The following is a 57,375-nucleotide window of genomic DNA, read 5'->3' on the forward strand; positions in this document are numbered from 1 at the left end:
GTAGATATCTTAGCTACTTCTGAAGATGGCAGTCATACGACGATCGAATGTCAGATCCAGTCACATTCGTATTTTCATGAACGGGTGATTTTCTACTTAGCGGAAGCGTTTCGCTCCCCTTTTGGAAATACTGAAACCAAGGAAGCAGAAACAAAAAGTAATTTTTCAAGCTTGCGCCCTGCTTATGGCATCAACATTGTAGATTTTCATTTATTTGATCAAAAGGAACAAGCTTTACAGACATTTCGGCTATTGAATGAAGAGACGTACCGACCTTTTGTAAATAGAAATGAGAAGGAGTTACTGACGCTATGCTTTCTCAGCTTGAAAAACGAGAATATCGATAAACAAGCCGCTGTCTATCATTGGCAATATTTTCTAAAGACTGGTGAAGTGACCGAGAATGCCCCTGACTATATCAAAGAAGCCAAAAGGAAAACTGATTTTTTAACATTAGAAAGCGAGGAAAAAGAGATAATCATGAAAATCGATAAAGCCAGAGCTATCCGTGAAGCAGAGCTGGAAGACGCTCAAGAAAAAGGGATAGAAAAGGGCGTCAAGAAAGGGATACAGCATGAAAAACGTAGACTTGCTGTTAATTTTTTAAAGATGGGAATTTCTGTCGAACAAGTTTCCGAAGCAACGGGGTTAGATATCGAGCTTGTCAGAGAGCTGAATAGGAAATAGAGATACAAGGTTTTTCCTGTAATTAGTAATGAGAATGATCATTACTAAAAATTAGCAAATTTCCATCTACTATAATCTCTCAACATTGAGGATGAAAAAATTGGCAATGCATTTGATCTTGTTTGCAACAAGAGGTAAGTGCATTACCAATTTTTTTATAAATCTATCCTATGAAATATAATAATCTGCTGTTTGATTCTACTCTGATTCTCATTGGTGGATAAACAAGTTTCCTCAAAGACAATCCCAATCATATGAAGAATAAAAATAAAGAATGGCAGCTTCAACGACAAATGAATAAGCCACACCATTTAGATACCACTGAAGCTTTCCTTCTATTGGTACTTGTTCATTCACTCTCTCGTGATATAGCGATTTTCTTGTGTATCGAACATTGCTCCTTCTTTAGGCACAATAGCTCAATCATCGATATAAATGATTGAGCTTCATCATTACAATGCTTTGGTATAGCTCTGGCTTCAAAATCAAATTGGCAATTCAAACTAATAAGACCAGGCTATTTTACCTGATTAACTAAAAAAACTTCCACGTATGAATCAGCGTATTCTCCCAACCAAAAAAAGAGATGCCAATACCATCAGCTATCTCACAATAAAATCATTCAGTTTTCACTTTCCCCAAGAACATATTTTCAAATCTGAAATGGTAGACGGGCTACGATGAATGTCGTTACCAATTTTTCTAATAGAAACCCCTTCACTTGATAGATCAAGTATAAATGGAGATGGAATGACTTCATAGGTACCCAGTGATTAGGCATTTACCTATAAATGAAATCAAAAAGGCACTGCAAAAAATGATAAAGATTAAGGAGTCAGTTAAGAAGGATAATGAATATACAATGTATATCCGAACGTGGTATAATAAAGGTAGTAAGAGAAGGAGTGTGACTCATATGTTAAAACTAGCAGTTAATAAATGGGGCAATTCTAGCGGTCTACGACTACCAACTGATTTATTAAAATCATTGGGAGTAAAACAAGGTGAATTTCTCAAAGCAGAAATTAAAAATGGTAAACTAATTTTGGAAAAAGACGTTGAAGACGAATTGACTTGGGAGGAACTTTTCAAAGACTATGAAGAGGAACCTTTTGATAGTGAAATAGTAATGTTCAAACCGGTAGGAAAAGAAAAATGGTAAGCATGGTTAAGCAAGGCGATATAATCAAAATCAATCTAGATCCCAAGCAAGGACATGAGCAACAAGGATACAGACCTTATATTTGTTTGAGTTATAAGGAATTAGCTAAAACTTCAGGGCTAGTAATTGTTGCTCCAATATCCAATACCAAAAGGAATTACCCTTTGTATGTTTCTATGAATCCCGAAAGTAAAACGACTGGAAAAGTTCTTCTCGACCAGTTAGTAGCAATAGATTTTAAGGCGAGAGATTTCAACTATGTTGAGACTGTATCAGAAGATTTCATCAATAAGCTTTTGAGATTGGTAAAAGTCATTTTTCAAAAAGACTAAAAGAGTTTATAGAATATATATTCTATAAACTCTTTTTTGGGGTGAAAAAGCATCAATAGAAAAGTGGCTCAAAATTAATGACCGAAATTGGCTCATTTCTACTTGACGGTTACGACAGATGGATACTCAATGTCCTACCAGTTACCTGCAAAAGGATAAAACCAATCATACGAAAATCTATCATTTGATTTCATCAAAAAAAGAGACGCCAATACCATCAGCTATCTCACAAAATAATCATTCAGTTTTCATTTCCCCCAAGAACACATTTTCTTCAAGAACCTATTACTCAAATCTATCCTATGTGAATCACGCTTCCCCTGCTAAACCCTTACCAAAAAATCCTTCTCAAACACGCCCTTCGCCAATCGATAGCCGCTGCCCCAAACGGTTTGAAGCATCTCTGGGTCGAAGCCGGCAATCTCTAGCTTCATCTTGATCCGCTTTACCAAGACTGAAGTCTGAGAGAGATGCGAATTGTTCGGCTCATCGTTCCATAGACGTGAACAGAGTTTTTCTCTGGAAACAATGCCGCCCTTTGATTGGATCAGGCAGTTCAGCATGTTTCGTTCCCGATTCGTCAGGCTTTGTTTCAGTTGAGTGAGATTTCCCGTTGGTCGAATGGGCTCGTTCTGGTAAAGAAAGACAATATTCGTCTCATCCTTTTGATACGGAGCCAGCTTTTCAGACAGCTGCTCCCGTAAATAATCGATCGATTGGTTGATGAACAGCCAATCCGCCACACCGAGCTGTTTTAGCTGTTCTTCTTCGTTTGAATTCGGCTTGTTGCCTAACTTCCGCAAAAGTGCCCGCTTCTCTGATTTCAAGATCGGGATCAGCTCACGAATCTCAGAGTCGGCGATGGTCTCGCTCAAAATGACTGCCTGATAGTTTAGCAAATAGTGCCTCAGTGTGTCGTATTTCTCGTCCTTCTGATTTACACTGGCCTTCAGACACTCCAGCAGGTCGACCGAACAGAACACCTCGTAGTTCAAGTGCTGGAGCTGTTGCTGCAGGTCGTGTTCGATCACGAGGTTCTTGGTCAAAATCAAAATCGGTTTCATTCCTTGACTCCCTTCTTTATTTTTAAAGGAAGTAAGCTTTCACACTTACTCCCCTCATGTTAATTTCCTAAAAAGTAATTCAGCTGCGCCTGCCAATCAAGATACAGGAAGATCGCCGCACCGATCGCCAGCAGCATGATAAACAATAAGCCGCAATCAACTAACAATACCGTCGACTTCTTCCCATATTCCATCCGTAATCGACTGTCCTTGATAAAGAAAAGTAGAAAACTGATCAATCCTCCCAAGGCAATCGCGCCGAAGATTCCCAGCCATACTGGAATCGTCATAAAATCTCCTCCAATTTTCTAAGGTGTGTCATCCAATGACCACGTTAGTTTCGCCTTGTAGACCGTTCCTTTTTTACCCGCATTCGCTGGCAAGTTCAAGGAAATATCGTCAAACGGCATCCGCAGCTGCCACGTATCCTGCCCCTCATTCGGCTGTGCAGAAACCAGTGTCTTCGCCGTTGGTTGCCCCGCGACTAATGTTTCCGTAGACTGAACACTGCTAGGCACATCCGCACCCGATGGCGCTGGATCAATCACTTCCTGCGGTGTATCCCTGTCCGTCACTCTCTCAATCGACATGTTCTCCAGCTTCAATTGTGTTCCCGCACCATTTGGCATCGGGGTATTTGAGCTGTCTTTGAAATCAGATAACTTCGCAGTTAGTTTCCAACCAGTGCTGGTCGAACGATCATCCTTGATTCGCGTGTAGAAGCCATCAATCACGACATTTGTGTTTGATTGATAGTTCATCAAATGCAGATAATACGTTTGAGCAGTGTTGACGATTGGGTTTGTGCCGTGGTTGAAATAGATTGGGACTGATTGAAGAGCCATATCTGCTAAATCTCTAGGAGTATAACTTTGTTCGTCATCTTGAATTTGAACTTTTCCTTTTGCTTCATTATGATACGGACTAGCAATCGTATCATCTTCCCAATCTAGTCGCCCAGCTGCTTCCAACCAATCATCAACAACACCTGTAGCTGTTGTTGTAAAGGTAAACGTGATACTCTCCCCTTGACCTAAGTCACCTAAAGAATTCGTTCCATTAATGTCATTTATAGTAGTCAAACTTCCATCTTTTTCAATACTACTTGGATCGATTACTAAACCCGGCGGTAATGAGATTGAAGCGTGAATATTTTCAGCTTTCTTTGACGTTGTACAAATAACCGTCCAAGTCCATTGAACCTCTTTACCTGAATTCACTTTCTTGATTTTTGGTTGTATATCTGTTAGTAGTTCACTGGCAATGAAGAAGCGAATCTCTCCAGAGAATTTTTTATTACCTGAAAGTGCTCCTTCAGTTAATTGAGAACCATCATAGCTAAACCCTAGATTAGAGCCATCTAATGAATCCCTCGTGACATTGCCTAATTGAATATTATCTCCATTAATAGATAAAACTGGCGAACCGGGAATTGAATTATTCCATGCACTTAACCCCTGATGGGCTGTCGTCTTGAGTACATCTACAGTCAATTGATTATTAGTAATAGTTGGAATTGGAATAAGAATTATTTGTTTATCTGCATTTAGCATTGTCAAATTATTCAATCCGAAAAATGAGGTAATATCTCTCAATTGATTTTCTGAACAGTTTAAGTCCCTTAATTCTGAATTGTTACTTAAGTTCAATGCTTTCAATTCGTTCTTTTCACAATGCACTACATTTAACTCCGTATTTTTAGACAAGTCTAGGTCTTTTAAATAATTTCTCTCACAGTACAGATTTTCGAGCTGTGTATTTTGACTTACATCCAAACTATTCAGACTAGTACCAGTACACCATAGGTCTGTCAATTCAATATTTTTACTCACGTCTAGCGTGCCTAAATTATTCTGCTGACACCATAACCACTTTAACTTTAAATTCTGGGTAACATCCAATGATACTAACTGGGTACTTCGGCAAATTAACTGAGTTAACTCAGAATTTGATGTTACATCTAAAACACCTAAAGGATTACTCTCGCATTGTAAATACATTAAATCCAAATTTTTACTGACGTCTAATGATGTTAGCGAGCTTCCTGCGCAATCCAGAGATATCAATTTAAGATTCTTGCTAACATCTAGACCATTTAGTGGGTTATAGCCGCAAGTTAATCCTATTAAATCTGGGTTTTGAGTAACATCTATTTCTGAAATCGAAGTAGATGAGCAAGTCAAATTTTTTAGTTTCGGAAATGGTTTTACATTTAACACTGTTAGTGTATTATTCGCACGGAGTAACGTCTCCAAATTGGATGCATACTCTAAACCTTTAATACTGGTCAGCCCTTTACTCATAACATTTAAATAAGTTAAAGTTTCTAAATCATCATCAGTCAATCCGTTTGCTGGTTTACCATATCCAGTAAATCCTGGTCTAGTTACATCACCAGTAGCATTTCCTTGATTGCCAGTTCTTAATAAAACAGCTAAATTCGCATCTATATCCACGCCTTCAATTAGATTCATCGTCTGCGGTCCTATCCCACCTCCGCCTCTGGGCTGTGGCTTAGGCTTCGTTTCTTCTTCCGGCACATCCTCTTTACTGGTCTCACTAGTCGGCGTATCTTCCTCCGACTTCACTTCCGCCTTATCTTCTGATGCTTCTGTCTCAGGCTCACTTTCTATAGTAGAAACTTGATTCGCAGCCTTCTCCTTATACTCCTTCAACGGATCATCCGCCAGCGAACTGATCGTGGTTTCACCAGTCGGCACTTCCTCGACTGTTTCCGCATAGACCAGCGAAAAAGGAAGGGATGAGGCTAGTAATAAGGCTAGTCCAAGATATTTATGAAATTTCTTGTTCATCGTCTTCCTCCTCCTTTAGTCGGGTAAAGAGAAAGAGCCAGAAGCTGCACGCAACACACAAAAATCCTGTCCATTGTATTCCTATCTGACGGTTTTCTCCTGTTTTTGGTAAGCTGCGGCTTTCTCGCGCATAGTAGTTTCTGGCACTGCCTAATGTATAGGGCAAGACATTGTTGAAAGGTGTTACCCATCTTGGTTCCTCATAATAGGGCAGTGGATCGGGATCGCTTGGCGCTGGATTGATCGGTTCTTTTGGCTCGACAGGTTCTTTGGGGTCAACTGGCTGTTCTTCCTTAAAGCTGATACCTACCTGATCCTCTCTCTCCTCCCCAAAAGCAGAAAGCGGGGAAAACAATGCGACTATTGAAAAGAGTATCAGCCATTTTTTTCGTTTCACATCCCTCACTCCTCTTCATGCTTCTGGGTCTGCCACTGTTTCTGACGATAGATAAGGTACGCGATCAATCCGATCAAAGCGATCAACAATCCAGCTCCTGTCCACGGTACCCATGATGGTACAAGGACTTTATAGACCGTCTCATCATTAACCTTATCCGCCTGAGCACTTCCTACTGTGAATTCTTCTTCCCATTTCCAAGTACGCCCATCGCCCTGCGCTGTTCCAGTAAAAACGTAAGTTCCCGCTGCGAAACGCTCCAAGCCAAGGGGCATCTCAAAGTTGAAATTCGAATTCGGGGCGACAGAAAAGTTCTCCATCTCGTGCTTGACGATGGTCTTGTTCTCTCCTTTCTTCTTCACGGCACCTTTGATCGTCATATCCTGCAGGACTTTTGGTTGGTCGTTCTGGATATTCGCTGAGACAACCTTTCGCCCATGAGAAAGATCCAAGTCGACTTTCTTCAAATGCAGCTCAGCCCCATGATTGAAGGTCTCTTCATCTTCCGTCAACATCAAGGCGATCACACGCGCGTATTCTGGTACCAATCCGGTTTTCTTCTTATCCGTTTCATCGGCTTTTCGCAAGAAACGAACAGAACCTAATTTAACTCCAGAAAATGCTTCACTCGGCATTTCAATGTCAAACTCTACGATCTTTTCCTCATGTTTTTGGACAGTGACTTCTTTGACACCATCCTTCACCTTGACGAAGCTGGTGATCGGCTGCTTCAAGCTTTTGTCCAGTTTTGGCTTCTCCTGCGCATAATCGATCGCGCCAACAGAACTGCTCACCGCATCATGAACAGCGACATGTACGGTCACGGGTTCTTTTTGTGTGCTGATGACCTTCACCTGAACCGTCTGCTTTTGGCTAGGCTCCATATTTAAATAGAAGAAGGTCCGCTTCTTATCGAATTGATTCTCAGGAATAATGCTCTCCACCGTATATCCAGCCGCCCCTTGATCGTCCGCAGCATGGGACATTAATGGAAAACAAAAACTGATCATTACTAATAGAAAGAATAAACAACTACGCTTAAAATTTTTTCCTCGTGTCATGGCGTCCACCTCCAATAAAAAAGGGGAGAGGAGACGCCCTCCTGCTCCTCTTTTTGTCTTCATTAGATCGTGTCATCCAATGACCAAGTTAAGTCTCCAGTATAATGATGACCCTTTTTCGCTGTGTTCGCTGGTACGGTCAATTTAATGTTTTTCATTTCCATTGCTGTATTTCCTTCAAATGAAGTCACACTTGAACCGATATCTCCATCTTGCATCACATCTGTCGCTGTGACAGCCCCTGTAGTTAAGCTATAACTTGCAGCCATTGTTGCCGTATGTGAGATTGTTGCTGGAATAATACCTGAAATTTCTGGTGAGATCGTTCCTTGATAGCCATGTTTATCTGTATCAAACTTCAAGACAGCACCAGTTAATTTTGTTGCCGGATTTGACGTACTTACCAGCTCATCCACTTTTGCGGTCAGCTTCCATTCCACATCGCCCGAAGTATGGTCACGTTTATCTTCTACCACGGCATATTTATGAACGCCGCCTGCTTCATCCTGTTCCACGAAATCATGCACTGCGATGTTCACAGTATTTGATGATCCAAAGTCTAACTCCAATGGTGTCCAGCGAATCTGTAAATCTCCAGGATTTGTACCAGGACCGTGCATGGCAAAGCCAATACCTACTTCTGACTCCGAGTTATCCACTTCCGCTGCTAGTGCCGTACCTCCTGCCACAAACATCCCTAAAACGGTCGCGCTGGCTAGCATGCCAGCAAATAATTTTTTCTTCATCTCTTTTCTCTCCCTCTTTTTTATTTTTTTTGAGATTTATATATCAAACAGCCGTTGCCATTGATACCGAAAAAAATGGAAAAATAGTCGAAAAGAAATGGTAAACTTAATTCGTGTGACTTATTTTCTGCTGTTTGGGATTTGTCTTGTTTTAAATAAAAATAAGTAGTAATTCAAAGAGCTTGTTTTCATATAGAGTACATAGATTGACGGTTCGTTCTGACGGCTTTCCATGAGGATGATTCACATAATTAAATAACAAAATTGCTAATTCATCAGAAATCATTCTTAATATTTTCTTAATAATTAATGATTTATCCCTTAAAACATGACTTTCACCGTCTAACCAAAAATGATAGCGCTTACCCCGAGAAAGTAAAACGCTTCTTCTCCATCGCAAAAGATTAAGTTATTTTTATTAATCTTTATGTGAGAATTAATAATTTTCAGTTACCCAGCCAAGGCTTCAATGGCATAAACAGCTGTTATACGCTCTTCCATCATGGAATCGGAATACACGTCCAGCGTCATCTTGGTGGATGAATGCCCTAACAAAGCACTGACTGATGCGATCCCGACTTTTGCTTCTAAGCAACGTGTCGCGAAGGTATGACGCAATTGATGAAAATGAATATTCTCGAGCTTCGCTTGTTTTCGTAGCTGATGAAAATGATAAGTCAGCACACGTGGCTCACACCCTTTCTTTCCTATAGAGAATACAAACTCACTCGTATTTTCTTCCTTTAAACTCCTTAATAATTGTTGGACTTTCTGATTCATGGGGATAATACGGTGTGATGACGCACTTTTTACTGAATCATAATTGACAATGGTCTTTTTATTCTGATTACTTTGTACTCGATTACATGTTTGATTAATGGAAAGGATGCCTCTGGCGAAATCAACGTTTTCCCATTTCAGCGCTGCAACTTCCCCAATCCGCATCCCAGTATTCAACGCCAAAGCTACTGCTTGTGCTTTATCGTCTTCGCTATCTTCTATTGCATCCAGCAGTGCTCTCTGTTGCTCGATCGTCAATGCACGAACCTTTTGAACATTCCTTTTAGGTAACTGGACAGTATCGCAGGGATTCTTAAACAGAAGTCCATGTTTCTTTGCGTCATTGAGTGTCTTCTTCAATAAACAAATAATAATTTGAATACTATTCGGAGAAAGATTTCTTTCTATAAAGTGATCAATCATTTCCTGAACTCGCTCGGAAGTCAATTGGTACAATGGTAGATTTCCTAAGTTTGGAAGTAAGTAACGAGAAATTTTGTAACAGTAGTCAGAATACGTGGAAGCTTTGATTGTCTTATGAATAGTCTTTTTCCATTGAATGATCCATTCATTCTAGGTCATCAGACTTTTTCCATATAGCTCGATCATTCTATCTGACTGTTGCTTTAATGGAATCAATTTTTCTCTGACAGCTTGATAGGTCTTATCATATACATACCCATATTTGAGTCTGCCATCGCTCTTTCTGCCGATCGCATAACGTCCTTCCCATCGACCATCTTTTCTATAATAGATATTGTTTCCTTTATTTGGTAGGTTGTTCATAAAATAACCACTCCTTCTATCTAGTTTGACGAGGATTATTGACGGTCCTTGCAATTGTTACTTTTCATTAGACTTTCTAGAAAGTTTTCACTACAAACTAACTCTAAAAGTTAAATGATAAATATAAATTTTAATTTATTATTGCAATTCTCCTTATAATATCCTATAATTTGTAATGTAAAACTAATGTTAAACAAATAAATGATGTTCTTTTCTGGTTATTTGTCAGTTTTCATGTTTTTATTTAAAACAGGAAAGAATAATTATTGCTACTTAATAAATATTTTTACATTTTTCTATTGTTTTCTTTTCATACAAATCAATCTATTTCAACCATCAAAGAAAATCCTTCTTCGATGGTTCTTTCTTTGTCTTTTAACTCTGCAATTCTTTTTCATCACTAGTTTTTTAGTGTCATTTTTATTTCTTAAAAAGAAAACCACATCTCAAACTAAATAACAAACCAAAATTATAGATATTGATATTAAAAAAGAGTTTTTCTATCTAAATAGAACATTGATTGAATGGCTATTAATTTTATCCGGAATACACTTCTCCACTGTCTTTTTACTAAATGCGTTATCCTTAAAATTAATTAAAGAAATTGAATAGTTATTTTTATGTATACTGTAGCTATTAAGATTTGAGGAGTGATGCACATGTCAAATGAAGAGTTTTTTGAAAAGATTTTATTCAACAAGAAGATGTCTGTGGATTGGTTAGCTCTGTTGGAAAATGCACCTGCGTTTAATCGTTTCGATTTGAAACCGATTACAGCGTTGCTGGCAGCACCATGCGATGTAGGAACAATCATCATCCGTGAAAATCAACATTCCTTTACTGATAAAAGCACCTTTGACACATTGAGCACTTTCCATCAAACTCATCGTTTTTTTGATTATTCGGTGACACGGCACTGCTTTAAGACGATCGACGGACTTCCATCGTATAAGGTTCCTTTTGTGAATTGGCACTTTGTCCTATGTCCGCTAGAATCAACGGATGACTGTTCGTGGGTGAACCCTCTGGACATTTATGAGCTGCAAACAATCGAAAAGTCTACCTTTGTGGAACTGATTAATGGCCTAGTGTTAGAAATCCCAATGCAAAAGCGCAGTTTCTTAGAGCAAGCCGAAAGAGCTATCTATTCTTTATGCTATTTAAGGCGTGAGTATTCGATCACTCTTAACTATAAAGGTGACCCACTAAATTATCTCCAGCTACCAGTCACCCCCTTCATGCGAACATTACGCAAGCGTTCCTTCTTACAACAATGGATCACTGACCGCGGAGCCTTCCATCAGAGATATATGATGGAACTATCGGAAAAATACAAGGATATTTACCTGTAGAACTCAGGAAACCCCTGCGCGACTCGTTTTAGAGCCTCGCAGGGTTCTTACTTGTGAAGGTGCAATCCTTCATCTTTTCTAATTTAGGCATCTCCTTTCGATTCCTTGATGATTAAACCTATTCCGGAAAACGATTTGCGCACCAAAGACTGTTCTTAAGACTAGAAAAGCCCCCATTACCTCACGATTTGCCTATCCTAGTTGTTAAATTCTAAATCATTACTCAATTACATCATGTCCGGTTTATTTAAATTTTGAACTGCTGTTTATTAAGAAAACCTTAAGCCAAATTGGACTATTTCGAATTGATTTGGAGAGAATATCTGCCCAAAGCCCCTTCAAATCAACGCTTGCCATAAAGTAGTAAAATGTAAAATTTGTCAAATAGCAAAATTGCATTTGCACCCCCAAATTTGCCGCTTAACCTCTCACAAAGCCTAATCTTGTGTTGAAAACCTGCAAATTTGAGGGGTAAAATGCAAATTTGCGATTCGCATTCTTTTTTGAAACCGTTTATATTCTAGTCACCGGCCGGAACAAAAAAATTTATTGGAGGAATTCAAATGATTCAACACATCGGAAACAAATTACAAGTAGAGATCGACGCAGGCGGAGAGAAAGTGAAGAAGATCAGCTTCGCGAATGTGATCGGAGAGCCCAGCGAAGAAAAAGTTTTGGAGCTAGGCGAAATCATGAAGGAACTATCGGTAGAAGGCAGTGAGCTGTATGGCGTGGTGTTAACCAGCCAAGCACGTTACACCAAATAAGGAGGAATTTAAATGCTAAAAATCGTCGCAACTTTTAAAAATAGCTTTGGCAGAAATCAAATCTGGAGCTTCAATGATCCAGACACTACCAAAACAGACACAGAGATCAAAGGTTTATTAGAACGTATGACCAGCGTGAAGCTTTGTCAAAAAGACGGCGCGGAACTCTTCCACACCGTGGAAACCGCCAAGTACGTCGAAACCATCGAACGAATTATTTTCTAAATCAACGATTGAGGAATGGCGGTAGCGCTGCCGCCTTCCTCTAATAAAAGAAAGGATGAGAACCCATGATGCAGATTCAACCCCTGTCGTTCCGACAGCTATTTAACCTAAAACCAAAAACACTGGAAACACGCATCACTAATTTTTATCAAGCTACACAAAATAGCAGTATCACGATCCAATACATTTTAGCCACAAAGGTACGCAATCAGCTTGGAGCGGCGGAGTTTAATCATTTTCTAAAGGATCTCGTCCGTGAGCTGTTTATGAACACGAAAGCAACACGTTCCATGAAGCGCTTCTTCCATTATTTTGAAGATTACTTTATGGCACCTGAGTGGCAGACCTTGTGTTCTAAAATTGTTCCGCAAAGAGTCTCACCACGAAGAAGCTTTGGAGAAAAAGTCGTGTCAAAAGTCCGTTCCTTCTTTTCATTTGCCCGTCCCGAAGAAACCAACGAACCTTGAAAAAATAAGCTTTAACAAATAACCTACGCAGAAAAAATCAAAGAAAGGAAATAGAGCAATGACCGAAGATTTAATTGTGACCTTTGGCAAAGGCGACGGCAGCACCCATGACTGGACCTATAAAGGGCTCGGACCCGACCTGCCAACACCAAAGATCAAAGAAGCTTGCGAACTATTGACGAAGTTAGATATTTGTACAGAAAACGGCGTAAAACTATTTGATTCGGTTGTCACGGCAAAAGTTTTGACCCACATTGACACGGTGATGTTTGGTCCGGACACGGAAACGAAGGGACTTACCTATTACGGCAAGCCTGCCAAAGAAGCCAGCTGTGAAGAAGTCGGTTGTTTTAAGGTGGCGGATGAACCGCAAGAAAAAGTGGAAGCACCAAAACACACGGTATTACCAGTAACACCATATGGTCACTATTTCAAGCGGTTAACTAGTATTGAACCAGTGGAGAAGTCCGAAGTAAAAGTGTCATTTTCACAACCGAAAACGAAGTCCATCGAAAATAACGAACAAAAACAAGCTTTTGTTTCATCGGCTGAACCTGACCTGTTAAGCCAAGAAACAAACGAACGAAACGGACTACTTCAATGGCTCCATAAGATCAGGAAGAAAAATAAAGAAGGACCCACTGAAATTCCGCGGGAATAGCCTTTTCGCGATTACACTCGATCATTGACAATTTCATACTGCGTAGGGGAATAACTTTTTACTGACACCTGCGACGAAAATCGCGGGTGTTTACAAATAATTTTAGAAAGCGAGGTATGTACATGAACCTTTTATCAATCGTAACTGGAGGGAGTCTCCTCGATTATTTATTCGGCGGAAGCGTGCCGATCATGGGTGTTTTTCTGACGATGGTTGGACTGGATCTCACCACTGGATACGTTAAAGCCTTAAAAAGTCATACTTGGGTGTCCTCCATTAATCTCTATGGTTTATTCACCAAATTCATCACCTTTTCAACGATTATCTGCGCGGCTGCACTAGACAAAATAGCGCCAACCGTTGGGATCACGTTACCCATCAATGTCGCCCTGATCTGGACGGCTTTACTGATCGTTTACGAGATTGGCTCGATTCTGGAAAATGCCCATGAATTCGGACTGAAAATCACTTGGCTGCAGAAATGGCTGCGAGTCTTTGAGCGAGATGTGGGGAAAACGCCTGATAAAGACGATCAGGAAGACAATATTCAGTAGGGGGTGAATCAGATGCCCACGACTGAAATCGCTCTGCAATACGGGCTACATTTGCGAGGAAAGGTCTGTTACTCCATGTCCAACCGCCTTGGCGCGTATTCAATGGATTGTTCTAGTTTTGTTTTCCGTGCGCTGATCGCGGCAGGCTTTTTGTCTACTGATTCCTTCATCGGAAATACCGAAACTCTTTTCGGTTTAAATGGATCGCTTCTTGAAGAAATCAGCCGCTCAGAGGTTCGGCGAGGAAATCTGTGGATTGCCGGTCATGAAGGTGCATCACTGGGATCAGCTGGACATACCGGCTTTTGTGCGAAACGTTCATAGCTGAAAAGGCTATGCACGCTTTGAAAAGTATTTAGAATACTTAACAAGAGTGTGAACTCTTAAATTGATGGATGAAATGACGGACTAACAACCGAAAGCATCCAGCCTAATACTCCGACATGCGGCATGAACGTGTGAAATCATGCGGTTTGAAGCTCGGTGAAGTCGACTGACAGTTACCGTAGTACCAGAATATGGCAACCGAAAAATCATCTGATGGTTGTAACTAATAGGTCGGGGCTCTATAAAATTAGTATGGTGAGAATGTCCTTGCGGACTGACGAACTTGCGAATGTACGCTCCTTAACGGTAACTTACTAGAAATGGTAAGGCCCTCCCATGTGTTGGCGCATTTCAGGGATGAGTAAAAATATAAACTATGAAAATCCTGGTACTGTTACAGGCAGTACAGTAGATGCAGGGGTAAAGCGAGCACCTAACCTAATATGCACAGATAAATTTAAGGGAACGTTGGAAACCACTGACGTGGAAGGACACACACCTTTTGAAGCGGTGAAGAGAAAATCATAACTCTTCTTTACAGTGGTGAAAGTAGTGGCACGACCGTTGAAAGTTTTGTAATGAAACTGGAGGAACAGCCACAAGTCATTTTAGTATTTAAAAGTAAAACTTAATTAAAATCATGGATTCTTGTAAGACTAAAAAGAACCACTAAAATATCCTTAGAGAAAGTTGGTGGTTATCCCATGAGACAACAAATAACCAAAAATAATTCTTTGAGATACGCAGAGTATTACGGTATGACAGATTCTATGGACTCGCTCTATCAAAGGAGCTCTGAAAACAAACTATTTAAGAATCTCATGCGATTTGTCCTATCTGATAATAATATTCTTCTAGCCTTTCGAAATATCAAGCGCAATACTGGCAGTTCCACGCCGAGTGTTGATGGCAAAACGATCTCCGATATCGAAGTTCTTTCAACTTCTACATTCTTGAAGATTATCAAAAAGAAGTTTCAACACTATAACCCTAGACAGGTTAAACGTGTGAACATTCCTAAAGCTAACGGAAAAATCCGACCGCTAGGAATTCCTTCGATTTGGGATAGAATGATTCTACAATGTATTCTACAGGTTTTAGAGCCCATATGTGAAGCGAAATTTTACAAACATAATTATGGTTTTCGACCCAATCGTTCTACGGAACATGCAATAGCAGTGTGCCATCAAAGGATAACCTTGGGGCAATTACAATACGTCGTAGACGTAGACATTAAAGGATTCTTTGACGAGGTAAATCACACCAAGTTAATGCGCCAATTATGGACACTGGGTATTCAAGACAAGCAACTTTTAGTGATTATAAGGAAAATCTTGAAAGCTCCAATTAAATTTCCTGACAACAAAATTGTTATACCTAATAAAGGAACACCCCAAGGTGGTATCCTCTCGCCCTTATTAGCTAACGTCTGCCTAAATGAGTTTGATTGGTGGATTGCGAAGCAATGGGAACAAAGAACGTGTAAAGAACTAAAATCACTGTTCGACAAGCGAGGATACCCCGATAAGGGAAATATTTATCGCAAATTGCGTAAGTCAACAACACTAAAAGAAATGTATCTTGTCCGATACGCAGATGACTTCAAAATATTTTGTAGAACAAGAAAGGACGCTCAAAAAATATTCATAGCTGTTAAGCTATGGCTGAAGGAGCGCCTAAAACTCCCGATATCAGAAGAAAAATCGCAAATCACAAACCTAAAGAAACAAAAGAGGGAATTTTTGGGTTTTGAGCTAACAATGAAACCCAAAAGGAACACCTACGTAATGCGCTCGCATATAAGCAAAAAAGCTCTGAAAACTATTAAATCTCAACTCAAAGAACAAATTAAGGTTATTCAAAAATCGCAAAATAGGGATAAGGCAATAAGAAGCATAGGTATCTATAACAGCAAAGTAATCGGAATTCACAACTACTATAGAATAGCTACAATGGTTAACATCGATCTAAACGACATTCACTATGAAATCCTATTAACCATGGTGAATAGGCTCTCCAAATTGGGGCTGAGTAAAAAAGGGAATTACACGGGAACAGATAGGAATATTCTCCCTTACCTAGCTACCCCAATGATGAGATATATAAAGGATCGACCTATTGTACCTATCGGATTCGTTCAACATCGTAACCCGATGAACAAGAAGCTATCCATAAATAAATATACCCATGAGGGGAGAAACGAGATTCATTCAAATTTGAGAAAGATTCCAGAATGGAAACTTAAATGGCTGAGAGAAACTATTAGTCGCGGTGAAAGATCGTCAGTAGAATTTGATGACAACAGATTATCTAAATTCGTCGCCCAAAACGGTAAATGCGGTATCACAAAACAGGAATTGTCGATGTTCGAAGTCCACTGTCATCATAAAATTCCATGGTACGTCTCTAAGGACAATTCGTATGAGAATCTCATTATTCTCAGCAAAGACGTTCATGAACTGATACATCTAAAAAATATAGACGCCATTTTAACCAAAATCTTCAACTTACGACTAACAGAAGCCCAGCTTAAAAAAGTGAATGAACTACGAAAAATGGCTTATCGAAACCCTATCTCAGTCTCTCTACTAGGTTTACGTACCAGCGAAGCTATTCAATTATGCCTGTTTTAAAACGATTAAGAAAAAACAACTTTTAACTAAAATGATGGAACGCCGTATGAGGTGAAAGTCTCACGTACGGTGTGGACCGGGGGAAAAACTGGCGATAACTTCAAAGGTTTACCTATCGGTATTCTTGAGCGATATCAATGGCGAGGCCTTACATTGCACCTATTCCAAAGGCTGCCAGAACATCGCTGTCACCAAAGCAATCGGCTGGATGGGTGACTATTCAGGCTTACCCGTTCGCTATTTTCGGGTGAAGAACACGAGTATCGCAGGTCCAAGCGAAAATGTCGGCCAGCAACGAATGTTAGCAATTGATGGTTCATGGGGACCTGCCACCACCAGACGATTACAAGAAGTATTAAATTGCATGATCAAAGACGGCATCATCAGCGGTCAAATCAGAAATCCGGCGAATCAAGCGATCCCCTCTGTTCAGTTTGGAAATGGCGGTTCGAACATGATCCGTAGACTCCAAGCTTTATTAAGTGTGCCCTCAGATGGCAATTTTGGACCAATTACCTGTCTAGCCTTACAAAAAAGAATGGGTACGATCCAGGATGGGATCATCAGTCCGGTATCTGATTGTGTGAAGGTCATGCAGCGAAGATTGAATGAAGGACTCGTTTAGCCAGAAAGTTTCGAGAAATACTAGCGGATTCAAGATCGGTACTATTTAAATTACCACAAAAATACCGACTATCTTCTCTTATCTAGGTGAGAGAAGATAGTCGGTGTTTACTATGTTAATCAGCTTAAGATTATTTGCCTTATCCCTGCACATCCGCGTCTTTAAATTTAAGAGAAGCGATCGTCCCTCCTTCATCCGAGGTATAGCTCAGCTTGCCATGATGGTAGGCCATAATTTCATGACAGATAATTACCCCTTTGCCCATGCCGGAGATCTCTTTTTCCTTTAAAGAGAGTCCTTGATTCAATTTATTCAAAAGCTCTGGACGAAGGATGTTTCCCCGATTGCCGACTTGGATCGTCGCGCCAGTCGCTGTGATCCAGACATCCTGGCTTTCACGATAGGCGTTGGACAATAAATTACTGAAGAGTGCCTTGATCAGCACTTCATTTCCTCTAAGCTTTGGCAGAGTTCCATGAATCGTCAAATTAGGATAGATTGTTTGAAACTCGGAAAGGCATTCTGCTAAAGAAAACTGCGCAACATGAATCGGCTGATCCTTCAAATTCCCGATGATCAGCAGCTTTTCGATCAGCTCCTTCAAGTAAATGGCTTGTCCATTGATTTGTTCAGCGACAAAGAAATTTTCTTCTTCGTCTGTCTTTACCCGAATCAGATAATCGGAATAGCCCTGAATCGTTGTTAGCGGTGTCCGTAATTCATGAGCGATGTTTTCGATCGGCTGATAGATTTTTTTCATCATCTGATACAAAAGCAGCGCCACGATGATATTGCATAGACTGAATAAGGCGATTCCTTGAAGAATTCGCTGATAGTGGTGTTCATAGACTGGATGGATATTTTTTGCGTAGAGCAAGGAGATCGTCTTTCCTTGATAATTCTTGAAGGAATCCTCTAAGGTCAAAAATTCCTTGTCGTTTCTTTTGTGGATTGGCTGACTCAGACCCTGCTCACCTCGGATTTTTTCATCGATTGTATCCACCAGAACCTGCCCGTCTTCCTTTACCTCTAAAAAAATATCGTTCGCTGCGTACTGATGGCAATGCTCAATAATATCACGAGGCTCCGCCTTCAATCGATACCATTTTTCCAATGTGTTGATAAGGGTGTCTCGTTCGATTCTTGACAGGTCCGCCATGTGGTGAAGCTCATTTTTGAAATTTCCGCTAATAAAAAGCATTAAGCTGATGGCAAAAATGAGCGCGAACAGACCATGAGCCACAAAAAAATATTTTCGCCATAGCTGCATCAGTCCATCTCCAATCGATAACCGTATTTAAACACTGTCTTGATGGATTTCTTTAAGCCTAATTTACTGCGCAGTCGTTGAATATGGACATCGACTGTGCGAATGTCTCCTAAATAATCCATCCCCCATGCGATATCGAGAAGCTGTTCGCGGGATAAGGCGATGTTCTTATTCACGAGTAAAGCCTCCAGAAGCAAAAATTCCTGCGTTGTTAAGGTAAGTTCCGTTTCGCCCTGATAAACTCTTTTTTCATCCAAATGGATGCGGACGTGCTCCTCCAGTTCAATCCAGCTGTCTCGCGGATAATATCGCCGTAGGACCACCTCGATTCGTGCCAACAGCTCCGCCATCGCAAAGGGCTTAATAATATAGTCCTCCGCCCCTAGCTGCAGACCTTTGACACGATCCGTGATCTCGTCTCTGGCAGTCAGGTAAATCGTCGGCAGCTTAGGCAGGCGTTGGATCAAGGAAAAGCCGTCACTATCAGGCAAGCCCACATCCAGCAACAGGAGCTGCAGCTGCTCTTTTTTGATTCCTTTGACTGCTTCCTCGCCAGTGAAAAACTGGTAGCAGCGATGCCCTGATTTTTCCAGTGTCCGCTTGACCAATTCGCTGATACTGCGGTCATCCTCGATAATCCCAATGCTTGCCATAAGACTGCTCCTTCCTTAGTTTTTAGGGTGGTCGGAAGTTTGATAGGCACGTTCGTGAATCAAAAGTAATGTCTCTTCACTCAAATCCTTGATTTTCGCCGTGGAAGCATCGATGCCAGCTGCTCCACAGACTTCCTCGATGACCTCCTTCGCTCCGTGAAAGGCATAGATATCGCCGATTTCTTCCTCTAAGCTCATTTTCGTGTCATCCTTTTTTGCGCTAGTCAACACCGCATGATCGCCGTTTGTGATCAGAGAATAGACGACCATCTCATAATCAATCATTTCTTCGGTCAATTCCGCATTTGTCACCGTGTTATAGTCTAAATCAAATTTCTCACAGACCTTTTTGATCACTTCTTGAGACAGAGTTGGATGATTTTTGTATAGCTCATCTTCCTTGCGAATCGTGACTTCGATCGGTTCACTTTCCTGCTTCTCCAAACTGGCTTCTGTTCTTCCCTGTGAGAAAAAAATCCCGACAATCATGACGCAAATCAACCCCAATGTGACCAGCAGCGTAATTCCCCATAGCTTCTTTTCCTTAAAAAAATTCATCTTCCTCATCCTCTCTTTTTTGTTGAACGATTCGTCCTTATCTATTCTTTAGTATAAAGAGGAGTTGTTGCAGAGTTGTTACCGAGGAGATTTTTTTGGTGACCATCATTAAAACGAATATTTTACTAGTATCATACTAATTCAAAGAGAAGGTGGGAGAAAATCAATCGTAGAACTAGTTTAAAGGCTAATAAAAAAACATTTATTAAATACTCTATCTATTTTGAGTGGAATAGATTTGAATAAAACGCCTCACTCATGATTGTACCACTACGCTATCGCCATAACGATCGAAAAGTGTCTAAAAGTTTGATATATTCTTTCAAAGCATTGCCTACCTCCATTTCCATGCACAACGAAGCGCAATCATCCCATTGGGGAGATTGCGCTTCGTTAAAATAATAGAATCCTCAAGTATAGTCGTATTTACAGATTCTTTTGATCTCTGGCCAGAGCCAAGCAGCCGATTATTCCGGCATTATCAGCTAACTTTGGAGTAACAATATAATCACTGACAGCCGGGGTGTCCACATAACCATTGATAAGTCGGACAAATTCCGCTTGCACCTTCTTTTTTAAATGCTCCTGCTTCATCACGCCACCACCAAAAATAATGACATCTGGTGAAAGAATCAGTGTTGTGTTATAGGCGCATTGCGCAATATAAGAGGCCTCAATAGCCCAAAAAGCATCCTCTTCCAACAATTCCTGCCCTTTGACTCCCATTCGTTTTTCAATGGCCGGTCCTGCTGCCAGCCCTTCCAGACAATCATGATGAAAGGGACAATTCCCAGCGAACAGGTCCTTCGGGTGTCGCTTAATCAGCATGTGGCCCATTTCTGGATGGCTGAAGCCTTCGATGAACCTTCCGTTTTGAATCGCTCCACCTCCGATTCCTGTTCCCACGGTGTAATAAACCACGCTGGATAGTCCCTTGCCATGCCCCAACACATATTCTCCATAACAGGCAGCATTTACATCTGTCGTCCAGGAAATCGATACATCAAAGGTCCGTTTCAATGTACCCACAAAATCAAAATTCTGCCAAGCCAATTTTGGCGTAGACGTGATAAATCCGTAAGTCGCGGAAGTTCGCTGAAGATCAATCGGCCCAAAAGACCCAACCCCAATACTAACTAATTCATCACGGTATTCTTCAAAGAAGTCAATCACTCGTTGCATCGTTTCCTCAGGAGTTGTCGTTGGAAAACTCACCCGTTCAATAATCGTCAACGCCTCATCACCAATCGCACAAACGAATTTGGTCCCGCCTGCTTCAATTGCACCATAGAGCATACCTTTTCCTCCAATCCATGTCCTCTATGCATTTTCCTTACTATCGAGGCATACGATCGCGCTTGCTAAATTTCCGCTTTTCATCCCCCATAGCATCCGTAGAGTACCAATAAGCGACACTAGCTACATCATCTTGACGCTCAAAAAGCTCGACATCATCATTCCCGATTTGTTGCAGACTAACGGTCAAATCCTGAGTAAAGCAGATTGGATCTTGAAGATGCCAACGATAAAGACCGTGTCGCGGCAAAGCATCATCACCAAAAGCATGCACAGCATTCAACTTTCCAGTCTCAAAACGATCCCTTGTGGCATCTCGATTCGATTGAAATGGATATCCCAAAAATGGTGTGCAATAGTTTTTTGCATGTGGTCGACCAAATTCATCGTATTCATGAAAGGCCCATGCCCCTCCAAAATAGTCTTCAGAGCCTGTAGAGGTGACTGTAGGGTAGTCCGTGTCACCATCGATGTAGAACTTAAACTCTCCTTCACCCCACCAGTACCGTTCCAAACAGGTTAGCGCGAGATATGTTCCAACATAATAGCCCTGACCTTTTAATCCATCGATCAATTGATAATCCTCTTGGAGCGTGGTGATTCTTTCTCGACGCCAATGGGCATGGAAGTACATACTATTCTCTGCAAGCTCATCCACTAAAGCGTAATTAATCGTATAGAAAAAGGACGTCATATCTTTTGGATGCAAATTCTCAATCGTAATTTTTGCCGAATTTTGAAAGGGCATCTCAAAATACGAGTTAAATCCTCCGGTAGGATTCACTACAATTGGTAATGAGTTAACATCGCAGCGTTCACCAAATCCATTACAGAAAAAATCACCTAACGGACTTTCGACTGCTGGACGTTCTGAATTGTCCCAGTAAATTCTAAGAATCAGGTCACGCAAGACAAAGCTGCCGAATTCCGTGCGGTCTCGGATCGTCATCCACATATGGCGAATCATTCCCGGACCGGTTATTTCAGCGATCACTGTTTCTTCCCCTGAAGGTAGCGGAATCGCGCCTCTTCCTTTTCTGCTAGGCCCTAAAGAGCTAGGAAGCATGGCTGCTTTCCCTTTTTCACCAGTTGGATTTTCTGGTGTGATCGCTCGACTTTGGATTTTTTTAAACTGTGTAATATCCTTTAATAGACTCATTTGATTTCCCTCTCAATTCTGATTTTTTCCTCTTTTCCAAGAACGACAACTTCGTCATTTTTCCTAATTGTTAACAATTCTTCGGATAAATTCGTAATATTTAGATACGTCTTCGTATATTCAATCGACAGAAAGGCCTTGCCAAAATGCAGCTTCGACCATGTAAACTCAAGATTTGGGAGTGGCTTAACCTGTAATACACCTTGGATGAAGGTTAAGCCGAAATATTGACTGAGCATCATACTGACAAAAATTCCCGCTGCCCAGCCACACTTCCCACAGCCAAAATCTCTCACAACATCGCCCCTTGATGCATCCAATCGATAGGGCCACCACCACCATGAGCCATCCAAATCCGCCAAGCAGAACAGTTCTTGCAGGCGCTTTGAGAAGCCTTCTTCATTGTCCAACTCACTCATTAAAACGGTAATAAATCCGGGAAATGTCGCCCCAGATTCTAACCCCCAGGTAATTCCTTTGATTTCTTCACTATAGGTGGGGTTCGCACTACTTGCGGCAAAAGCCAACGTATGTTGATACAATGGCTCATCCTTTGCTAAAAATTGATAAAAGGGAATCAAGGTTGTATCTGATTCCTCTCCATCATGCATTAGTAAATCTATTTTTCCATCCTTGATCACATCGCTCAAAAAGATGAGCCCCTGCTCTAAAATCGGTTTTTGATAATGGCTGACGGCGTATTTCGTCCGTTCTTCCTCTCCGATTCCTTCTAAAAACTGGGGACCAAAAGGACCTTCTGTCGTCATTTGTTTACAAATCGCGTCCTTGATCTCTTTGGCGGCATCTTTATATCTTTTACTTTCTACCGAATAGCCTTGCACGGCCAATATTTCCGCCAAACCATCACAGGCTTTCCAAAGACAAAGATTGCTGCCTGTATGGTATTTGCCTAATGCAAAGGCGTCAGAAATCCAAGTAGATTCAAAAAGCATCGGCTCGTTTGGCTGCTGTTGAGCCAACACTTCATCCACGATGGTTATCGCATTGTCTAAAACCTCCGGATAGCCATCAAAGAAGTCTAAATCCGAAGTATGCTCATAATAAAGAACTGCTAAGATGGTACTCGCTAAAGAATTACTCAAGGAATGATTGATGCCTCCGGGAAATTTTGAACCAGGAAATTTTATTCCGTATTGATCAAACCACAGGATCGTTTTCTGGCATAATTCCTTATCGAAGAAAAGAAAAGGCAGTGAGGAATAATACATATCTTTGTTCCAAATACGGTTTGTTGCTGGGTAACTCCCCCAGTTATTTCCAACAATCTGATTGTCAGGATTCATCCCAAAGCTTGAAAAGCTTTGGTAGATCGCTCGGTTATACAGGTGTTTGATTTTTTCATCTGGCAGCTCTAAATCGCCAAATAATTCATCAAAATAATTTAACGTATCCAGCAACCAAATCTCAGTATCTGATTGTTGAAAGAGAGGCACCTCTTTAAACGCATTAGGATCGACAAAGGCGACTGAAAATGTGGCAGTTTCACCAAAATTGACGATCTGCTCGCTCCCTTTCTGATGGATCAGAAGGTTCTGCTTGTCAGAGTACTTATTTTGATACAAAGGCATACGATTCACTGCTGCTTGAAGCGGCCTTTGCGTCTCACTAACGATAGCTACCTGTTGAACCAGCATGCTTAACCGTTTGCCCTCGATTATTGGAGCAAAGGGAATAACTATTACTTTAAATGTTGGATAGTGGTGGATAAAGCGCGGCAGGCTGTCGTGGATGATGTCGACCTCTACTCGATGATCCGTCTGTGAGAGATCATAATCCATCCCCGCCACCTTGACAGTGAGAGCAAGATTGTTGCTTTGAGTCATCTGTTTATTTACCCATACACCTGGTTTTTCTTCGGTCAGATGGTTATTTTGATAGAAAGTTACACTCTGTACAGTGCCGTGAACATCCATATTTGCTAATACTTTTTGATTGCTGACGTCAAAGGTTAAGCCCTTTGTATCACTCACATTTTTGTAATAGCTATACGGATTTGTTGTGCTTGAAACTTCTCCAAAGGTTTCAATGTTGAAGACTGGATGCTTTTTAGAATGAATGATTGATTTGATAGTCATTTTTCCTCCTTGCTAAAAAAGCTGCAGCTACTAGCTGCAGCCTTTCATTAGGCGATTCCCAACAATGACAATACGATACCTAAGACGACCATGCCAAAGATGATCTTGATAACGCCGACTTTCTTGTCTAAGAGTTTGAAGCAACCAAGCGTAACTAGTAACGGTACGATGCCTTTGAAAATACTGTCTAAGATTTCTTGGACGTTCATCAGCTCTTCGCCCTTCATTGAGAAGCTCAAAACTGTATTGAACTTAACCATACTAATCGTCATGGCACCAACCATGATCAGCCCCAAAATACTAGCCGCTTTTGTCAAGATTTCGATTAGCCCATTCGCATACAATTTCTCAATGTATTTTGACCCTAATGAATAGCCTAAAACACCGCCATAATATCGCATCAAGAAATTCGGTACATTGAACATCACTAAGAAAATAATCGGTGCTAAAACATTTCCAGCATTAGCCAAGTTGATCGCCAATCCCGCGGTAACCACTCGCCATACGCCCCAAAATAGGGAGTCACCGATCCCGGCTAGCGGTCCCATCAAACTTGTTTTGATCGCATTGATACTTTCGACATCAAAACCAGCCTTTTCTGAATTTTCTTTCTCCATTGAAGCCGCTATTCCCATGATAAAAGAAGCACATGGAATCGTGGTAGAAAAATACTGGGAGTGACGTTCTAGCGCAGCGGTCCGATCTTCTTCTGTCTGATAAAAGTGATTGATGAAAGGCATCATCGAATATGCGAAGCCGCCACCACCCATTGTCACAGGATTCACTGAAGCGTACATCGTCATTGAGCGCCAAAACATTTTTCGTACTAACTTTTTCTCATCTTTTGAAATTCCATCTGTTAATTTCATTGAAAGAAGTCCTCCTCTTCTTGATCAATCGTTGCATTCGTCACCGCTTCTCCTTGTGGTGCTGCACTCACATGCATATTTTTCAATTGCAGGTCGCGTTGTGCAATAACGATCGCGATAATTGTTCCCAAAGCCGCTAGGGCAATTAATGGCAGTTCGAAGTAAGCCATAACTACTGCGCCAAAGAAGAACCAAACAGCGATGTTTTTACTCCACAGCATCCGCAAGAGCATGGCCATCCCGACCGCTGGTAATAGATTTCCTGCGACAGTCAACCCATTCATAATTACTTCTGGAATATTATCAAGGACACTCTTCACGACATCTGCGCCAAATAAAACTGCAAAGAATGGAATAAGAGCATACAGTGCATAGTGAACAAACCACATAAAGAAGTGCAGATTGATGATTCCTTTTTGATCTCCAGCTTTTGCGAATTTAAAGAATCTTGCTGCCATTGGTCCGCAAACAAAAGAGAAAATCATGTTCATCAGCTGTAGGCCTAGAACTGCCAATGGAAAGACGATCGGGATGACCGCATCAACATTTCCACCCATTTTAATTGCAAAGGCAGTTGCCAACCCAGCGGCCAAAGAAGGTTCCGCTGTACTGGAAATCCCAATATTCACAACACCCATAAAAATTGCTTCTAACGATGCGCCGACAACTAACCCCGTTTGCAAATCCCCCATCAACGCCCCAGCCAGTGGAGCAACAACAATCGGACGACTTAACATAGCCATTCCGAACATTTCATGTCCAGCGACTCCGACAAAAACCGCCAAAGCAACTACAAATGCATCATACATATTTTTATCTCCCTTCTTTTTTTAAAAATCACTCAAAATAGATTTAGCTGAACGTTTTTCCATTGCCGGTGTTGGTTGAAAGACCGTCTCTGGATACAATGCAACTAGCTCTTTTAAGTCTTGAATTTCTGACGTCGTTAACATCACCTCTTTCGACAAGGTTTTCTTATCTGCTGATGGCGGTGTCATTTTCCCAGCATTCCCCACATTCATTAATTCGATTTCAGTAGGAAAGGCCTTTGCGACTTTTACAGCATCCTTCACATTTGGCACCAGAACCATCAAGCGCATGTCACCTGCACGCGGGTCCTTAAGTAACTTGATTGCATCATCGACTGTCTTAATAATGACTTTCACATTTGACGGTGCCGCCATTTTCAATGTCATTTTTTGAATATCATTCGTTGCCGCCTCATCACTGGCCACCACTAGACCGGTTAAATTCAGACTCTTCGTCCAGGTCATCGCTACTTGACCATGTATCAATCGCTCATCAACTCGTACTGCTTTTATCATTCTTTCTTCCTCCTAAAAAAAATCTTCTTCGTCATTTACTAGTACTTCTTCTTTCAGTATGTTTACCCTCATCTCATTTTGACATTTTTCCACCATCTGTCTGATGCTCTCCTGTGACAACTCCTCTGATGCCAATAAGATTTCCAATACAATGGGTAAATTGAATCCAGCGATCACTGTGGCAGATATCTTCTGCTCCAAAAACATCCTCGTCACCTTTTGATTCACACTTCCGCCAAACAAATCGCTAAAGACAAAAATCTGATCTTTTTCGTTTATGTTATCCACGAATTGTTGCAGCTCCTGATCAAAATCATTTTCATCTACGTATGCATTGATCACTGAGATCCCTTCTGTTGTTCCAGCTAACAGTTTAATGCTGCTAAGATAACCAGAAGCCAAGTGACCATGAGTTGCAATTAGTATTTTCTTCATGTAGTTCGTTCCTTTCTTTGCTTTCACTTTAACTAAAGCAATTCCCGTGCCAACTATTAAAAACGTTGATATATCAAGGGGTTATCCTAAATTAAAAAAGTGTCTAAATTGAAAAAATCAATTCAGACACTTTTTTTAGACAGTTTATTTTCGAATAAACGGACCCAGCAGCTCGTATAACAAAGAGAGCTCATACGCGTTTACTTTAAAATTGTATTTCATTTCCATTGGTTGAAAAATGCTTCTGGACACAGAATAGAACTCATCTTCTTCTGGATTCAGCTCATAGCTTGGCTCTTCTGATTTTTCCGTTCGTGCTAAAAATAGACGTTCCATCATTAAAGCGGTATGCATATATAGATTCAATTTCACACGGCCGTTCAAAGTAAAGTGATAGTAATTTTCATATTTGGAGATGACCGTCTCTACTTCACTCATGACAATGGTAGGATTCAAAAAATTCAATCGATCCGCGATCCCTTCCAACGAGAAGAATTTGACCAGCTCTTGGATCAAACGATTAAACTCCGAAGGCTTCATCTCAGGGGTCAAAATACTCTCTAAACTAGCTGCTCCGTCACCATCTAAGATATCGTAGACATTAATGTTCGGAATCGTAAAAGAACGCGGCAGATCAGAAGTAGTAATCACTAATTTCGTTTTATCGAAATACGACTCATCATTTTGATCGATTAATTCGCGTAATTCTCTGTAGTCTTTTGTAAACACTTCAATTGATTCATTCGATAGATGCTGGCGAAAAACATCTTTCAATTTGTCAGATATGCCCAAGCCTGACATACAGGAAATGATGATATTACTGCTTTGAGAAAATCCTTCAAAGTATTGTACATTAATTGAATACTTATCTGCCGCATCTTCAGCGATTTGCTTGAATGGCGCGTTCATCGTCATTTTTAGTCCAATGTCTAATGCGATGGACGTTGTCAGATTGTTTAACAGCAGGAGTTCACCTTTTAAATCATTTTTGATTTGAGTATAAATTTGGTTCAAGGAGCCCATATCTACGATTAACACTAGGCTGTCAGTGTTCACCTGCTTCTTTACAAAATTTCTAGTCAACTCGACGATTTCTGAAACATTGCTCTCGACAGGCATGTCCAATGCCTCAAAGACATAATTATTGCATAGCTGGTTCACTACCGTCTGAATACTGCTGGCTGTGCTGTCACCATGGGCTAATAGCAGACCTTTTAATTCGATCGATTCATCCACATAATCAGATAGAATGGCGATTATCAGCAGTCTCAGGAAATTGCTCTCGCTTTCAGAAAGAGCTGGTAAACGATCTAAAAAGCGCTCGCATAAATACTCTGTGCGTGGCAGATTCACTGCCAGATTCCGATTTACTTTGACTAAATCTACTTCATAGGCTGGGAGAAAGACATATGCGCGACTGGTGATCTCAGCAGCAGGTCCACTGGTTGTTAAGCCATATTTCTTCTCCAAAATTGCTGACCAGTAGCGTCGATACATCTGTATCATAATTTTTTGACTCGTTGATAAATAGGAGTTCTTATCAATAAGACGTAACAAATGCTGAACCTCGTTTTTAATTTCTGCAAAATTCTCATTAAAATCCCCTGCTTCAGACAGCTCGACAATTCTTTTGAGAATAGAGTCATAGCCAATCACGTTCTGTGAAGGTACTTCGATCTTTTGATTCTTAGAAATGAATAAATCTTCTACAGGCAGCGTCTCTAAATCAGAAGTAGTGATATCAAATTGACTTAATAGTTCATTTTTTCGAATGACTAGTGGTTCCTTGTCAGATTTACTATAAATATCCGCACAACTAATCTTGATACAGTTTTTCAACCGACCAATATTCCCGCTAATCGGACAAGAGATCAATAATGAAAGAGCCTCTTTTGAAACAAGAATGTCCTTTTGCAAAATATTCGCTTCATTTTGAAAGAATAGACGAACTAATTCTAACCGTTCACGCATTGGACGTTCTTCAAAGGTTGGCAATGTGACACTGATTTGGATTCGTCGATCAAATGTGTCTAACAGATAATCTTCGCTTTTTTCAGTTGTCGCGAAAATAAAGCGAACATTTGAAGAAGACCAATTGACATTTTCACCGACTCGACGATATTTCCCAGTATCGATAAACAGGAAGAGTTTTTCCTGATTCTCTTTTGAAAGTCGATGAACCTCATCTAAAAAAAGATAGCCGTTATTGGCAGTTGCCAACAGACCGTCCGTATCACTTTCAGCTCCGGTAAAGGCGCCTTTTTTATAGCCAAACAAGGTTGAGGAAAGTAACTCGGGATTATCTGCATAATCCGCACAGTTCAAAATCGAAAAAGGAGCCTCTGCGCCAATGATCTCTTCTTGTTGCGCATATTCGAAGATTTTCGAAGCCAAGAAGCTCTTCCCCACACCAGTAGCGCCATTAATCAAAATACTCAATCCATTTGGCGGATACTTAACCGCCGATATACATTTTTGAATCACTTCTCTTAAACTGCCATCATAACCAACGACTGAACGAAAGCCCTCGTTGATTTTGTCTTCAACCCCAATAGCAAACTCGTCTAAGGGTTTCCATAGAACTGGTTTTCCAGGTATTTTTTCGACCTTCTTGTCCTCGATTAATCTAGTCAAATAATGACTGACATTCTGACGAGACAGATTCAAATTCTTAGAAATCAGCTCTGCAGTTACGGAAGATCTATCTGCTGTTAATCTCACAAGTGCGTCAAAAACCCGATCTTTTGCACTCTTTTTCATCTTCCACCTCCGATAAATGTGTCTAATCTTATCATAAGCTATCATAAACGATGTGTCTATTCCACATTGATCTTTTAGACGATTCTATGATTGGGTTGAGCATAATAATGAATCAGGTCTTGAAGAAGCTTCTTTTAAATCACAAAACTCGCATTTTGATGGCATCGATCTTTTATCATTTCTTCCTTTATAATTGTTAATTTATCACTGACTAAGAAGGTGGTTGTCTTCATGTATGATAAGGCAGACTAGTTGACGCGAAAACCCGCACAAATTATCATTTGACTGTTCAATGAAAGCGGTTTCCTTACAGGAAAGAAGGCTTTAAAATGAAATTTGTCATCTTTGGATTGGAAATCATCGCCATCATTCTCTGGCTGCTGTTTGGACAAAAATCGCTCCTATCTGCAATCATTGGTGTGGTGGTCATCATTCTAATTTCTCAGCTGCTCCATCATTTGTTTCATGCTAGATAGCACAAAAACAGCGGACAAAACCCTAAATTAGAGTTATCCGCTGTTTCTATTTTCATCGTATCGAGAAACTGTTCTGATACCAACTAGTCTTGTTCTGCCGTTAGTTGCTCAACAACTTTCACATCTAATCCCGTGACTTCCGAAATTTTAGTTATGCTTAGGTCTGTTTTTAACAGGTTTATAGCCAGTTTTCGCTTTTCTTCTTCGCGACCTTGTGCTATTCCTCTTTGGATTCCTTTTTTGATGCCTTCCTTTATCCCTTTTTCCTCCGCCTCTTCTATCGCAGTTGCGAACACCGCATCATGGATAGCTTTTGATTTATCAATTTTCATGATCATTTCCTTTTCCTCACTTTCCAATGTTAAGAAGTCGGTCTTTTTTTTCGCCTCTTTGATATAGTCAGGTGCAGCATCTATCACTTCACCGGTCTTCAGGAAATATTGCCAGTGATAAGCAGCACTTTTTTGGTCGATCGTCTCATTTTTCAGACTTAAAAAACAAAGAATCAATAGCTCTTTTCCTTCTTTATTCAAAAAGGGACGGAATGTTTCCTTACTTATTAGGCGAAACTGCTGCAGTGCGGGCTCTTTTCGGTCAAATAGATGAAAATCCACGATATTGATTCCATACGCTGGTCGCAGGCTGGAAAAATTATTATTTTTCTCTGCTTCTTTTGTTTCTAGATTTCCAAAAGGAGCACGAAAGGCTTCAGCCAGATAAAAAATGGCGCGTTCGTGGAAATAGGCATGGGACTGAATCTGGCATTCAATCGTGGTGTGACTGCTATCTTCGGCAATCGCCAAGATATCAACCTCGGTCCGAAAGATAGCTGTTTCATCATACGATTGCTTGTAGCTGTCAATGTGATAGGTTTCTTTAGGTCTCAGTATCTTAAAATCGATCCCCAGCAGATCTCTGACAAAGGCTTTCAGAATATTCGGGGAGTCTTCGGAGGTCAGCATCTTCTTAAATAATAAATCATTTGTCGGCAAATATTTTTGCATCGTTCCACAACCTTCCAGACACCATTTATTCCCAGTCCGAAAGGCATTTCTCGTCTACATTATAGCACGGGATCAAAGAATCAAAAAAGTGGTTGTCTCCCCATCTAGTTTCACAGATAATGACAATAGGAGTTTTATAGTTAGGAATGAAAAAGGAGGGATTCTATGTTTCATGTCGTATTGATTCTATTTCCACTGATTCTATGTGGTATCGTTCTTCCGATTCTTTTATTTGGCTTATCTTCTGTTCTCATTAGTATTTTTGGCGGGACAGCCGCGGCGATTTGGATCAAAAATAAGAAAGCTCGATCGTTGCTATTTATCGGCTTCACGATCCTTTCCCTCATTGGCGTCTTATGTTTATCCCCATTGATCGTTGTCTATACGCCGTTACCTGCGAGCTACTTTCCCTTCTTTTGCAAAGCCTTAATTGCTTTGATGGGAGTCTTTTCTGTTCTAGGAATTGTGTTTACCCGCTCGATTCAAAATACAGTGGTCAAAAGAGTGATTATCGCACTTTTCGGCATTGTCGTTTTTCTTGTCGGGTTTTTCTTTTTAGTGCAACTCTTCTAACGCAAAAAAAGTTTTGAGAATGCCTCATGCATCTCCCATAACTTTTTTTCTATCATTCATTAGCCAAAATCATACAGATCATGATACTTCTGATAATTGATCATTCCCAGTGTCGTGGTGAAGAGCCGGGATTTGGCTTCTAGTTCGACACGGATTTTTTCTGATTCTTTGCCTGTATGCTTCTTTGGTTCATTTTCTTTCCTTCTTGGGTCAAATAACTCCTTCATGATGGATTCCTCCTTCATCATCTTTTCCTGGGAGGCGGACAACGAATGCATCAGTGCTGTGAAAACACTGGAACTTCTGCTAGTGGCAAAACCTTCATCATCCAAAGAAACTCGATGTCCTCCTTTTTGTAGGAGAACGAGATCCGATGATAGTCACGTTTCAGATAAAATACTTGCGCAGTTTTGCGCCCAGTCAAGACGATTCGAGAATGCCCTTGTTCCTGAGCGTAATCCTCACAATTCTTCAACAGCTCATTTCCAATATTTTGGCCTTGGTAGCTTGGATGAACCGCCACTTGACGCACCCGTGCAAAACCAAAGGGATACAATTGGACAGCCGCTGTTCCTATGACTTCATCCCCTTCGAGGGCGACAAAGATCGTCAAATTCTTTTCCTTGCTCAAATCGGTTTTTCCGCCTAAGACTTGCTTGCGCAATTTTAAAGCGCCTGTATGTTCTTTACTAAATAATTCAGCCATTTCAATTCTCATGATAAACGACCTCCTTTATCACTTATCTCTTTACTTTCTTACCAGTTTTCCCAATCACTCTCATGAGGATGAGAATCATGCGGTCCTTTTTTTCCTGGACCTTCTTTCGGTCCTCTCGGATGCTCCGGACCAAACGGGCCAGGTCCAAAGCCTTCTCTGCCGAACTGATTACGCATCTGCTCTTTCCATGCCCGCTTCATTTGACGGCGTTCTGCTTGTGACATACGGCCGAGTTCCTTCATATGCGGTTCAAATTGTTTTCTCATCATTTTCAATGCTTCGATCGCTTCAAATGGATCATTTGGAAACTCTGGTCGACCGCCAAAGTCTTCGCTCCAGCCATCGATCACCTTATTCAGTAATTGATCCAGCGTGTGCAGCTCCTCATCGGTTAACCCGGCAAAGAACTCCTCCGAACGCTCCTGCGGCTTATTCAAGTCAGCCTTTTCCCGACCGATCTCAGTAATATAGATCCGTTTGATCCGCTTATCCTGTTCATCTTCGCGGCGTTCAATCTCGCCGCGGCTTTCCAGCTTGTTCAAAATCTCAGTGACTGAGCTGGGACGCATATCCAAAATCTCGGCTAGAACCCCAGAGGTCACACCGTCTTCTTCTGCTAAAATATCTAAAACCAACTGTTGCGTTGGCGCGCTTTTCTGACATTTACCGATATCCATCAAACGACGACTGGCACTTCCTACATACAACAGACGCTTCAATAATTCTTTTGTATACTCGCTCATCGTCAATCTCTCCTTTTGTTTCGGTACCTATATTTTAGGTACCTAACTTTTATCTGAACTTAGTATACTTCGGTACCTAAACATTGTCAATGAATTAAATAAAAAAATTTTTCTATCTTTTGACGAATATTGGGTGAAAACCGAAAAAAGCCTTTAACAACAAGTGTTAATGGCCGAAAGAATTTTAAAAAAATAATTCTAAACATTTTAGCAGGCTGTATCTAACGTATCCGCTTCTGAAGCTTATAGAAAAACAGAATCATCCCGTACAAACGCCTGCCCATAGGTCTCAACAAAGGAATCCTTAGCAATAAATTTAACCTAGCTAAAATAAGTTGAACGAGGCGCACTCATCAGTATCGCCGGCTTGATCGGACTTCTGCTGCAGGAAAATTCCAGATTTTGAGACAGACATTATGTCGAAGCAAGCGAATAGAAAAAAACTGCTGAAATCTTTTGCTTCAGCAGTTTACTTAAGGTGTTTTTTCCAAAGGACATTTTAAAGAACTAAATATAATCCGAAATATAGGGCGGCTCATGATACAGGATATCCTCTAATTGATTGATGGCTTCAGCGCTGCCATCTATCCTTTCTAGCCGATACAATTGGACAGCTGTTTTGTATCCTAACAATAAAGCACTTAGTGAATTTATTGTCATCGCCACCTGATATTCTGCCGGCTCCTCTGTCAGGTAACACCTACCGTTTTGAAAGGCTACCTGAAAGGTTTGATTGTTCCATCCTAAAAGCTCATCACGAATAGCAAAAGCGATAGTGATTTTCTTTTCCTTTTGCTTACAGGAATAACACTTGAGGAAGGCGGGAATATCGATGATTCGCCCCATTATATACGGACGAATCGTTTCTTTGATAGCGCTATCATCTAAATCAAAGGCGATTGACTCATTGGAATACGTATGGCCACGGACTTCGTCAATCATGGAGTCATGGGCATGGATGTATTCCCACAATCCTGCTTGGGCTTCCCGATTCAGATAAATCATTTCTTTAATATACATGATATCCTCTTTCAATAGATAAACCAAATAGCCTAAGGGTTGATTTTCTGTATTATAGTAGATCGCAACCTGGGTACTATCCTCCGTCCAGCGCCAGTATTCATCCCATGCCAACGAATTACGATACAAACACCCATGCGTCTGCTTGGCAAATTTCGTATGCAGCTTTATAAAATCGGCGTTCTCCCAATCCACTCGCTGAACTTGCCCTTCTGCTGAACGATTGGTTGGAATTTGTCGATCCGAGAGGTGGAAAGAAATTTTACTGGAAACAATCTCCCACCCAAATTTACGGTAAAGAGGGATGGAATAAGGATATAAGAGGGCTAGTGTTTGACCTTTTTCCTTCATACGCAGCAAGCTTTTTTTCATTAAGCGGGACATAATTCCTTCTCCTGTGTATTCAGGATAGGTTGAAACGCTAGTAATAAAGCCGATATCATAAGTTCTGTTTCGGATATTCATCTTCAATGGATAGACGGCAAATTGGGAAATCAGCTTGTCCCCGTCAAAGCCGCCTAAAATATCTGCTCGTTCAATAATCGGAAACTTTGACTGCTTGATCTCCTCAGATTCCCAGCCGTACTCCATCAGCTCTTGCTCGGTAACCTGAAAGGCGTACCGCAGCAGCTTATTATACTGATCGACGTCCTTCGTTGTTAAATCTCGGATAACGTATGGAAATTCTCTTTTGTTGGTTTGTGCCACTTTTGTCACGCTCCATTAAGTTAACGTCTTCATTTCAATTTTTTTTTGGCGAATGCCGTTCATTGTAAAAGCTAAACACCGTTTTTTCACAGCTAACAAAGGTTTCGGTATACTCTACAGTGTTGCCATAGCGGTCTTTACTAATTAGTTCAAAATAATAAACCGGCGTCCCTACGGCGATTTGCAGTTGCTTGGCGATGCGCTCCTCTGCTCCGATAATGATCAATTTCTGATCAAACTCCACTGGAAGATGATCCTTGCTTTTCATGTATTCATAAACAGAGGTATGTTCGAAATTATGTTCATCGATATCTTTGAAAAATTTAAAGGGAACGTAGCAATACTCTACGGCAAAAGGCTCTGAGTTCGCATAGCGAACACGTTGCAGCAAATAAACATCTTCATATTTGGCAAGGTCCAGCTTGCTGCCTAAAAAGTTAAAGGCCTTCAGTAAGCCCTTGACTAGAACTTTGTCTCTGCGGGTATCTGCTTTTTCTCGCAGCATTGCCCCTAAACCAAGCGCATCGTTGCCCCAGATAATTTTTTGCGTATTTTGGTGCCGCGCCCTTGAACACGATACAAATAGCCTTCTTCAACTAAGGCATCAATCGCCTTCTTGGCGGTCATCCGATTCACCTCGTAAATTTCCGCCAGCTTGCGCTCACTGGGAATCGCTTCCCCTTCAAGATATTCCTTGTCTTCAATTTTCTTTTGAATCGCCGCTTTGATTTGCTGATACAATGGCATGCGATAATCCATCTTCGCTAACTCCTCCTGTCCTTTCTCCTACGATCTCCATTCCACCAGTAAAAACTATGAAGCCTTATCAACAGTTAATATTGGTATACTCAAAACGATCCATTTTCATAAAGGAGATCGAATATTCGATGGATTCACCATCCCGACTAGAAACCAACCCATCTTCTCGAATCAGACTGGTTCCTTCCTCAATATCAAGTAAGGCGGCCACCTGACTGCTCGCTTTTTCAGTCGTTATCGTTTGGGTTGAATGATCTAAATCCACCAGATATTCCTGCTCTAAGATTTCGTAAAGAGGTTTTTTCTCGAGTTCCTTCTCTAACAAAGTCGGTGCATGCTCGACAGGAATATAGGAGATTTCCAAAGAGACATGCTCATTTTTCACCGTTCTTAAACGACAGATGAGAAAAACCTTGGTTCCTAAAGGTAGCTTAATCCGTTGGGATAACTCTTTGCCAACTTCCATCGTCTCACGCTCAATTAAGGTCAGCTTCATTTCCGTGCCTTCCGTCTGAATATTTTTAGAAGTAGAGCCCAGAATATAAACATTCTTTTTGATTCGTTTAGGAGCTACGAAATAGCCGCTACGATTTTTTGCGTAAATCCATCCTTCATTAAGTAGGATTTTCAACCCTTTGCGCACCGTTGCTCGCTGAACATCCAAAAGCGCTGCTAGCTCCCGCTCGCCGGGAAGCTTCTCGCCTTCCGAAATTGGTTGATGATCAATCATATATTTTATTTCATTGCTAATAATGACATCTAAGGTAAGTAAACGCATTTTTCTTCCCCCAGTTTCCCTTATTTTTACTTAAAAACGCTTGACTTGGGTTTCCGTAATTAATAGGTAAATGTAAGGTATCTTTTTTTATACTTAAACGTTTCCAGTTTGATGGAACACCTATTTTTAAATAGATTTTAAGCGTTGATTCATGAACTCTCTCAAATATATCATAATTTTTAAGCAAGTGGTATCAAGGGTTCAAGCGAGACTGTCCATACACCAATCCCATAAATAAGGTTCTGATTAGGTTAGGCGTTTAACCCAAAGTTCTTTCTTATAATAATAAGTAGAAAGACCGATCTTCAGCAAATAAATCCCTTCAGTCAGCACGAAGGTCCACAGTAAATCCAGCTGCAGTACACGAGCGCCTACAGTACTAATTAATAACGGGCCAAAGCAGGTGAATAAACCGTCCACCATTAAGACCCCTTTCGTGTCACCGCCGGCTCGTAAAATGTAATAGACTGTTTCTGCATAGCCTTGTGACCAGCTAATAACCGCCTTAATAATTAACAGACGAATCGTCATACTAGCTAATGGTCCAGTTAGTGAGAAGGCTGTTGGGACAAGCGGCGTAAGGGCTAATACAATCAGACTGCCAAACATGCAAATTGCTGTTCCAAGCTTGATCATTCTTTTTGACTCCCGTTTCGCTTGTTCTAGCTGATTCCCGCCGAGTGCTTGTCCTACAATCACTCCGGTAGCGGTTGCCGGTCCGGCAAACAAGGCGTATACCAGTGAGGAAATATTATCTACAATCGTCAGAGAGGGGATGTAGTACTCATTGACGTAACAATAATTCATAAAAACAACACTTAAGGATAAGGACCAAATAAGCTCATTGCCAATCAGCGGCAGCGTTTTTTGGATAATTCCTTTCATTTTAGTCAGCTCCAACCAAGAATACCTGACTGTCAGCTTGAGAGCACTTTGTTTTCGATTCAATAGCAACAGCAGAATCAGCATCTCAACAATTCGAGAGATTAAGGTTGCAGCAGCTGCTCCAGAAACGCCCCATTTAGGAAATCCCCAAGAACCATAAATCAGTAAATAATTAAGGAAAACATTGAGGACAAAGGAAATTCCTCCTGCTACCATCGGCGTTTTTGTGTCTCCCATTACTCGAAAAGCTACCCCGCACATCATTGCTAACGCAAACGGAATATAGGAGTAGCAAATAAGCGCGGTATACGCTAACCCGAAATCAATGATAGCTGGATTTTGGACGAAGACACTTATCGTGAGCTCCGGCCAAAGCAGCAGGAAAATCATAAAAACAGCAGAAGTGATCAGACACAAAGCTAAGCCAAAACGAAAAATACGATTGTATTCCTTTTTATTTCTTGCGCCGTAATACTGAGCGATAAATAAGCCGATTCCATTCGTCAATCCATAGATTAATAGGGTGAAAATAAAGAAAAACTTATTCGCTACACTAACACCACTAATCGCTAGTGCTCCAAGACTGGCAATCATGAAGGTATCACAAATTTGCAGCAGATTAGATAGAAGCTGCTGAATCACTGCAGGAATTGAAATAGCTAGAAATTTTCTAATAAAGCCTTTATCACCCACAAGACAACGCCCCTCTAGTTTTGATTTGTAAAAAAAAGTGGAAGACAAGTCTGAACTTGTACTCCCACCTTACTTGCTACTTAGGTTCGCCTTCAGCAATGGCAATGCCGGCACTGGCCCCAAGAGCATCGGCGCCGGCGTCAATGAAGGCTTTCGCTTCTTCATAATTGTGAATCCCACCGGCTGCCTTGATTCGAATGTCTGAAGCCAATAGCTGGCGCATCAGCTTCACATCCTCCAGCTTCGCCCCGCCAAAGCTACGACCTGTGGAAGTTTTTAAAAAGGCCGGCTTTGCACGATTGGCAATCTGACAAATTTCTGCTTTAGCTTCCTGATCTTTGTCTAGCTTACACATTTCAACGATGGCTTTATCACTGATGCCCTTTTTTCGACAAAAGTCCGCAATAGTTTTCATTTCATCTTCAATCGCTGAAAAGTCGCGGTTTTCAATGGCATGTTGATTTAATGTATAATCAATCTCGACAAAGCCCTTTTCTGCGTATCGGTAAAATTCTGCCATTTTTTCTTCTAGAGACAGATTTCCTTCAGGAAAGTCAATTGCTCCAGCAATAATGATGTCGGTGTCTTTGAGAAAGGCAACTGCCTCCTCGTAACGATCCAGATCAGTGAAAATGCAGCGGAAATGGTATTTTTTGGCTTTTTCTAGATACTGCTGAAAGGTATCTTTAGGGTCGTCAATATAATCAATGTATTTGTTAATCATTTTCTTCCCTCACAATCAAGCTAGGCCTTCATTACACCTAAAGCAGCCATGATAATACCAAACACCATCGTACCAATAACCAAGGTCGTTGCTGAGAATTTCTTGCCTAACATCCAATAATAGAACCAGGTAAAGCCGAGCGCGGTGATTCCCGGCAGGATGCCATTTAAGATTTCCTGCAAACTTGTAGCTGTTTCGCCTGAACCAATTTTTAAAGAAAATTCTGCCCAAAACATGTCACAAGTCATAGAACCAATAACCATGATCCCCAAGATTCCTGCGGCATACATCAGCTTATCCATCGTGCCATCGGCTTGAGCCTTGGCTAAATAATTAAACCCAAGATTATAGCCCAAACGCGCACCGTAAACCCTTACAAAAAAGGCTGGGATATTGTAAATCAAGAAGTAAAGAATTGGACCTAAAATATTCCCTTGAGTGGCCAGTGAAATCCCCACCCCAAGAGCAATAACCCGGATACATCCTAGAAATACAGAATCGCCAATCCCGGATAATGGGCCCATCAAAGCGGCTTTGACATTGGTTACGGCTTCTCCGTCCACCCCTTCAACGCCCGCGTTGATTTGCTCTTCCATGGACAAAACGATCCCGCCAACAAAAGGAGCAAGCTGCGGCGTAATATTAAAGAAGCCGACGTGCCGTTCCAGCGCTGACTTATAGCCATCTGGATTATTTTTATAAATCCGTTTCAATAAGGGTTCAATCATCAAACAAAATGCCAAATGCATTTGCCGTGGATAATTCCAAGAAAATTCCATTCCTAGCGCACCAGAGTTAAAACACATTCTCGACAAGTCCTTTTTGCTGATGGTTTCTTTAGAATTCTTCATCATCGATTACCTCCGTTTGAACACCTGCATCAACAGCTGTTTTATTTGCTTCCTCTTTATGAAGGAATGAGAATTTCTCAACCACGATAATCAAGCCTAATAACGCGACACCCAAAACAGGCAACTCAAGATAAGCAGTTAATAAAAATCCAAGAAAATAAAACGGCAGGATCTTTTTGTTTAAAATCATGCGCATCAGCATGGCAAACCCTAGAGTTGGCAGCATGCCTGCAGCAATGGCCATTCCATTCGTTATGACCTCTGGAATGCTGCCTAGAATTCCCTCGACGGCATCGGCACCTAACCAGTAAGCAAAAAATACTAAGAAAAATTTTTCAAAAACAGTGAAGGACCCCATCAACCAGTGAGTAAATCGAATCTTCCTCGCATCCCCAGCAGTCGCACCATCATCGGCAATTTTCAAGAAAACTGGGGTAACAGCGGCAATAATATTACTAATCGTTAATGCAATTAAAGCAATCGGCATCGCCAACGTTACCGCGGACTCATAGCCTCTACCACTTTTAATCGCAAAGGCAGTGGCCAAAATCCCACCGATCAAAACATCTGGCGGAATGTAGGCACCGACTGATATTGCACCCATAAATAATAATTCCAAACTCGCACCGATTGTTACGCCGGTTTGCAAATCGCCTAAAACCAACCCAACCAATGGACCAATCGTAATCGGACGGAAAGTATAAAGCGTCCCCATTTGATAATCAAATACTCCCCAAACCGCTACAAGCCCCAACAAAAACGCTTGTAAGACCATAATCATTCTCCTTCTTCATATTACTGTACTAATTTTTTTTACAAAAAATTAGAATGGATTTTCATGCCGTATATCATTCTACTAAACTGCTTCCTTCCATACTTTCTGGTATCGTTCTTTAGTTTTCTTTCCAGCTGGTCATACTGCTAAAAGTAGAACTGACATCCTTCTTCATTTTACTGAACTAATTTTTTTTGCAAAAAATTAGAATGGATTTTCATGCCGTATAACATCGTCTGTCTATATCACGTCTTTCACGAATATTTTCTTATCGTCAACCAATGGACGGATTTCTGCCTCAATTCCACGATCAATCAACTCTTTCAAAATAGCCTCTTCCTCTTTTGTGACAAAAATCTGACGGCTAATTTGTTTGGTTTCTTCCGTTTCCTTGGTGTTCCCTAGATTAATACTTTGGATCTCTTTACAGCCATCAATTAATTGCTTAGCTTCCTTGATGGTCTGAACAACAATAATCAGTTTGTATTTATCGGTAATGCCACTATTGATGGCATCAATTGAATCCTGCATATTTTTCATCACCAGCTTGACGCCCGTGGGTTTCCCCAGACGCAGCGTCGTTTTCCAAACGTCACTGGTGGCCACCATATCACTGGCAACTAATATACAGTCGGCGCCTACCCCATTTGTCCAGGAAAAAGCGACCTGGCCATGCAGTAGTCGATGGTCTACTCGAACTAATTTGATCATAGGAATTCCTCCATTAGAAATCTTCTTCCTCTTCTTTTTTCGTAAAAAGCTCATTACAAAACATTGGTGCGGTCTCTTGTTTATGAACGATTGTTTGAATCATTGTTCCAGTATCTTCCTCCAAAGATAGAAATAGCTGCATCAGTAATGGTAGGTTGATGCCTGTAATGAGATAAAAATTTTCCCGGTCCATGTGTTTCATCCACTCATTGTTGACACTGCCACCAAAAATATCCGTACAAACAATCAATTCCTCCTCTTCCGGAATTCGAGCTAATAGCTCATTAACAGGTCCCTCAATCTCATTACTCCCTACAAAAGCATTCAACAGATGAACATTGTCCTGCTCTCCTACGATGATTTTCAAGCTTTCGTAAATTCCCTTAGCGAAGGTTCCGTGGGTTGCAATCACAAAATTTCTTTTCATTTTTTTACCATTCTCCTATACATCGCCATTGACTGGGCATCAGCCTTTTGCGGATTTTTAAAATACTGACTATTCACAGTTTCAACCGAATAAAATCCCTGATAGTTGTTTTGATCGAACACCGCCAAATCTTCTGCCATCCTTCTTTCCCCATCGCCCCATGCCAAGTGGGTAATTTTCTCTTTCACATCCACAAAATGACTGTGAACAATGTCGTCAGAAAACAGATCAAAATAATGTTGAATGGTTTCTCCCGCAGCAGCCATTGCGCCAATATCCAGACAGATCTTTAAGCTAGGTCGATTAACATCATTTAAAAGGCGTTTTAAATCCGCAGCCGTATTGGCTATCAGTGATTCTTCTTGCTGCAAGGCTTCAATGGCTAAGAGCATATTTTGAGTTTCTGCATACTCACTTACCTGCTGCAGCATCTGCACACTGCGCTGGTAGGCAGCCGCTAGAGGTTCATTGTAAAAAGCCCATCCACTCGTCACCACGACTTGTCTAGCCTTCACAGCCACTGCAACGTCAATGGCCTTTTTAAAGTAGGCTAGTACCCGTTTTTGCATTGCTGGATCTTTGGCAGCCATATTATGGGGCTTGGGGTTGGTTTGCTCGGGACAAATGCCGATAATCTTCATTTCGTATTGATCTTCTAGGCGTAAAAGTTTGTCAGGATTTTCATACTGCTGATAATCCAAAAAGAAATGCTGAGGACCTGTCCAAAGCTCTACTTGCGAATACCCATTGTCCTTTGCACTTTTGAAAAAATCCTCCAGCTCATAAAAACGATAACAACAATTCATTGCGCATAGAGGGCTTTTCTCAGCCATTTGCCTCACTCCTTTAGCTTTTGAATCAACAGATAAGCCTCTAGCAAATCATTAACTAAATAATCACTTTCCGACTGGTCCAGATAGAAACGCTCATCCTTCAAAGCAATGACGGTCGCTCCAGCCTTCTTACCAGCTTCAATACCGTAGTGGGAGTCTTCCACGACAATCGTCTCTTCTGGCGTCACATTTAACCGCTCCATCGTTGAAAGATAAATCTCAGGATTCGGTTTACTGGCAGCAAAATCCATTCCTGTAACCAACAAATCAAAGTAGCCGTTCAACTGACAGTCTTCAACCATATCGGTAATCGCGGCCATCGGTGAAGAGGAGGCAATCGCTAGTTGAAAACGGTCTTTCCGAAGACGATTTAGTACATACTTTACATAAGGATTCGCAATATCTGAATAAAGAAAGGCTTTCTTAGGTTCGTTCTCTTCGTAAAACGCTTTCATTTCATTGGGAGTAATTTCTTCTTTCCACCAGGAGGCCATCATTTCCCACCCATGAGCGTTGCTGCTGCCTGCGAGTTTTCTGACTTCCTTTTCTTCTAAGGAGATTCCGAACTTCTGAAAAAATAGCATCGTATGATACATATAGATGGGTTCTGAATCAATCAGAACACCATCCATATCAAATATTACAGCTTTTTTCATAGGCCTAATAATCAAACTGACGATAGTAACGGCGATACTCCAAATTATGTTTCGTGTAAACCTCATAATGAGCGGCCAACCGTTCCGTTAATAACGACGTTACAATCCACGGCACAATTAATTCTCTAAACTCCGCATCCAATCCGTCGAAAGCAAATTCCATTGTATCTAGAACATAGTATTCCGCGTTGATCATCTTACAGAAGTTTTCAACCCGCGTATCTTGTTTTCTGAACTCGTCTTCACCTTTGATAATAAATACAGGTACTCCTGGCTCAACTAGTTCCAAGGTTCCATGAAAGAACTGTGAGCTAGTAACAGGACGCGTTCTTACCCATTGCATTTCCTCAAGAATACACATTGCGAATAATAGTGTCTCGCCCCATAAAGAACCAGAACCAGTAAAGACGGTATATTGTGCATTGTGAATGGCTTTAGCAATTTTATCTGCTCGCTCCTCAAAGCTCTTACGGATATCCAAAAGATTTTTGAAGGTTCCTTTTAATTGATCTGCAAATCTTTCATAGTTGTCAAACTCTCCACGACGATTCAACAACCCATAAATGAAAAATGCCTGCAGCATATAGGAGTATTCACATTGACCAGTTGTTACATCGGCTTCAATGACATGCTGAGCGATTTTTCCTAAAGGCCCATCCTTTTTCGTAAAGGCCACCACGCGAATGCCTTCTTCTACCATCCATTTAGTTGCTTCAATAATTTCTACCGTGTTTCCGCTGGCACTGGCAGTAATTACTAAAGAATCTTTATTGATCTCTTTTGGTCGCAGCGTATTGACATTCGCCGCATCAAAGCCGTAAATATCAACTGTAGATTTTTTCTTCACTAGATATTCAAACTGAGCGAATTCAAATTCGGTACCACCGATACCTAATAAAATAATATTGCTGTATCCTGCTTTCGCTACTTCATCCACAAGTGCCTCGACTTCACTTCTTAGTCCGTAAATCGTTTCTCCTTCAGCTAAATACTTGTCCTGATCAAATTTGATTAATTCAACTTTTTCTGTAATTTCAGCCATTTTTGCAAGTCTCCTTTTCCGCTTCCAAAATCTCAACCAACAATTTCGTGAAAGTGATTTACGTCTCATTCATAGTGTGCACCCTATGGTTCTTTGTGTAATCCACTTTTCAAATTTATAGTACCAGAATAAAACACATGTATCAAGCGCTTTCATTTTAAATAATTTGAACAATATTGGAAAATCGCTTTCTAGAAACTTTAATATAGGCTAAAAAAACAATTCTTTTTGTACAGGATACACATATAGTCCAGATTTTCAATTTGTAGTACCAGTAAATAAATATTTTCTGACCTATTCATATTATTGTCTTTCGAGATTTTCACCAATTGATGATGTCACAAACAGAAGTTGTGTTAGTTCACGGATGTGCACACAATTCCACCATTTTGTCAGAAAATCATTTTATTGATTGAAGACTTTTCTTTTTTTCACTCTTTCTTTTCTTATTTTTTCCAAAAACTCTGAAAAGTATACAGTTTACCGGACATTCGGTATACTATTTCTATGACCACTGTTTGCCCTGCTTTTTATTGATTCAATAACAGGACAAACGTTTTTTTAATAGTCTTACTAAATCGAATAAGGAGATTCGTTCTATGGAAAAAGAGAAACCCTCAAAAATCATTCAATTTTTTGGCGGGAAAACATCCTACTACATGATCGGGCTGATTATTTTAACTGCATTAGCCATCTATTTACTGAATACCGTTTCATTTATTTTCAGACCGGTCGTAGTCATTATCACCACGGTACTGCCGCCAATGATCTTTGCGCTGCTGCTGTATTACCTGCTGAATCCTGTGGTGAACTTCTTAAGCAAGAAGGGCGTACCGCGAACAATCAGCATCCTCCTCACCTATATGGTAATCCTTGGCCTGTTCTTTTTTGGCGGCGCTCGGCTGATTCCGGTGATCCAAAACCAGGCGCAAGACCTGATCAAGCAGTTTCCGAATTACATCGATGATTTTCAAAATGCGGTCAAAAACATCCTAGATTCAACGCCGTTTGCGGCTTCGTCTGACCAGGCGTTAGATTCATTAGACAAATTGACCAAAGAAGCGCTGACCTATCTGGGAAACAACTGGCAGGACGGGGCAAAGGGCTTAGGGACGATTTTTTCAGCGGTCTCAAGCACAGCCATCACCTTGTTCACTGGACCGATCATCTCGTTCTTTTTACTGCAAAGTCCGCATAAGCTCTACAATGCTGTGATCGAACTGATTCCACCGCGTTTTAGAAAGGACTGCCGATCACTGATTAAGATCGCCAATCAACAATTAGGCGCCTTCTTGAAGGGGCAAGTGATTGCTTCACTGCTGCTAGGATTGATTTATTGGGTCGTCTTCCTGCTGCTGGGTCTAGAATTTGCGACAGTGATCGCATTAGCCGCAGGGATTTTGAGTATCATCCCTTACATTGGTTCGTTTTTAGCCTTCTTGCCGGGGATGTTTATCGCTTTTCAGGACTCAAACCTGATGGTGGTAAAATTTGTGATCGCTTGGTTTGTCGTCCAGCTGCTGCATGGAGACCTCGTTGTTCCTCGGGTCATGGGAGACAAATTGAAGATTCATCCCATCACAATCCTAGTGGTTTTACTCGTTATGGGGGATCTTTTAGGCTTGGTCGGCGTGATCTTCGGTATTCCGATCTACTCCATGATCAAATTGTTCGTTGTCTTCACCTTCCGCAAGTTCAAACAGCGCTACAACAAGTATTTCGCTGATGAAGGCGCCTATCGCAACACGGGCTTTTCTGAGGATGATTATCTATAAAAAAATGAGTTGTCTCCACTTGGGAGGCAACTCATTTTTGATTTATCCTTTTATAAATAAATTGAAAAGAACATCAGCATCGCACCCAGCATCACGAACAGATGCCAAACGACGTGCATGTAGCGCCGGTTTTTCATGCTGTAAAAGACCGACCCGACTGTATAAGCAACGCCGCCGCCAACCAGCAGCAGCAGACCCTTCAGTCCAACACTGTGATACAGGCTTGGCAAAGCAATGACGACCGCCCAGCCCATCACATTATAAATAATCGTAGACAGCTTCGAGACTGACTTGACCTTGCTCAATGTCAGGCTCTTGTAGACGATCCCGATGATCGCCGCCAGCCAAATGACACTCAGCAATACGATCCCAATTGTTCCTTTGATATATAGTAAGCAATAGGGCGTATACGTCCCAGCGATCAGCAGATAGATCGAGCAATGATCAAAAACCTGAAAGATTTTTTTGGCTTTGGTAAAAATTAAACTGTGGTATAAGGTCGATGCTAAAAACAAAAGCAGCAGCGAGACCCCGTAAACAATAAAGGAAACATAGTGCAGCCCGCTATTGGCTTTCTTAAGCAAAAGAACGAATCCAACAATACTCAACAACACACCCACACCATGCGTCACCGCATTCAACACTTCATTCGTAATCAAGTACTTCCGGCTAAACTGTCTTTCCATAGATTTGTCACCTCTGATAAACTTATTAAAGATAATATATCATGGTTAACAAAATAATTCAATCTAGTTTTTAAAACTAGATGAAAAACTTTTAACCTAAAACAATCCCCTGTTTGATCAATTTATAGCCAAAAACCAGCTCTTCTTCGACAAAAATCTCTGCGTCCTTGGCTTCATTCAGTACCTTGATCAGCTGTTTTAGTGTTAAACGTTCCCTCTGCTGCTTTGTCAAAATTATTCTATCCGCTTCTACCTTAACGGCTAAATGATTCGTCTGCTTGTCCCCATCATTGACAAAAACATACATATAAGAAGACAATTTTTTCAGCTCTCCAGTCGCATCCACTTGTATTGCGGTCAATAGATCCTTGGCTTTCAACTACCTCACCTCCAGCTTTATTATAGCAAAAAGAAAACGATGAATCGGGCTGAAACACTCCCCGATTCATCGTTTTCCCTTAACTTCGATCTAAACTTTTGGCGATCGTATTGCCTAATGACTGGACGATCTGAACTAATACAATCAGCAGGATGATCGTCGTATACATCACTGCCGGCTCGTTGCGCAAAAAACCATACTGATAAGCAATACTGCCTAGCCCGCCGGCACCGACTAGACCCGCCATCGCTGTCGCACCGATCAAACCGATCATAGCGATCGTCAACCCGCGAATAATTCCGCCCCGTGCCTCTCTCAACAACACACTGCGAATAATATGAAAATGACTGATCCCCATTGCTTGATACGCCTCGATCACGCCGCCATCGACTTCTAAAAGTGACGTTTCCACCAAACGAGCTAAATAGGGTGCCGTATAAATGATCAGCGGCAGCAGGACCCCCTGCACGCCGATCGTCGTCCCCATAATTAATTTGGTTAATGGCAAAATCAAGAATAATAAAATGATAAATGGCAACGAACGCAGCACATTGATGACACTATTTAAGATTGAATAGAGGGGAAGATTACTATTCAAACCGCCTGGTCGAGCAATGACTAGCAGCACGCCCAACGGTATTCCGATAATAATCGACAAGCCTAAAGCTACACACACCATTACCAGTGTCTGCCCCAACCCTTCAAGCACGACAGTCCCCCATTGATTCCAAAATTCGCTCATTACACAACCCCCTCAACAATAATCCCTTGGCTTTGAATATAGTCCTTCGCCGCCTGAAAATCAGCATCTGTTCCGCCATCAAACTGGACTAATAGCTGTCCATGACGCTTTTCCTTCAAATACCCGATATTGCCGCTGAGAATATTCGGACTCAAAGGAAAATCCTTTGCGACCTTCGCCAAAATCGGCTCCGTCGCTTCCTCTCCGATAAATTGCAGCTGCACGAGGCGTCCGCTGCCCTTATACGCCGCTAAAACCTCTTCTGGGACGTTGTAACCGTCATTTGCGCCAATGAATCGCTTCGTCGTTTCCTCTTCAGGACGAGTAAACAGATCGATGACAGGTCCTACCTCTACGACCCTGCCATCCTCCATCACGGCCACCCGATCACAGATCCGCTGTACCACATCGATCTCATGAGTAATCAGAAAAATCGTGATTCCCAGCTCTTGATTGATCTTGGTCAATAAAGTCAAAATCGATTCCGTTGTTTCCGGGTCTAAGGCACTGGTAGCTTCATCCGACAATAAAATCTCCGGTTCATGAGCCAAAGCTCGGGCAATCGCTACCCGCTGCCGCTGCCCACCAGACAATTGCGCTGGATAATTGTCCTTACGATCCGTCAGACCCACCAAATCCAAATAGCGATCTACCCGTTCTGCGATGACCTCCTTTGGTACACCCTCCAGCTTCAGCGGTTTCGCGATATTTTCATAAACCGTCGCTGTCGACAGCAAGTTGTACCCTTGAAAAATCATCCCGATCTTACGTCTAGTTAACAATAATTCTTTTTTGTTGAGCTCGCCCAGATTTTGACCATTGATCAAAATCTGTCCTGTTGTCGGCGGCTCTAAATAGTTGATCATGCGAATCAAGGTCGATTTTCCAGCTCCAGAGTAGCCGACAACACCGAAAATCTCGCCCTTTTCGATCGTCAGACTAACCTCTTTCACCGCTTTGACACGCCGTTTCTTCTGTTGATAAACCTTCGAAACCTTTCTAAGCTCGATCATGTGAAGTCTCCCTTCTTTCTAAAATGCTGGTACAACCGAACCTTTGAATTTTTCTTCAATAAATTTTTTCGTTTCATCCGATTGGTAATATTTTTTGATCTCTTTCACGATCTTATCGTCCTTGTTTTCCGTCCGAACGGCAAACACATTGTAATTAGGGTTATCCTTTAATGGTTCATGATAGATCGCATCATCGTTGATTGTTAGGCCAGCTCCAAAGGCAAAGTTCGTATTGATTGCCGCGGCCGCCAATTCTCCCAACTGAGAAGGAATCTGTGACGCCTCTAGCTCAACAATCTCGATATCCTTAGGGTTCTCAGCAATATCATTTTTCGTTGCTTTGACTTCCACTCCATCCTTCAGTTTCAAAACACCCGCTTCTTCTAACAATTTCAGCGCCCGGTACTCGTTTGTTGGATCATTCGGCACACCAACCTTGTCACCCTTTTGAAGTTTACCTAAATCCGAAACTTTTTTAGAGTAAACCCCTAATGGGAAAGCCACTGTTTTAAAGGCTGATTCAATCTTGTAGTCCTTATCCTTCACCTGCTGCTCTAAAAAAGAGAGAGTTTGATAGCTGTTTCCATCCAAATCTCCATCACTTAATGCAGTATTAGGTGTGTTGTAGTCATCAAAGCTCTTGATGTTGATCTCCAGTCCATCTTTTTTCGCCTGTTTGGCAACCTCCTCCAAAATTTCCTGATGAGGCCCAGACGTGGCACCGATCGTTACCTTTTTCTCATCTAAGGGTTGCGCTTCGCCTTTTGTTCCGCAGCCAGCCAAGACTCCGCTCACCGCTAACGCCGCTATACTTAATAAAATTCCTTTACCTAATTTTTTCATCATCATTTCCTCCTAATTTGTCTTTATCCCTGTTTCAAAATTTCGTTTTTTACAATTTGCTAGCAAAGAAAAAAGCCCGCCCTCCTCCCACACTATGTGCAGGAAAAGGACGAGCTTACTCGCGATACCACCTTCATTTGCAACAGCCTCACAGCTATTGCCTCAACAAGTACAATCATACTTGAGCGTTGTTAACGAGCGCTGCCCCGTCACTGCCTACTTATCGGCAATGCCATTCAGAGACCATTTTCTAAATTCTTCCGCATATCCGCTCTCACCTACCCGGACTCTCTTTGATGCTTCGTCATTTATACTTTTCTCTTCATCACGTTTCTTTGTCTAACAAATTGTTAAATCGTATCTTACAGGTCAAAATAAAAACTGTCAACACTTTTTTATCATCAAAAACACAGTTGACTTTCATTTTTACAAAGCATAAACTAGTTGAAATCTCACCTATCAAATCAAGTATGTTTTCCTGAGAAAACTTGTTTCTCAATATAAAAAGGAGTTGAACCGAATGGACATCACTACTGAAGTACGCCCTGGCGCCAATCGCTACGCCAGCGGGGAGAATATTCTACAAAATTTACCTAGCTACTTAGCTGGCTTCAAAAAAATCGCCGTTATTACAGGTGAAAAATCATCCGAAGCCTTCAAAAAGTATTATCGCAAAGAGCTCCACTACCCCACTTATCAATACGATGGCAGCTCTAGCCACGAAAATGCTGTAGAATTGGCCAATAAAATCGGTCAAACCGAGCTGATTCTTGCCATCGGCGGCGGACGCGTCATCGACACTGCCAAGATGACTGCTGAAGAGCTGAATGCTGAATTGATGGTTATCCCGACACTGATCTCTAACTGTGCACCCTTCACCCCGATCGTGGCGGTTTATCATCCGAATCGGACCTTCAAAGCGATGGGCTTTATGAAACGGGCCCCCTTTTTAACCCTCGTTGATTCGACATTTCTACTGCAAACACCAAGAGATTACTTCGTTGCTGGAATCGGTGATACTTTAGCTAAATGGTACGAGATCGAAGGAATCACCCGCAATCTGCCAGAGGATGAGAAATCAGCCTATGTCCGCCTTGGAATCGCTAGTGCTAAAGCCATTCAAGAACTTCTTCTGAAGGATGCGATCCCAGCTATTGAGAGCTTGGAGAAAAACAACCCTACACCTGCCTTCAACCGTGTTACTGATACGATCATCGGTTTAGCAGGAGAAACAGGCGGGTTTGCTGCCTCTTATGGACGTTCTGCAGGTGCCCATGCCATTCATGATGGCCTCTCCTATTTGGAAGATACCCATGACCAGCTTCATGGAATGAAGGTTGCTTATGGTATTTTAGTCCAATTAGCCTATACAAAGGATCTGGATGAAATAGAGAAGCTTAAAGGCTTTTATCGTTCTGCTGGCTTACCTTTGAAGTTAAGAGAACTGAACGTTTTCGATACCTCAAAGGAAGCCCTTTTGCCTGTAATCAACCATGCCGCTTCCGCTAACGAAACCTTTAATATGGTTGACCCTAATATCACCGCCGATCAAATCTATCGAGCAATTCAAACTGTAGAGTTTTCATAAAGTTTACTTTAAAGCCATTGAGGTATACCTCAATGGCTTATTTTATTGCAGTAAACTTCAGTTTTCAACAATATTAAGTTTACTTTATTATAGTTCAATTTGATATCTCTAAAAATATAGTTTACCTCAAATAGAATTGTATTATCAGACTTTTTAATTAAAGTAAACTTTTTAAATAAAGATAAAAGAAGATAAATAAAGTAAACCTTATATAACTGGGATTCAGTTTACTTTATTTATATAAGGTCTACCTTAATTAAAAAAATCCGGTTTACTTCAAACATTTATCGAAAATACTGCTACACACCAGTATTTTCAATTTAAGTTTACTTTATTTAGCAAATTAGTTAATTCAACGGTTTACTTTATATAAGTCAAATGGAGTAAACTTCAAAATAAATAGGGTTTACCTTTTTTTAAAAGAGTTTACCTCATTATCATATTCTCAGGTAAACCTTAAATATCCGAATTGCAGTTTACTTTTACAAATAGGTAAACCTTATTCTATTCTATTAAAGTTTACTTTTTAATTCATATAAAAGTTTACTCTTGACAGATGGTTAAAATAAGTTTACCTCAATTTAATAGTTTTTTTGCGGTTTACTTTTTTGATATAGGTAAACTTCAATTTAAACCATTTACAGTACACTTTAATTTAATTGGTTTACTTTATTTGAAATAATGAACAATATACAGTTTACTTTGATCGGATTTAAAGTTTACCTACGTATCATTAAGGTATACTTTTTATATATAAGAATATTGATATATAAGCTTTTTTATATTTATTAAGTATACTTTAAATACTATTGAGTAAACTTTATTGTTATTTGAAGTCTACTTAATTAAAATTTTATAGTATACTTCAAATAAATTAAAGTACACCGTATATAAGTAAATAGAGTGTACCTTAAATACCTAATTAAAGTATACTTCATTTTAAATGATTAAGGTAAACTTTTATACTTAAAGCATTTATAGTTTACCCTATAACTAACAATTGTAGTAAACCTTATTGATATTTCAAAGGCTTTATAGTAAACTTTAATTGAGAAATTATGATTGGAGAATTTTTATGCCAAAAAAAGCAGAGACATATGTAGTAGGAAATTTTAAGGGCGGCGTCGGCAAATCCACCACCGTTCAGATGCTTTCATTCGAGAGTGCGTTTCGTAAGAATCGTAAAACGCTAGTTATCGATTTGGACCCTCAAGGAAATACGAGTGACGTTTTATCATTAACTGCAGAAAATTTTGGAAATGATACTTTACCAGATGATTTTAATAAGACAATTTGGGAAGCCGTTCGGTCGGGAGACATTCAGTCATCCATTTATCAGATCATGCCTAATTTAGATCTGATCCCAGCAAATATTTCTTTCTCTGATTTTCCAGATTATATGATTGAAAAATATCCTGGCGATAAATTGTCTCAATTTAAATATATGGAAGAATTGATCGAACCACTGAAGAGCATTTACGATGTGATCTATATTGACGTTCCACCGACGATCAGTACTTATTCAAATGCAGCCATGTATGTAGCAGAATATGTCATCGTCATTTTGCAAACACAGGTGAAATCCTTAAAAGGAGCCCAAAACTACATTGACTACATGAATTTCTTCATTGAACAATATGAAACAGATCTGGAAGTTGTCGGTATTGTTCCATTCATGATGCAGAAACGGGATTCGGTTGACCAAGAGATTTATACCGCAGCAAGGGAAATCTACGGTGCCCATCTTTTGGATACTGTGGTACTGAATCAGAGCCGTTTAAAACGCTACGATGGGTCGGGAATTACCTATGAAATCAACAAAAACGGCAAAGTTGAGCAATGGGACAAGCGCGCACACGAGGTTTTCGTTAATATTTTGGACGAAATTGATGAACATCGCCTCATATTAAGCGGTGAAGAGTAGGGGAGACGTTAAATGGCGAAAAAAATGAAGCTAGATTCGCTTTTGACGGCGAACAAAAAAAATAAAGGCATTGAAAAAATGTCCGAGTATTCCAATCAAGACAAAGAGGAAAAGAAGCCCAGCTCTCAGGACCTCCTAGCTAAGAGAACCCTTAGCCCAGAAACGGATTTTCGGCGTTCCTCATTCCAAGAGGAAACCAGGCAATTAAATGAACGAAGCCAAATGCAGACGACTCCTTCTCAGCAGCAAGAAAGTGGCGCAGGAAAGCGGGGGAGAAAGAGACAATATAAAGACCCTCGTTATAAGGCGCTTGAAATGCAGAAAATCTCTGCTCGGACGAAGATTCGTCTACAAAACTTGATCAATGCGAAGTTTGATGACTATACTCCGGATAGAATGATCGACTTCTTATATGATTTTTATATTGAAAAGGGGCTGTCCAGAGACGACAGAAGTTTCTTAAATCAGCTTGAAGAAGCCTCCATGGAGGAGTATAAAGAGAAGCCAAAATACCAAAAATTATTCAAAGAATTAGAAAACGATGAGAAATAGACGCAAAAAAAGTAAACCGTAATGCTAGTTGTATTCTGCATTACGGTTTACTTTTTTTAAAGTTATCTGATATTTAAGTTTACCTTTATTAAGGTTAATTGTTTATAAAAGTTTACTTTTTGACGAAAGAGCTTCTCTTGATTGCCTTCTGTGGATAACTAATGAACTCCTTATCCACATTACTTTTTATCCACATTCTCACTTAAGATGGGAGCCGCTATTACTTTAATTGGGGTTTACCAAAATTACTTTTACATCATTTAATAAAGTAAACCAAAATTGTTTTTATATCAATAATATAGTAAACCTTAATTGCTTTTGTAAACATTAAAAAAGTTTACCCTAAAAAAAGATGGTTGGGAATCGCTTTACAATAGGCTTTTAATCCATTATTCTATACATGTAGAAAAAAACGAAAAAAAGAGTTTAAAGATTTGGCGATCTTTAAACTCAAAGGTTTGAGCTAATTTTGGCGAATTAGCCTGTCACATTTAGATAAACAATTAAGGGTTAGAAAAATTGGCGTTTGCCTAACCTTCTATTAAGTATACCATATTTTGGCTACTTTCTCAATCATATATCTTGTGACAGCGAGCATTCCTTTAAAAACTTTCGTAACTAACTTTGAGAGTGAACAAGGAGGTTTTTTGTCGTGTCCACAAATTTAGATAACATCATGACAGCAGCAAATTTACCCAACGGAAATTATCTTCCGATTGATTTGAATTTAATTAATAATCCACAGTATGAAAATCTTTCCATTGAGGCCATGATGCTTCACGCGTTATATACAATGCGAATGACCTGCAGTATCTATAATTCCCAAAAAGATGGCAGCTGGCTTGATGAAGCTGGGCTTCCTTATATTTATTTTTCTAATGAAGAAGCTGCAGATTTATTGCGTGTATCAGAGAGAAAAGTGACTAATTTAAAAACTAGTTTAGTTCAAGCTGGGCTAATCCAGGTTCTTCGTCATGGACTGAAGAATTATCGGATCTATGTTTCCAATCCCAAAGCTCCAGAAGAGGGGATCGTTGTAAAATTAGCATTCAAAAATCATACCAGCAGCAAAACGTTAGCCCCTGTGGAAAACAAGTCTCCAGAAAAACCAATGGAGTTATCCACTGTGGATAGAGAAGCAGAATCTGCGTCTGCGAACGCGCAAGATTTGCTTACAAGTACACAAAAACATTTAGCAAAACAAACCACAAGAGCAACAAATGTAACAGAACAGCTACCCAAAACCGTTGCTAATTCGCAGAAACAAAGTTTGATTGACGGTTTAAGTGCCCGCTATGCTCATTTATTGCCGCAACAAGCCTTTCAACGCTTTTTACCGTTTTGTGAAGGCGATTATCAAAAAGCTCGTTGGTTTGTTGATACGATTTTTAAAGCAAAATATGCTAGTACCCAGCAATACATTCAAGCTGGTTTACCCGCTGAGGCAGAGGTATTGACCTTTGAGCATAATGAGTACTTCAAGAACGATATTGCCGATGCGATTGCTAAAGCCATCGAACAAATGTATCGCTATAAGACAGTCAAAAATCCAGAGGGCTTTTTCTTTACCTTCATGCGAGGCTTCTTCAGCGAAAAAACGCGGCAATACTTAGTTGACCATTATCAATTGACGCCAGAACTGCAACAAACGCTTTCATGTGTTCAACTGACGATTCAGCGGAAAAAAACGCGACAAAAGCCTATAAAATCGCAAAAATTCGCTAAAAATGTCTCCTAAGAACCAAAACCTTTGTTATAATGTAGCGGAGTCTATCTAGAGAAAGGTTAATTATATGAATAAGTTTAAACTATCATTTTTTGGCTACAGTGGCCTTTTAGGTCTAGCTGTTGGAGTCATTGTAGCCTTATTTATGGGATTGGCGGAGCTAGGCCATCATCTCATTTGGCAAACACTGCCTAGAGCAGTTGGGGATCCACGGTTTTATCCACTGATTGTCTGTACGATCGGCGGAGTAGCGATCGGCTTTTTTGTGAAAGCTTTTGGCCGGTATCCCCGAACGTTGCAGGAATCGTTTACGGAGTATCAAGAAACACAACGAATCGACTATCATGATGGAAAATTAGTGCGAAATCTGCTGGGCTCTTTACTCGTTTTGTTTTTCGGAGCGAGCTTAGGTCCAGAGGCAGCTCTAGTGGCGATCATCGGCGGTCTAGTAACCTACGTGGCTGATCGAAGGAAGATTGCTGAGGATCAACGAGCCGATCTAGTGGAATTCAGTGTCGGCACCTCACTGGGTGTAATCTTCATGACACCACTATTCGGTGTGGGACGTTCAGTTGAACGCGATGATTGGCAAGTTGTGACGGAAAGTAAGCTCAAGAAATACGTTTTATATATTTTTACGACGTTTACTGGTTTTATTGGTTATCTCTTAACGTACAGTCTTTTTCCGAACCAAGAACAGGTCTTTGCGATTCGCAGGATGGAAAGCAGCTTTACTTGGCAGGGACTTTTGCTGGTCATTCCGATGATTATATTAGGAGCGCTTTTCGGGAAATTTTTCTTAGTTTTAGAAGAAAGAGGCGAAAAGCTGAATCAGCGAATTCGAAATCCATTGCCTTTGGCTGTCTTGGCAGGGATCATTCTCGGTACATTAGGAACAATTTCGCCGTATTTCCTATTTTCCGGCGAACATAATTTATTGTCCTTTACGCGTCAAGCAGAAACGATGAGCTTTTTCATCCTGCTGCTGATTGGATTTGGTAAAGTGGCGATCACGATGATTTGTTTGGCCTGCAACTGGCGGGGCGGAACGATCTTCCCAATGATCTTTGCTAGTATTGCAGTAGGTTTGGCTTTTGCGAATCTAACACCTTATTCGCCTGGCTTGTTGGTAGCTGTTTTTACAGCTAGTGCTTGTGCGGTTATTTTAAAACAGCCGTTGGCGACAGCGTGTTTATTCCTGTTATTGTTCCCAGTGGAATTATTCTTATGGATCTGGTTAGCTGGTTATTTAGGAAATCTCTTTTTACAGCGGGTTCCTTTTTTCCAAGAGGAGCAAACAATCAAATCCTTCAAGCTGCCTGAATTACCGAAGCGTTCGAAAAAGCCCGCGGTAAAAAAAGTGGAGCCAAAAGAAGCTACTAGGGATGTTTCTGAATTACGAAAAGCAGCCGATCGTAAAAAAGCTGCCAACACGGAATCTCAACCGCGAGTGGTTGCGCCAAAAAAAGAAATTTTGGCTCGAAAAGAAGTTCGAAAACCGCGTGAACCAGAAAGAAAAGTTGAAATGAAAACAGAAAGACCAGCCTCTGATGCACCACGGACTCGTATGAGTCGTCATAAACGGAAGTAACCGAGTTGGGAAAAAGTTTTGTAACTTTTTCCCGGCTTTTTTGTTTTCATTTTTTTGAAAGCGTTGACCAAAGTTCGACTGACTGCTACTCTATTGATTAGAAGGCTAGAACTTCAAACAAGAAAGGAACGTGTGACAATGTTAAACGAAGCGAAGATTCGTGCGTACTTGGAAAAAGAGAAACTGGATGCTTTTTTTATTGCGAAAAGAGTAAATGTTCGTTTTACTAGCGGTTGGACAGGAGACGATTCATTCATTTTGCTCACACAAGAGGGTCAATACTTTTTGACCGATCCGCGCTATACCGAGCAGGCGGATAT

General features: G+C 40.8%; 62 protein-coding genes, 1 pseudogene and 1 other annotated feature (1 of these 64 only partly in view). Of the genes and pseudogenes, 22 read left to right on the plus strand and 41 right to left on the minus strand.

From position 1 onward, the window contains the following. From AC4J95_RS08140 to AC4J95_RS08150, 3 genes are all read left to right on the plus strand, one after another. Positions 1–687 (plus strand): Rpn family recombination-promoting nuclease/putative transposase (locus tag AC4J95_RS08140; RefSeq protein WP_494549440.1); only part of this gene is annotated, 687 nt, incomplete at its 5' end. Between the two features lie 916 nt (positions 688–1,603). Then, a complete protein-coding gene (locus AC4J95_RS08145) occupies positions 1,604–1,849 on the plus strand; it encodes an AbrB/MazE/SpoVT family DNA-binding domain-containing protein (protein ID WP_494549441.1) in 246 nt (81 codons plus the stop codon). Continuing rightward, on the plus strand, positions 1,843–2,181 hold the full coding sequence (locus tag AC4J95_RS08150) for a type II toxin-antitoxin system PemK/MazF family toxin (protein ID WP_494549442.1): 339 nt from the start codon (positions 1,843–1,845) through the stop codon (positions 2,179–2,181). The genes AC4J95_RS08145 and AC4J95_RS08150 overlap by 7 nt, the downstream gene beginning before the upstream one ends. A gap of 323 nt (positions 2,182–2,504) precedes the next feature. Here AC4J95_RS08150 and AC4J95_RS08155 read toward each other — a convergent pair whose 3' ends face one another. The 8 genes from AC4J95_RS08155 to AC4J95_RS08190 all read right to left on the minus strand — a co-directional run bounded on the left by AC4J95_RS08155 (position 2,505) and on the right by AC4J95_RS08190 (position 9,828). Continuing rightward, complete coding sequence (locus tag AC4J95_RS08155; RefSeq protein ID WP_494549443.1) at positions 2,505–3,245, minus strand: winged helix-turn-helix domain-containing protein; 741 nt, start codon at positions 3,243–3,245, stop codon at positions 2,505–2,507. Positions 3,246–3,304: 59 nt separating this feature from the next. Next, the gene (locus AC4J95_RS08160; protein ID WP_494549444.1) at positions 3,305–3,535 is read right to left on the minus strand and encodes a hypothetical protein; all 231 of its coding nucleotides are present in this window, start codon (positions 3,533–3,535) and stop codon (positions 3,305–3,307) included. 18 nt (positions 3,536–3,553) lie between these two features. Next, positions 3,554–6,058, minus strand: a complete 2,505-nt coding sequence (locus AC4J95_RS08165; protein ID WP_494549445.1) for a WxL domain-containing protein — start codon at positions 6,056–6,058, stop codon at positions 3,554–3,556. Then, on the minus strand, positions 6,039–6,455 hold the full coding sequence (locus AC4J95_RS08170; protein WP_494549446.1) for an EF2685/EF0750 family sortase-dependent surface protein: 417 nt from the start codon (positions 6,453–6,455) through the stop codon (positions 6,039–6,041). The genes AC4J95_RS08165 and AC4J95_RS08170 overlap by 20 nt, the downstream gene beginning before the upstream one ends. Before the next feature lie 5 nt (positions 6,456–6,460). After that, positions 6,461–7,516 (minus strand): WxLIP family cell surface protein, encoded by a 1,056-nt coding sequence (locus tag AC4J95_RS08175; protein WP_494549447.1) that lies wholly within the window; start codon positions 7,514–7,516, stop codon positions 6,461–6,463. Positions 7,517–7,578: 62 nt separating this feature from the next. Then, a complete protein-coding gene (locus tag AC4J95_RS08180) occupies positions 7,579–8,262 on the minus strand; it encodes a WxL domain-containing protein (protein ID WP_494549448.1) in 684 nt (227 codons plus the stop codon). A 450-nt stretch (positions 8,263–8,712) separates the two neighbouring features. Beyond that, positions 8,713–9,606 (minus strand): tyrosine-type recombinase/integrase, encoded by an 894-nt coding sequence (locus AC4J95_RS08185; RefSeq protein ID WP_494549521.1) that lies wholly within the window; start codon positions 9,604–9,606, stop codon positions 8,713–8,715. 9 nt (positions 9,607–9,615) lie between these two features. After that, positions 9,616–9,828 (minus strand): hypothetical protein, encoded by a 213-nt coding sequence (locus AC4J95_RS08190; protein WP_494549449.1) that lies wholly within the window; start codon positions 9,826–9,828, stop codon positions 9,616–9,618. A gap of 659 nt (positions 9,829–10,487) precedes the next feature. Between AC4J95_RS08190 and AC4J95_RS08195 the strand changes: the two genes are divergently transcribed. The 10 genes and pseudogenes from AC4J95_RS08195 to AC4J95_RS08240 all read left to right on the plus strand — a co-directional run bounded on the left by AC4J95_RS08195 (position 10,488) and on the right by AC4J95_RS08240 (position 17,439). Continuing rightward, positions 10,488–11,180 carry a hypothetical protein gene (locus AC4J95_RS08195; protein ID WP_494549450.1) on the plus strand — a complete coding sequence of 231 codons (693 nt, stop codon included), beginning with the start codon at positions 10,488–10,490 and terminating at the stop codon, positions 11,178–11,180. Positions 11,181–11,743: 563 nt separating this feature from the next. Continuing rightward, on the plus strand, positions 11,744–11,947 hold the full coding sequence (locus AC4J95_RS08200) for a hypothetical protein (RefSeq protein ID WP_494549451.1): 204 nt from the start codon (positions 11,744–11,746) through the stop codon (positions 11,945–11,947). A gap of 12 nt (positions 11,948–11,959) precedes the next feature. Then, positions 11,960–12,172 (plus strand): DUF2922 family protein, encoded by a 213-nt coding sequence (locus tag AC4J95_RS08205; RefSeq protein ID WP_494549452.1) that lies wholly within the window; start codon positions 11,960–11,962, stop codon positions 12,170–12,172. Positions 12,173–12,240: 68 nt separating this feature from the next. Continuing rightward, positions 12,241–12,639, plus strand: a complete 399-nt coding sequence (locus tag AC4J95_RS08210; protein ID WP_494549522.1) for a hypothetical protein — start codon at positions 12,241–12,243, stop codon at positions 12,637–12,639. Between the two features lie 58 nt (positions 12,640–12,697). Further along, on the plus strand, positions 12,698–13,300 hold the full coding sequence (locus AC4J95_RS08215; protein ID WP_494549453.1) for a DUF2922 family protein: 603 nt from the start codon (positions 12,698–12,700) through the stop codon (positions 13,298–13,300). Positions 13,301–13,422: 122 nt separating this feature from the next. Next, positions 13,423–13,854, plus strand: coding sequence for a phage holin family protein (locus AC4J95_RS08220; protein ID WP_494549454.1), 432 nt, complete (start codon positions 13,423–13,425; stop codon positions 13,852–13,854). Between the two features lie 12 nt (positions 13,855–13,866). Then, positions 13,867–14,160 (plus strand): annotated as a pseudogene (locus AC4J95_RS08225) (peptidoglycan amidohydrolase family protein); the annotation flags it as partial. Positions 14,161–14,517: 357 nt separating this feature from the next. Then, complete coding sequence (locus tag AC4J95_RS08230) at positions 14,518–14,709, plus strand: hypothetical protein (RefSeq protein WP_494549455.1); 192 nt, start codon at positions 14,518–14,520, stop codon at positions 14,707–14,709. Positions 14,710–14,885: 176 nt separating this feature from the next. Next, entirely contained in the window at positions 14,886–16,814 is a 1,929-nt protein-coding gene (ltrA, locus tag AC4J95_RS08235) for a group II intron reverse transcriptase/maturase (RefSeq protein WP_494549456.1), read from the plus strand. Between the two features lie 124 nt (positions 16,815–16,938). Beyond that, positions 16,939–17,439, plus strand: coding sequence for a peptidoglycan-binding domain-containing protein (locus AC4J95_RS08240; RefSeq protein ID WP_494549457.1), 501 nt, complete (start codon positions 16,939–16,941; stop codon positions 17,437–17,439). Between the two features lie 139 nt (positions 17,440–17,578). Here AC4J95_RS08240 and AC4J95_RS08245 read toward each other — a convergent pair whose 3' ends face one another. From AC4J95_RS08245 to AC4J95_RS08295, 11 genes are all read right to left on the minus strand, one after another. Then, a complete protein-coding gene (locus AC4J95_RS08245; protein WP_494549458.1) occupies positions 17,579–18,709 on the minus strand; it encodes a sensor histidine kinase in 1,131 nt (376 codons plus the stop codon). Then, entirely contained in the window at positions 18,709–19,362 is a 654-nt protein-coding gene (locus AC4J95_RS08250; protein ID WP_494549459.1) for a response regulator transcription factor, read from the minus strand. The genes AC4J95_RS08245 and AC4J95_RS08250 overlap by 1 nt, the downstream gene beginning before the upstream one ends. A 15-nt stretch (positions 19,363–19,377) precedes the next feature. Beyond that, on the minus strand, positions 19,378–19,920 hold the full coding sequence (locus AC4J95_RS08255) for a hypothetical protein (RefSeq protein ID WP_494549460.1): 543 nt from the start codon (positions 19,918–19,920) through the stop codon (positions 19,378–19,380). A 426-nt stretch (positions 19,921–20,346) separates the two neighbouring features. Further along, positions 20,347–21,216, minus strand: coding sequence for a fructokinase ScrK (scrK, locus tag AC4J95_RS08260; RefSeq protein WP_494549461.1), 870 nt, complete (start codon positions 21,214–21,216; stop codon positions 20,347–20,349). Positions 21,217–21,256: 40 nt separating this feature from the next. Continuing rightward, positions 21,257–22,375 (minus strand): glycoside hydrolase family 172 protein, encoded by a 1,119-nt coding sequence (locus AC4J95_RS08265; RefSeq protein ID WP_494549462.1) that lies wholly within the window; start codon positions 22,373–22,375, stop codon positions 21,257–21,259. After that, complete coding sequence (locus AC4J95_RS08270) at positions 22,372–24,471, minus strand: glycoside hydrolase (protein ID WP_494549463.1); 2,100 nt, start codon at positions 24,469–24,471, stop codon at positions 22,372–22,374. The genes AC4J95_RS08265 and AC4J95_RS08270 overlap by 4 nt, the downstream gene beginning before the upstream one ends. 47 nt (positions 24,472–24,518) lie before the next feature. Continuing rightward, entirely contained in the window at positions 24,519–25,340 is an 822-nt protein-coding gene (locus AC4J95_RS08275) for a PTS system mannose/fructose/sorbose family transporter subunit IID (protein ID WP_316403084.1), read from the minus strand. Continuing rightward, positions 25,337–26,149, minus strand: coding sequence for a PTS sugar transporter subunit IIC (locus AC4J95_RS08280; RefSeq protein WP_494549464.1), 813 nt, complete (start codon positions 26,147–26,149; stop codon positions 25,337–25,339). Before AC4J95_RS08280 ends, AC4J95_RS08275 begins: the two co-directional genes overlap by 4 nt. Positions 26,150–26,170: 21 nt before the next feature. After that, on the minus strand, positions 26,171–26,665 hold the full coding sequence (locus AC4J95_RS08285) for a PTS sugar transporter subunit IIB (RefSeq protein ID WP_494549465.1): 495 nt from the start codon (positions 26,663–26,665) through the stop codon (positions 26,171–26,173). 12 nt (positions 26,666–26,677) lie between these two features. Then, a complete protein-coding gene (locus AC4J95_RS08290; protein ID WP_494549466.1) occupies positions 26,678–27,100 on the minus strand; it encodes a PTS sugar transporter subunit IIA in 423 nt (140 codons plus the stop codon). A gap of 144 nt (positions 27,101–27,244) precedes the next feature. Next, the gene (locus tag AC4J95_RS08295) at positions 27,245–29,860 is read right to left on the minus strand and encodes a sigma 54-interacting transcriptional regulator (RefSeq protein ID WP_494549467.1); all 2,616 of its coding nucleotides are present in this window, start codon (positions 29,858–29,860) and stop codon (positions 27,245–27,247) included. 329 nt (positions 29,861–30,189) lie between these two features. On the opposite strand from AC4J95_RS08295, the gene AC4J95_RS08300 reads away from it, so the two are divergent. Next, complete coding sequence (locus AC4J95_RS08300; protein ID WP_316403074.1) at positions 30,190–30,336, plus strand: hypothetical protein; 147 nt, start codon at positions 30,190–30,192, stop codon at positions 30,334–30,336. 83 nt (positions 30,337–30,419) lie between these two features. Here the strand turns inward: AC4J95_RS08300 and AC4J95_RS08305 are convergent, their stop codons facing one another. Then, positions 30,420–31,340 (minus strand): Rpn family recombination-promoting nuclease/putative transposase, encoded by a 921-nt coding sequence (locus tag AC4J95_RS08305; RefSeq protein ID WP_494549468.1) that lies wholly within the window; start codon positions 31,338–31,340, stop codon positions 30,420–30,422. A 165-nt stretch (positions 31,341–31,505) separates the two neighbouring features. Here AC4J95_RS08305 and AC4J95_RS08310 point away from each other — a divergent pair, with 165 nt between their 5' ends. After that, positions 31,506–31,913 carry a hypothetical protein gene (locus AC4J95_RS08310; RefSeq protein ID WP_494549469.1) on the plus strand — a complete coding sequence of 136 codons (408 nt, stop codon included), beginning with the start codon at positions 31,506–31,508 and terminating at the stop codon, positions 31,911–31,913. 59 nt (positions 31,914–31,972) lie between these two features. Here AC4J95_RS08310 and AC4J95_RS08315 read toward each other — a convergent pair whose 3' ends face one another. The 16 genes from AC4J95_RS08315 to AC4J95_RS08390 all read right to left on the minus strand — a co-directional run bounded on the left by AC4J95_RS08315 (position 31,973) and on the right by AC4J95_RS08390 (position 44,236). Further along, on the minus strand, positions 31,973–32,140 hold the full coding sequence (locus AC4J95_RS08315) for a hypothetical protein (protein ID WP_316403071.1): 168 nt from the start codon (positions 32,138–32,140) through the stop codon (positions 31,973–31,975). Between the two features lie 50 nt (positions 32,141–32,190). Then, complete coding sequence (locus AC4J95_RS08320) at positions 32,191–32,631, minus strand: GNAT family N-acetyltransferase (protein WP_494549470.1); 441 nt, start codon at positions 32,629–32,631, stop codon at positions 32,191–32,193. A gap of 38 nt (positions 32,632–32,669) precedes the next feature. Continuing rightward, positions 32,670–33,374, minus strand: a complete 705-nt coding sequence (locus tag AC4J95_RS08325) for a MarR family winged helix-turn-helix transcriptional regulator (RefSeq protein WP_494549471.1) — start codon at positions 33,372–33,374, stop codon at positions 32,670–32,672. A gap of 507 nt (positions 33,375–33,881) precedes the next feature. Further along, entirely contained in the window at positions 33,882–35,102 is a 1,221-nt protein-coding gene (locus tag AC4J95_RS08330; RefSeq protein ID WP_494549472.1) for a GNAT family N-acetyltransferase, read from the minus strand. 34 nt (positions 35,103–35,136) lie between these two features. Continuing rightward, entirely contained in the window at positions 35,137–35,607 is a 471-nt protein-coding gene (locus AC4J95_RS08335; protein WP_494549473.1) for a GntR family transcriptional regulator, read from the minus strand. 5 nt (positions 35,608–35,612) lie between these two features. Continuing rightward, on the minus strand, positions 35,613–35,861 hold the full coding sequence (locus AC4J95_RS08340; protein ID WP_494549474.1) for a GntR family transcriptional regulator: 249 nt from the start codon (positions 35,859–35,861) through the stop codon (positions 35,613–35,615). 67 nt (positions 35,862–35,928) lie between these two features. Next, positions 35,929–36,639 carry a GntR family transcriptional regulator gene (locus AC4J95_RS08345; protein WP_494549475.1) on the minus strand — a complete coding sequence of 237 codons (711 nt, stop codon included), beginning with the start codon at positions 36,637–36,639 and terminating at the stop codon, positions 35,929–35,931. Between the two features lie 246 nt (positions 36,640–36,885). Beyond that, positions 36,886–38,217 (minus strand): MATE family efflux transporter, encoded by a 1,332-nt coding sequence (locus tag AC4J95_RS08350; RefSeq protein WP_494549476.1) that lies wholly within the window; start codon positions 38,215–38,217, stop codon positions 36,886–36,888. Positions 38,218–38,293: 76 nt separating this feature from the next. Further along, positions 38,294–38,941 (minus strand): deoxyribose-phosphate aldolase, encoded by a 648-nt coding sequence (deoC, locus tag AC4J95_RS08355; RefSeq protein ID WP_494549477.1) that lies wholly within the window; start codon positions 38,939–38,941, stop codon positions 38,294–38,296. Between the two features lie 20 nt (positions 38,942–38,961). Beyond that, positions 38,962–39,795 carry a PTS system mannose/fructose/sorbose family transporter subunit IID gene (locus AC4J95_RS08360; protein ID WP_316403063.1) on the minus strand — a complete coding sequence of 278 codons (834 nt, stop codon included), beginning with the start codon at positions 39,793–39,795 and terminating at the stop codon, positions 38,962–38,964. Next, the gene (locus AC4J95_RS08365) at positions 39,779–40,567 is read right to left on the minus strand and encodes a PTS mannose/fructose/sorbose/N-acetylgalactosamine transporter subunit IIC (RefSeq protein ID WP_048718438.1); all 789 of its coding nucleotides are present in this window, start codon (positions 40,565–40,567) and stop codon (positions 39,779–39,781) included. The genes AC4J95_RS08360 and AC4J95_RS08365 overlap by 17 nt, the downstream gene beginning before the upstream one ends. Before the next feature lie 240 nt (positions 40,568–40,807). Beyond that, positions 40,808–41,278 carry a PTS sugar transporter subunit IIB gene (locus tag AC4J95_RS08370; RefSeq protein WP_494549478.1) on the minus strand — a complete coding sequence of 157 codons (471 nt, stop codon included), beginning with the start codon at positions 41,276–41,278 and terminating at the stop codon, positions 40,808–40,810. Positions 41,279–41,291: 13 nt separating this feature from the next. After that, the gene (locus tag AC4J95_RS08375; RefSeq protein WP_494549479.1) at positions 41,292–41,705 is read right to left on the minus strand and encodes a PTS sugar transporter subunit IIA; all 414 of its coding nucleotides are present in this window, start codon (positions 41,703–41,705) and stop codon (positions 41,292–41,294) included. Continuing rightward, positions 41,702–42,538: a sugar phosphate isomerase/epimerase family protein gene (locus AC4J95_RS08380; RefSeq protein WP_494549480.1), complete on the minus strand. Its 837-nt coding sequence runs from the start codon at positions 42,536–42,538 to the stop codon at positions 41,702–41,704. The genes AC4J95_RS08375 and AC4J95_RS08380 overlap by 4 nt, the downstream gene beginning before the upstream one ends. A gap of 5 nt (positions 42,539–42,543) precedes the next feature. After that, positions 42,544–43,194, minus strand: a complete 651-nt coding sequence (locus AC4J95_RS08385) for an HAD family hydrolase (RefSeq protein ID WP_494549481.1) — start codon at positions 43,192–43,194, stop codon at positions 42,544–42,546. A 4-nt stretch (positions 43,195–43,198) separates the two neighbouring features. Then, positions 43,199–44,236 carry an SIS domain-containing protein gene (locus tag AC4J95_RS08390; protein WP_494549482.1) on the minus strand — a complete coding sequence of 346 codons (1,038 nt, stop codon included), beginning with the start codon at positions 44,234–44,236 and terminating at the stop codon, positions 43,199–43,201. Positions 44,237–44,835: 599 nt separating this feature from the next. Here AC4J95_RS08390 and AC4J95_RS08395 point away from each other — a divergent pair. Next, positions 44,836–46,011, plus strand: coding sequence for an AI-2E family transporter (locus AC4J95_RS08395; RefSeq protein ID WP_494549483.1), 1,176 nt, complete (start codon positions 44,836–44,838; stop codon positions 46,009–46,011). Between the two features lie 50 nt (positions 46,012–46,061). Here the strand turns inward: AC4J95_RS08395 and trhA are convergent, their stop codons facing one another. The 5 genes from trhA to AC4J95_RS08420 form a co-directional block, all read right to left on the minus strand. Continuing rightward, entirely contained in the window at positions 46,062–46,697 is a 636-nt protein-coding gene (gene trhA / locus AC4J95_RS08400) for a PAQR family membrane homeostasis protein TrhA (RefSeq protein ID WP_494549484.1), read from the minus strand. Positions 46,698–46,788: 91 nt separating this feature from the next. Then, positions 46,789–47,076: a hypothetical protein gene (locus AC4J95_RS08405; protein ID WP_494549485.1), complete on the minus strand. Its 288-nt coding sequence runs from the start codon at positions 47,074–47,076 to the stop codon at positions 46,789–46,791. 79 nt (positions 47,077–47,155) lie between these two features. Continuing rightward, positions 47,156–47,818: a methionine ABC transporter permease gene (locus tag AC4J95_RS08410; protein ID WP_316403052.1), complete on the minus strand. Its 663-nt coding sequence runs from the start codon at positions 47,816–47,818 to the stop codon at positions 47,156–47,158. Beyond that, entirely contained in the window at positions 47,818–48,831 is a 1,014-nt protein-coding gene (locus AC4J95_RS08415; RefSeq protein WP_494549486.1) for a methionine ABC transporter ATP-binding protein, read from the minus strand. The genes AC4J95_RS08410 and AC4J95_RS08415 overlap by 1 nt, the downstream gene beginning before the upstream one ends. Before the next feature lie 18 nt (positions 48,832–48,849). After that, positions 48,850–49,674 carry a MetQ/NlpA family ABC transporter substrate-binding protein gene (locus AC4J95_RS08420; protein ID WP_494549487.1) on the minus strand — a complete coding sequence of 275 codons (825 nt, stop codon included), beginning with the start codon at positions 49,672–49,674 and terminating at the stop codon, positions 48,850–48,852. Between the two features lie 102 nt (positions 49,675–49,776). Next, positions 49,777–50,009, minus strand: a binding site (T-box leader). A 185-nt stretch (positions 50,010–50,194) separates the two neighbouring features. Here AC4J95_RS08420 and AC4J95_RS08425 point away from each other — a divergent pair. The 6 genes from AC4J95_RS08425 to AC4J95_RS08450 form a co-directional block, all read left to right on the plus strand. Further along, complete coding sequence (locus tag AC4J95_RS08425) at positions 50,195–51,262, plus strand: iron-containing alcohol dehydrogenase family protein (RefSeq protein ID WP_494549488.1); 1,068 nt, start codon at positions 50,195–50,197, stop codon at positions 51,260–51,262. Between the two features lie 1,075 nt (positions 51,263–52,337). Then, a complete protein-coding gene (locus AC4J95_RS08430) occupies positions 52,338–53,186 on the plus strand; it encodes a ParA family protein (protein WP_494549489.1) in 849 nt (282 codons plus the stop codon). Between the two features lie 12 nt (positions 53,187–53,198). After that, entirely contained in the window at positions 53,199–53,738 is a 540-nt protein-coding gene (locus AC4J95_RS08435; protein ID WP_494549490.1) for a hypothetical protein, read from the plus strand. Positions 53,739–54,390: 652 nt separating this feature from the next. Next, on the plus strand, positions 54,391–55,476 hold the full coding sequence (locus tag AC4J95_RS08440) for a replication initiator protein A (protein WP_494549491.1): 1,086 nt from the start codon (positions 54,391–54,393) through the stop codon (positions 55,474–55,476). A 55-nt stretch (positions 55,477–55,531) separates the two neighbouring features. Continuing rightward, positions 55,532–57,055: a chloride channel protein gene (locus AC4J95_RS08445; RefSeq protein ID WP_494549492.1), complete on the plus strand. Its 1,524-nt coding sequence runs from the start codon at positions 55,532–55,534 to the stop codon at positions 57,053–57,055. A gap of 138 nt (positions 57,056–57,193) precedes the next feature. Continuing rightward, a protein-coding gene (locus AC4J95_RS08450) for a M24 family metallopeptidase (protein ID WP_494549493.1) crosses the window boundary here: on the plus strand, positions 57,194–57,375 show its start. The gene runs 889 nt beyond the window's last position; only the first 182 of its 1,071 coding nucleotides appear in the window; it begins with the start codon at positions 57,194–57,196; its stop codon lies off the right edge, out of view.

The sequence above is a fragment of the Enterococcus sp. GPZ-007 genome (genome assembly GCF_059374735.1).

What these genes read in the sequence shown, in the direction of transcription:
- AC4J95_RS08190 (WP_494549449.1), bottom strand. Translation starts at nt 9,828, where the DNA reads ATGAACAACCTACCAAATAAAGGAAACAATATCTATTATAGAAAAGAT.
- AC4J95_RS08390 (WP_494549482.1), bottom strand. Translation starts at nt 44,236, where the DNA reads ATGGCTGAAATTACAGAAAAAGTTGAATTAATCAAATTTGATCAGGAC.
- AC4J95_RS08215 (WP_494549453.1), top strand. Translation starts at nt 12,698, where the DNA reads ATGACCGAAGATTTAATTGTGACCTTTGGCAAAGGCGACGGCAGCACC.
- AC4J95_RS08415 (WP_494549486.1), bottom strand. Translation starts at nt 48,831, where the DNA reads ATGATCGAGCTTAGAAAGGTTTCGAAGGTTTATCAACAGAAGAAACGG.
- AC4J95_RS08150 (WP_494549442.1), top strand. Translation starts at nt 1,843, where the DNA reads ATGGTAAGCATGGTTAAGCAAGGCGATATAATCAAAATCAATCTAGAT.
- AC4J95_RS08420 (WP_494549487.1), bottom strand. Translation starts at nt 49,674, where the DNA reads ATGAAAAAATTAGGTAAAGGAATTTTATTAAGTATAGCGGCGTTAGCG.
- AC4J95_RS08380 (WP_494549480.1), bottom strand. Translation starts at nt 42,538, where the DNA reads ATGGCTGAGAAAAGCCCTCTATGCGCAATGAATTGTTGTTATCGTTTT.
- AC4J95_RS08280 (WP_494549464.1), bottom strand. Translation starts at nt 26,149, where the DNA reads ATGTATGATGCATTTGTAGTTGCTTTGGCGGTTTTTGTCGGAGTCGCT.
- AC4J95_RS08245 (WP_494549458.1), bottom strand. Translation starts at nt 18,709, where the DNA reads ATGCAGCTATGGCGAAAATATTTTTTTGTGGCTCATGGTCTGTTCGCG.
- AC4J95_RS08425 (WP_494549488.1), top strand. Translation starts at nt 50,195, where the DNA reads ATGGACATCACTACTGAAGTACGCCCTGGCGCCAATCGCTACGCCAGC.
- AC4J95_RS08205 (WP_494549452.1), top strand. Translation starts at nt 11,960, where the DNA reads ATGCTAAAAATCGTCGCAACTTTTAAAAATAGCTTTGGCAGAAATCAA.
- AC4J95_RS08255 (WP_494549460.1), bottom strand. Translation starts at nt 19,920, where the DNA reads ATGAATTTTTTTAAGGAAAAGAAGCTATGGGGAATTACGCTGCTGGTC.
- AC4J95_RS08210 (WP_494549522.1), top strand. Translation starts at nt 12,241, where the DNA reads ATGCAGATTCAACCCCTGTCGTTCCGACAGCTATTTAACCTAAAACCA.
- AC4J95_RS08435 (WP_494549490.1), top strand. Translation starts at nt 53,199, where the DNA reads ATGGCGAAAAAAATGAAGCTAGATTCGCTTTTGACGGCGAACAAAAAA.
- AC4J95_RS08410 (WP_316403052.1), bottom strand. Translation starts at nt 47,818, where the DNA reads ATGAGCGAATTTTGGAATCAATGGGGGACTGTCGTGCTTGAAGGGTTG.
- AC4J95_RS08315 (WP_316403071.1), bottom strand. Translation starts at nt 32,140, where the DNA reads ATGAAGGAGTTATTTGACCCAAGAAGGAAAGAAAATGAACCAAAGAAG.
- AC4J95_RS08220 (WP_494549454.1), top strand. Translation starts at nt 13,423, where the DNA reads ATGAACCTTTTATCAATCGTAACTGGAGGGAGTCTCCTCGATTATTTA.
- AC4J95_RS08365 (WP_048718438.1), bottom strand. Translation starts at nt 40,567, where the DNA reads ATGGTCTTACAAGCGTTTTTGTTGGGGCTTGTAGCGGTTTGGGGAGTA.
- AC4J95_RS08285 (WP_494549465.1), bottom strand. Translation starts at nt 26,665, where the DNA reads ATGATAAAAGCAGTACGAGTTGATGAGCGATTGATACATGGTCAAGTA.
- AC4J95_RS08165 (WP_494549445.1), bottom strand. Translation starts at nt 6,058, where the DNA reads ATGAACAAGAAATTTCATAAATATCTTGGACTAGCCTTATTACTAGCC.
- AC4J95_RS08230 (WP_494549455.1), top strand. Translation starts at nt 14,518, where the DNA reads ATGTGTTGGCGCATTTCAGGGATGAGTAAAAATATAAACTATGAAAAT.
- AC4J95_RS08175 (WP_494549447.1), bottom strand. Translation starts at nt 7,516, where the DNA reads ATGACACGAGGAAAAAATTTTAAGCGTAGTTGTTTATTCTTTCTATTA.
- AC4J95_RS08305 (WP_494549468.1), bottom strand. Translation starts at nt 31,340, where the DNA reads ATGCAAAAATATTTGCCGACAAATGATTTATTATTTAAGAAGATGCTG.
- AC4J95_RS08310 (WP_494549469.1), top strand. Translation starts at nt 31,506, where the DNA reads ATGTTTCATGTCGTATTGATTCTATTTCCACTGATTCTATGTGGTATC.
- AC4J95_RS08250 (WP_494549459.1), bottom strand. Translation starts at nt 19,362, where the DNA reads ATGGCAAGCATTGGGATTATCGAGGATGACCGCAGTATCAGCGAATTG.
- trhA (WP_494549484.1), bottom strand. Translation starts at nt 46,697, where the DNA reads ATGGAAAGACAGTTTAGCCGGAAGTACTTGATTACGAATGAAGTGTTG.
- AC4J95_RS08325 (WP_494549471.1), bottom strand. Translation starts at nt 33,374, where the DNA reads ATGAGCGAGTATACAAAAGAATTATTGAAGCGTCTGTTGTATGTAGGA.
- AC4J95_RS08265 (WP_494549462.1), bottom strand. Translation starts at nt 22,375, where the DNA reads ATGAGTCTATTAAAGGATATTACACAGTTTAAAAAAATCCAAAGTCGA.
- AC4J95_RS08275 (WP_316403084.1), bottom strand. Translation starts at nt 25,340, where the DNA reads ATGAAATTAACAGATGGAATTTCAAAAGATGAGAAAAAGTTAGTACGA.
- AC4J95_RS08145 (WP_494549441.1), top strand. Translation starts at nt 1,604, where the DNA reads ATGTTAAAACTAGCAGTTAATAAATGGGGCAATTCTAGCGGTCTACGA.
- AC4J95_RS08195 (WP_494549450.1), top strand. Translation starts at nt 10,488, where the DNA reads ATGTCAAATGAAGAGTTTTTTGAAAAGATTTTATTCAACAAGAAGATG.
- deoC (WP_494549477.1), bottom strand. Translation starts at nt 38,941, where the DNA reads ATGATTAACAAATACATTGATTATATTGACGACCCTAAAGATACCTTT.
- AC4J95_RS08335 (WP_494549473.1), bottom strand. Translation starts at nt 35,607, where the DNA reads ATGCTGCGAGAAAAAGCAGATACCCGCAGAGACAAAGTTCTAGTCAAG.
- AC4J95_RS08345 (WP_494549475.1), bottom strand. Translation starts at nt 36,639, where the DNA reads ATGCGTTTACTTACCTTAGATGTCATTATTAGCAATGAAATAAAATAT.
- AC4J95_RS08320 (WP_494549470.1), bottom strand. Translation starts at nt 32,631, where the DNA reads ATGAGAATTGAAATGGCTGAATTATTTAGTAAAGAACATACAGGCGCT.
- AC4J95_RS08270 (WP_494549463.1), bottom strand. Translation starts at nt 24,471, where the DNA reads ATGACTATCAAATCAATCATTCATTCTAAAAAGCATCCAGTCTTCAAC.
- AC4J95_RS08445 (WP_494549492.1), top strand. Translation starts at nt 55,532, where the DNA reads ATGAATAAGTTTAAACTATCATTTTTTGGCTACAGTGGCCTTTTAGGT.
- scrK (WP_494549461.1), bottom strand. Translation starts at nt 21,216, where the DNA reads ATGCTCTATGGTGCAATTGAAGCAGGCGGGACCAAATTCGTTTGTGCG.
- AC4J95_RS08290 (WP_494549466.1), bottom strand. Translation starts at nt 27,100, where the DNA reads ATGAAGAAAATACTAATTGCAACTCATGGTCACTTGGCTTCTGGTTAT.
- AC4J95_RS08385 (WP_494549481.1), bottom strand. Translation starts at nt 43,194, where the DNA reads ATGAAAAAAGCTGTAATATTTGATATGGATGGTGTTCTGATTGATTCA.
- AC4J95_RS08360 (WP_316403063.1), bottom strand. Translation starts at nt 39,795, where the DNA reads ATGATGAAGAATTCTAAAGAAACCATCAGCAAAAAGGACTTGTCGAGA.
- AC4J95_RS08370 (WP_494549478.1), bottom strand. Translation starts at nt 41,278, where the DNA reads ATGATCAAATTAGTTCGAGTAGACCATCGACTACTGCATGGCCAGGTC.
- AC4J95_RS08375 (WP_494549479.1), bottom strand. Translation starts at nt 41,705, where the DNA reads ATGAAAAGAAATTTTGTGATTGCAACCCACGGAACCTTCGCTAAGGGA.
- AC4J95_RS08155 (WP_494549443.1), bottom strand. Translation starts at nt 3,245, where the DNA reads ATGAAACCGATTTTGATTTTGACCAAGAACCTCGTGATCGAACACGAC.
- AC4J95_RS08340 (WP_494549474.1), bottom strand. Translation starts at nt 35,861, where the DNA reads ATGGATTATCGCATGCCATTGTATCAGCAAATCAAAGCGGCGATTCAA.
- AC4J95_RS08180 (WP_494549448.1), bottom strand. Translation starts at nt 8,262, where the DNA reads ATGAAGAAAAAATTATTTGCTGGCATGCTAGCCAGCGCGACCGTTTTA.
- AC4J95_RS08395 (WP_494549483.1), top strand. Translation starts at nt 44,836, where the DNA reads ATGGAAAAAGAGAAACCCTCAAAAATCATTCAATTTTTTGGCGGGAAA.
- AC4J95_RS08200 (WP_494549451.1), top strand. Translation starts at nt 11,744, where the DNA reads ATGATTCAACACATCGGAAACAAATTACAAGTAGAGATCGACGCAGGC.
- AC4J95_RS08300 (WP_316403074.1), top strand. Translation starts at nt 30,190, where the DNA reads ATGAAATTTGTCATCTTTGGATTGGAAATCATCGCCATCATTCTCTGG.
- ltrA (WP_494549456.1), top strand. Translation starts at nt 14,886, where the DNA reads ATGAGACAACAAATAACCAAAAATAATTCTTTGAGATACGCAGAGTAT.
- AC4J95_RS08430 (WP_494549489.1), top strand. Translation starts at nt 52,338, where the DNA reads ATGCCAAAAAAAGCAGAGACATATGTAGTAGGAAATTTTAAGGGCGGC.
- AC4J95_RS08160 (WP_494549444.1), bottom strand. Translation starts at nt 3,535, where the DNA reads ATGACGATTCCAGTATGGCTGGGAATCTTCGGCGCGATTGCCTTGGGA.
- AC4J95_RS08295 (WP_494549467.1), bottom strand. Translation starts at nt 29,860, where the DNA reads ATGAAAAAGAGTGCAAAAGATCGGGTTTTTGACGCACTTGTGAGATTA.